The 57350-nt window shown below is 60.0% G+C and carries 52 protein-coding genes and 2 pseudogenes (1 of these 54 only partly in view); 12 read left to right on the top strand and 42 right to left on the bottom strand.

Translation table 11 applies throughout. From position 1 onward, the window contains the following. Positions 1–349 precede the first annotated feature (349 nt). On the bottom strand, positions 350–4186 hold the full coding sequence (locus H7C18_RS22455) for a CARDB domain-containing protein (protein WP_185131342.1): 3837 nt from the start codon (positions 4184–4186) through the stop codon (positions 350–352). Positions 4187–4461: 275 nt separating this feature from the next. Between H7C18_RS22455 and H7C18_RS22450 the strand changes: the two genes are divergently transcribed. After that, complete coding sequence (locus tag H7C18_RS22450; protein WP_337913885.1) at positions 4462–4779, top strand: metal-sulfur cluster assembly factor; 318 nt, start codon at positions 4462–4464, stop codon at positions 4777–4779. A 12-nt stretch (positions 4780–4791) separates the two neighbouring features. Here H7C18_RS22450 and H7C18_RS22445 read toward each other — a convergent pair. The 5 genes and pseudogenes from H7C18_RS22445 to rnz form a co-directional block, all read right to left on the bottom strand. Then, positions 4792–5186, bottom strand: a pseudogene (locus H7C18_RS22445) (GMC oxidoreductase); the annotation flags it as partial. Further along, positions 5183–6232, bottom strand: a complete 1050-nt coding sequence (locus H7C18_RS22440; RefSeq protein ID WP_238357879.1) for a DHHW family protein — start codon at positions 6230–6232, stop codon at positions 5183–5185. The pseudogene H7C18_RS22445 and the gene H7C18_RS22440, both read right to left, overlap by 4 nt. A gap of 6 nt (positions 6233–6238) precedes the next feature. Beyond that, complete coding sequence (locus H7C18_RS22435) at positions 6239–7084, bottom strand: MBL fold metallo-hydrolase (RefSeq protein ID WP_185131339.1); 846 nt, start codon at positions 7082–7084, stop codon at positions 6239–6241. Positions 7085–7173: 89 nt separating this feature from the next. Beyond that, positions 7174–8367 carry a cation:proton antiporter gene (locus H7C18_RS22430; protein WP_185131338.1) on the bottom strand — a complete coding sequence of 398 codons (1194 nt, stop codon included), beginning with the start codon at positions 8365–8367 and terminating at the stop codon, positions 7174–7176. 57 nt (positions 8368–8424) lie between these two features. Then, positions 8425–9387, bottom strand: a complete 963-nt coding sequence (gene rnz / locus H7C18_RS22425; protein ID WP_185131337.1) for a ribonuclease Z — start codon at positions 9385–9387, stop codon at positions 8425–8427. Positions 9388–9546: 159 nt separating this feature from the next. Here rnz and H7C18_RS22420 point away from each other — a divergent pair, with 159 nt between their 5' ends. From H7C18_RS22420 to H7C18_RS22405, 4 genes are all read left to right on the top strand, one after another. Beyond that, a complete protein-coding gene (locus tag H7C18_RS22420) occupies positions 9547–10632 on the top strand; it encodes an endospore germination permease (RefSeq protein WP_185131336.1) in 1086 nt (361 codons plus the stop codon). Next, positions 10622–12040: a spore germination protein gene (locus tag H7C18_RS22415; protein WP_185131335.1), complete on the top strand. Its 1419-nt coding sequence runs from the start codon at positions 10622–10624 to the stop codon at positions 12038–12040. Before H7C18_RS22420 ends, H7C18_RS22415 begins: the two co-directional genes overlap by 11 nt. 6 nt (positions 12041–12046) lie before the next feature. Further along, on the top strand, positions 12047–13189 hold the full coding sequence (locus tag H7C18_RS22410; protein ID WP_185131334.1) for a Ger(x)C family spore germination protein: 1143 nt from the start codon (positions 12047–12049) through the stop codon (positions 13187–13189). Positions 13190–13297: 108 nt separating this feature from the next. Beyond that, positions 13298–14500 (top strand): MFS transporter, encoded by a 1203-nt coding sequence (locus H7C18_RS22405; RefSeq protein ID WP_185131333.1) that lies wholly within the window; start codon positions 13298–13300, stop codon positions 14498–14500. Positions 14501–14769: 269 nt separating this feature from the next. On the opposite strand, the gene H7C18_RS22400 is transcribed toward H7C18_RS22405, so the two are convergent. The 4 genes from H7C18_RS22400 to H7C18_RS22385 form a co-directional block, all read right to left on the bottom strand. Beyond that, on the bottom strand, positions 14770–15408 hold the full coding sequence (locus H7C18_RS22400; protein ID WP_185131332.1) for an NAD(P)/FAD-dependent oxidoreductase: 639 nt from the start codon (positions 15406–15408) through the stop codon (positions 14770–14772). A gap of 19 nt (positions 15409–15427) precedes the next feature. Next, entirely contained in the window at positions 15428–16318 is an 891-nt protein-coding gene (locus tag H7C18_RS22395) for a hypothetical protein (protein ID WP_185131331.1), read from the bottom strand. 44 nt (positions 16319–16362) lie between these two features. After that, positions 16363–17790: an MFS transporter gene (locus H7C18_RS22390; protein ID WP_185131330.1), complete on the bottom strand. Its 1428-nt coding sequence runs from the start codon at positions 17788–17790 to the stop codon at positions 16363–16365. Between the two features lie 188 nt (positions 17791–17978). Continuing rightward, positions 17979–18689, bottom strand: coding sequence for an NAD(P)-dependent oxidoreductase (locus H7C18_RS22385; RefSeq protein ID WP_185131329.1), 711 nt, complete (start codon positions 18687–18689; stop codon positions 17979–17981). 130 nt (positions 18690–18819) lie between these two features. Here H7C18_RS22385 and H7C18_RS22380 point away from each other — a divergent pair, with 130 nt between their 5' ends. After that, positions 18820–19185, top strand: coding sequence for a winged helix-turn-helix transcriptional regulator (locus tag H7C18_RS22380; RefSeq protein ID WP_185131328.1), 366 nt, complete (start codon positions 18820–18822; stop codon positions 19183–19185). A 208-nt stretch (positions 19186–19393) separates the two neighbouring features. On the opposite strand, the gene H7C18_RS22375 is transcribed toward H7C18_RS22380, so the two are convergent. From H7C18_RS22375 to selD, 3 genes are read right to left on the bottom strand one after another with little or no spacing between them, the layout of a single operon-like run. Continuing rightward, positions 19394–20107 (bottom strand): YebC/PmpR family DNA-binding transcriptional regulator, encoded by a 714-nt coding sequence (locus H7C18_RS22375; protein ID WP_185131327.1) that lies wholly within the window; start codon positions 20105–20107, stop codon positions 19394–19396. A 34-nt stretch (positions 20108–20141) separates the two neighbouring features. After that, positions 20142–21212 (bottom strand): tRNA 2-selenouridine(34) synthase MnmH, encoded by a 1071-nt coding sequence (gene mnmH / locus H7C18_RS22370; RefSeq protein ID WP_185131326.1) that lies wholly within the window; start codon positions 21210–21212, stop codon positions 20142–20144. A gap of 24 nt (positions 21213–21236) precedes the next feature. Continuing rightward, complete coding sequence (selD, locus tag H7C18_RS22365) at positions 21237–22289, bottom strand: selenide, water dikinase SelD (RefSeq protein ID WP_420481880.1); 1053 nt, start codon at positions 22287–22289, stop codon at positions 21237–21239. Positions 22290–23054: 765 nt separating this feature from the next. On the opposite strand from selD, the gene H7C18_RS22360 reads away from it, so the two are divergent. The 3 genes from H7C18_RS22360 (at position 23055) to H7C18_RS22350 (ending at position 26021) form a co-directional block, all read left to right on the top strand. After that, on the top strand, positions 23055–23705 hold the full coding sequence (locus tag H7C18_RS22360) for a hypothetical protein (RefSeq protein ID WP_185131325.1): 651 nt from the start codon (positions 23055–23057) through the stop codon (positions 23703–23705). 211 nt (positions 23706–23916) lie between these two features. Continuing rightward, complete coding sequence (locus H7C18_RS22355; RefSeq protein ID WP_185131324.1) at positions 23917–25338, top strand: arsenic transporter; 1422 nt, start codon at positions 23917–23919, stop codon at positions 25336–25338. 26 nt (positions 25339–25364) lie between these two features. Further along, on the top strand, positions 25365–26021 hold the full coding sequence (locus H7C18_RS22350; RefSeq protein ID WP_238357877.1) for a DUF2642 domain-containing protein: 657 nt from the start codon (positions 25365–25367) through the stop codon (positions 26019–26021). Positions 26022–26108: 87 nt separating this feature from the next. Here H7C18_RS22350 and H7C18_RS22345 read toward each other — a convergent pair whose 3' ends face one another. The 9 genes and pseudogenes from H7C18_RS22345 to H7C18_RS22310 form a co-directional block, all read right to left on the bottom strand. After that, positions 26109–26903: a VOC family protein gene (locus H7C18_RS22345; protein ID WP_185131322.1), complete on the bottom strand. Its 795-nt coding sequence runs from the start codon at positions 26901–26903 to the stop codon at positions 26109–26111. After that, positions 26900–27460, bottom strand: a complete 561-nt coding sequence (locus H7C18_RS22340; RefSeq protein ID WP_185131321.1) for an NADPH-dependent FMN reductase — start codon at positions 27458–27460, stop codon at positions 26900–26902. Before H7C18_RS22340 ends, H7C18_RS22345 begins: the two co-directional genes overlap by 4 nt. 181 nt (positions 27461–27641) lie before the next feature. Next, a complete protein-coding gene (locus tag H7C18_RS22335; protein ID WP_185131320.1) occupies positions 27642–28292 on the bottom strand; it encodes a response regulator in 651 nt (216 codons plus the stop codon). Then, on the bottom strand, positions 28289–29980 hold the full coding sequence (locus H7C18_RS35580; RefSeq protein WP_185131319.1) for a sensor histidine kinase: 1692 nt from the start codon (positions 29978–29980) through the stop codon (positions 28289–28291). Before H7C18_RS35580 ends, H7C18_RS22335 begins: the two co-directional genes overlap by 4 nt. 42 nt (positions 29981–30022) lie before the next feature. Beyond that, entirely contained in the window at positions 30023–30985 is a 963-nt protein-coding gene (msrA, locus tag H7C18_RS22325; protein ID WP_185131318.1) for a peptide-methionine (S)-S-oxide reductase MsrA, read from the bottom strand. Between the two features lie 31 nt (positions 30986–31016). Next, a complete protein-coding gene (locus H7C18_RS22320; protein ID WP_185131317.1) occupies positions 31017–31964 on the bottom strand; it encodes a hypothetical protein in 948 nt (315 codons plus the stop codon). A gap of 149 nt (positions 31965–32113) precedes the next feature. Beyond that, on the bottom strand, positions 32114–32452 hold the full coding sequence (locus H7C18_RS35830; RefSeq protein ID WP_337913884.1) for an NAD-dependent epimerase/dehydratase family protein: 339 nt from the start codon (positions 32450–32452) through the stop codon (positions 32114–32116). 62 nt (positions 32453–32514) lie between these two features. Continuing rightward, a pseudogene (locus H7C18_RS35825) lies at positions 32515–32910 on the bottom strand (NAD-dependent epimerase/dehydratase family protein); the annotation flags it as partial. Positions 32911–32960: 50 nt separating this feature from the next. Further along, positions 32961–33914, bottom strand: coding sequence for a DMT family transporter (locus H7C18_RS22310; protein WP_185131316.1), 954 nt, complete (start codon positions 33912–33914; stop codon positions 32961–32963). A 178-nt stretch (positions 33915–34092) separates the two neighbouring features. Here H7C18_RS22310 and H7C18_RS22305 point away from each other — a divergent pair, with 178 nt between their 5' ends. Next, complete coding sequence (locus H7C18_RS22305) at positions 34093–35433, top strand: aminotransferase-like domain-containing protein (protein WP_185131315.1); 1341 nt, start codon at positions 34093–34095, stop codon at positions 35431–35433. On the opposite strand, the gene H7C18_RS22300 is transcribed toward H7C18_RS22305, so the two are convergent. Beyond that, positions 35434–36192 (bottom strand): ABC transporter permease, encoded by a 759-nt coding sequence (locus tag H7C18_RS22300; RefSeq protein ID WP_185131314.1) that lies wholly within the window; start codon positions 36190–36192, stop codon positions 35434–35436. Beyond that, a complete protein-coding gene (locus H7C18_RS22295) occupies positions 36183–36929 on the bottom strand; it encodes an ABC transporter ATP-binding protein (protein WP_185131313.1) in 747 nt (248 codons plus the stop codon). Before H7C18_RS22295 ends, H7C18_RS22300 begins: the two co-directional genes overlap by 10 nt. Before the next feature lie 331 nt (positions 36930–37260). On the opposite strand from H7C18_RS22295, the gene H7C18_RS22290 reads away from it, so the two are divergent. Next, entirely contained in the window at positions 37261–37587 is a 327-nt protein-coding gene (locus H7C18_RS22290; RefSeq protein WP_185131404.1) for a YnfA family protein, read from the top strand. Between the two features lie 12 nt (positions 37588–37599). On the opposite strand, the gene H7C18_RS22285 is transcribed toward H7C18_RS22290, so the two are convergent. From H7C18_RS22285 to H7C18_RS22205, 17 genes are all read right to left on the bottom strand, one after another. After that, positions 37600–38286, bottom strand: a complete 687-nt coding sequence (locus H7C18_RS22285) for a response regulator transcription factor (protein WP_185131312.1) — start codon at positions 38284–38286, stop codon at positions 37600–37602. Then, positions 38283–39761, bottom strand: a complete 1479-nt coding sequence (locus tag H7C18_RS22280) for a sensor histidine kinase (RefSeq protein ID WP_185131311.1) — start codon at positions 39759–39761, stop codon at positions 38283–38285. Before H7C18_RS22280 ends, H7C18_RS22285 begins: the two co-directional genes overlap by 4 nt. A gap of 16 nt (positions 39762–39777) precedes the next feature. Then, positions 39778–40467 (bottom strand): phosphatase PAP2 family protein, encoded by a 690-nt coding sequence (locus tag H7C18_RS22275; RefSeq protein WP_185131310.1) that lies wholly within the window; start codon positions 40465–40467, stop codon positions 39778–39780. A gap of 30 nt (positions 40468–40497) precedes the next feature. Further along, on the bottom strand, positions 40498–41691 hold the full coding sequence (locus H7C18_RS22270) for an MGDG synthase family glycosyltransferase (protein WP_185131309.1): 1194 nt from the start codon (positions 41689–41691) through the stop codon (positions 40498–40500). A gap of 31 nt (positions 41692–41722) precedes the next feature. Next, positions 41723–42169 carry a divergent PAP2 family protein gene (locus H7C18_RS22265; RefSeq protein ID WP_185131308.1) on the bottom strand — a complete coding sequence of 149 codons (447 nt, stop codon included), beginning with the start codon at positions 42167–42169 and terminating at the stop codon, positions 41723–41725. A 191-nt stretch (positions 42170–42360) separates the two neighbouring features. Continuing rightward, positions 42361–43050: a L,D-transpeptidase family protein gene (locus H7C18_RS22260; protein WP_420481879.1), complete on the bottom strand. Its 690-nt coding sequence runs from the start codon at positions 43048–43050 to the stop codon at positions 42361–42363. A 92-nt stretch (positions 43051–43142) separates the two neighbouring features. Beyond that, positions 43143–43916 carry a YheC/YheD family protein gene (locus tag H7C18_RS22255; RefSeq protein WP_185131306.1) on the bottom strand — a complete coding sequence of 258 codons (774 nt, stop codon included), beginning with the start codon at positions 43914–43916 and terminating at the stop codon, positions 43143–43145. 78 nt (positions 43917–43994) lie between these two features. Then, a complete protein-coding gene (locus tag H7C18_RS22250) occupies positions 43995–44753 on the bottom strand; it encodes a YheC/YheD family protein (RefSeq protein ID WP_185131305.1) in 759 nt (252 codons plus the stop codon). Between the two features lie 122 nt (positions 44754–44875). Further along, entirely contained in the window at positions 44876–46474 is a 1599-nt protein-coding gene (locus H7C18_RS22245; RefSeq protein ID WP_185131304.1) for an ABC transporter substrate-binding protein, read from the bottom strand. A 136-nt stretch (positions 46475–46610) separates the two neighbouring features. Next, a complete protein-coding gene (locus tag H7C18_RS22240) occupies positions 46611–47546 on the bottom strand; it encodes a carbohydrate ABC transporter permease (RefSeq protein WP_185131303.1) in 936 nt (311 codons plus the stop codon). Between the two features lie 11 nt (positions 47547–47557). Continuing rightward, a complete protein-coding gene (locus H7C18_RS22235) occupies positions 47558–48535 on the bottom strand; it encodes an ABC transporter permease (protein ID WP_185131302.1) in 978 nt (325 codons plus the stop codon). Between the two features lie 104 nt (positions 48536–48639). Beyond that, the gene (locus H7C18_RS22230; protein ID WP_185131301.1) at positions 48640–50241 is read right to left on the bottom strand and encodes a response regulator transcription factor; all 1602 of its coding nucleotides are present in this window, start codon (positions 50239–50241) and stop codon (positions 48640–48642) included. Further along, positions 50234–52039: a sensor histidine kinase gene (locus tag H7C18_RS22225; RefSeq protein ID WP_185131300.1), complete on the bottom strand. Its 1806-nt coding sequence runs from the start codon at positions 52037–52039 to the stop codon at positions 50234–50236. Before H7C18_RS22225 ends, H7C18_RS22230 begins: the two co-directional genes overlap by 8 nt. 161 nt (positions 52040–52200) lie before the next feature. Next, positions 52201–52998, bottom strand: a complete 798-nt coding sequence (locus H7C18_RS22220) for a sugar phosphate isomerase/epimerase family protein (protein ID WP_185131299.1) — start codon at positions 52996–52998, stop codon at positions 52201–52203. Between the two features lie 110 nt (positions 52999–53108). Then, entirely contained in the window at positions 53109–53852 is a 744-nt protein-coding gene (locus tag H7C18_RS22215; RefSeq protein WP_185131403.1) for an IclR family transcriptional regulator, read from the bottom strand. Between the two features lie 148 nt (positions 53853–54000). Beyond that, positions 54001–54867: a fumarylacetoacetate hydrolase family protein gene (locus H7C18_RS22210; RefSeq protein ID WP_185131298.1), complete on the bottom strand. Its 867-nt coding sequence runs from the start codon at positions 54865–54867 to the stop codon at positions 54001–54003. A 42-nt stretch (positions 54868–54909) separates the two neighbouring features. Continuing rightward, positions 54910–55683, bottom strand: coding sequence for an SDR family NAD(P)-dependent oxidoreductase (locus H7C18_RS22205; RefSeq protein ID WP_185131297.1), 774 nt, complete (start codon positions 55681–55683; stop codon positions 54910–54912). Between the two features lie 147 nt (positions 55684–55830). On the opposite strand from H7C18_RS22205, the gene H7C18_RS22200 reads away from it, so the two are divergent. Continuing rightward, the gene (locus tag H7C18_RS22200) at positions 55831–56649 is read left to right on the top strand and encodes a class I SAM-dependent methyltransferase (RefSeq protein WP_185131296.1); all 819 of its coding nucleotides are present in this window, start codon (positions 55831–55833) and stop codon (positions 56647–56649) included. Between the two features lie 49 nt (positions 56650–56698). On the opposite strand, the gene H7C18_RS22195 is transcribed toward H7C18_RS22200, so the two are convergent. Next, positions 56699–57350: the 3' portion of a sugar phosphate isomerase/epimerase family protein gene (locus H7C18_RS22195; protein ID WP_185131295.1), read on the bottom strand. 251 nt of this gene lie beyond the right edge of the window; only the last 652 of its 903 coding nucleotides appear in the window; the start codon falls outside the window, past its right edge; the stop codon is at positions 56699–56701.

Raw genomic sequence — 57350 nt, 5'->3', positions numbered from 1 at the left:
GAAACGGTGTACGGTTCCAGTATAACGAAAGCCTTTTCATTCTACAACGCTCTCTTGCGAGATTTATCCAAAACTTTAGGTTAACCCCTCAAAGTGGGGCTTAGCTTCGAAGCTCACTCAGATACTTTGCGGGGACCCCGGGAACTTATAAATTCTTAATGGTTTAAAAAGGAGGCCTTGCGGCCTCCCCCCATAACAGGCGACCTCCGCTAGGCGGAGATCACCTCAGAATGGTTGATCAATGGGATCATCTCCTTTCGCGAAGATTTGTCGGGCCCGACATCTTCATTGTACGACCATGCGGCGGCGGGAGAAAGCGACTAAACGGCTATAATCAAACTTTCCGATTTCATTGGATGGTCAGATTAAAGCCGTTCTGAACGTAATACAGGCTCGGATACGCGACGTTGCTCGTCGTCAGGTTGTTGAACGTGGCGGAGCCGTTGCCCGTGTAGGTAAAGATGGCCGCCCCCGGATGCGGTCCCGAGAAACGCGAGGTGGTCACCCCGTCGAGCCCCGTGCCGTTGATGTTGACGTTGTTGAACACGATGTTGCTGAAGCCGCCGCCGTAACCGAATTGGATCGCGTCCCGCTGGCTGTCGACGATGTCGATGTTCGTGAACGTCACGTTCCGGATGGCGTCGTTGGACGCTTCCAGATCGATCGCCCCGCGTTCGCCGTTGTACAGATCCTTGCTCGTGCCGCAGCGGACGATCGTGTTGTCCGAGAACACGATGCCGGTATTGTTCTGGAAGTGGTAGCCGGGGAACACCGTGTTCATCCGGATGCCGGAGCCGCCGACGCAATCGACGATCACGTTATGGTCCGCCTGATGCCCGCTGCCTCCGAAGAATGCGATGCCGCCGGCGCGCCAGTTGTCCTCGATCGTGTTGTACGAGAACGTATTGCTCACGCCCGCGGGCGCTCCGTTCGTGTCGCTGGTCCAGACGGCCAGAGCGTCGTCCCCGTTGTTGCGCAAGCTGCTGTTGATCACGGTCGAGCGGCTCGTTCCTTGAGCGAAGTTGACGCCGTCGGCCAGGTTGTTGCGGATCCGGCTGTTCTCGATCGTCAGCCCTTCCGCGTGGATCGCCGGGGTATGCCCGTAATCCCCGACCCAGAAGCCGCACTCGAAGTGTTCCACCCAAACGTCGTGAATGACCGAATTCGTTCCGAAATTGTCCATGAACCCTTTGTAAATCGCGTTCTGGCCATAGCGCGACCGCAGGTTCGAGTTCATATAGACGTTGCTGAAGTCGAGCTTGCCCGTAATCCGGAGCGAAATGCCGCCCGATGCCGCGTTCGCGTTCGTAAACTGCAGGTTCGTATACCAGAAGCCTGCGCCGGTGACGGTAAGATTGTTGATCATGCTGCTGACGGAGCCGATCTCCCACATGTTGTTCAGGTTGAACGTTCCGGCGGGAATATACAGCGTTTTGCCGCCTGCGACCGCGGCGTTTACCGCAGCTTTGAATGCGGTGAGGTCGTCCTGCCCGTCATTCGCAACCGCGCCGTAATCCGTCACCGTCACGGAATTGGCCGGACGGGCGACCGCCGCGGGAACCGGCTCGATCTCGAGGAAGTCGACGCCGTACTCCAGGCTGTCGCTGCCGCCCTTCTGAATCCGGATCGTGTCGCCGGGCTGAAGCGGCGTCTCCAGCTTCCAGTGCGTCTCGTCGAACCGGAACAGCGGGCGTCCTCCGCTTGGCGTATCAGCGGGCATGTCGCCCGAGAAATACTGCCAGCTGAAGTAGGAAGTGAGCGACACCGTCTTGACTTTGCTGCCGTTCACGTAGACGTCGAGAGAGCCGTTCAGGCCCATGCCGTCCGACGAATCGGGCATCGTGAAGCGCATCGTGACGCCCGCGCCGCCTTGGCCCGGCTTAACCGTCCATTGCGCATAGGAGCCGTTCGAAGGAAGCGCCGCGTAAAGTTGGCCGGAAGCTTCCGAGGCGGTCAGCGATTGATCGAACGTCGGAGCGGAACGCAAGACGGCGCCGCCCCCTAGCGTGGCGTCCTCCGTATCGTACCGACTGTACGGCACGCTGGCACCGCGAGCCGAATAGACGGTCAGATTCGAGGCGGCGACGTTATTCGCCTGCTTGACGGCCGCTTCGTTCGCATCCGGCGCCACGGCGACGGTAGCCGTGTAGCTGCCGCTTGCCGCCGTCCACGTTCCCGGCAAGGCGACCTGTGCGGAACCGCCCGCCGCGATCGCGCCGCTGTAGGAACCGGTAAACGTCTGGACGGTGGCGCCGGACGCGTTCTTCAGCGCGACCGTCACGCCGTGCGATCCGCCGGACGACGCGATCGTTCCCTGGTTCTTCAAGGTGACGGTGAAAGAAACCGAACTGCCTGCCGTCGGCATGCTTGGCGTCCAGGAGACCGTTCCCGTCAGGTCGGAGCTCTGGATGGGCACGACAACGAGCGAGGTCGGGCTCGCATAGCTGTTGTTCGCCTCGTTCTGCTCGATCACCGCGTTGTTCTCGTCTACTTTTGCGCTCGCCGGGTACGTGCCTTCGGCTCTGGCGGAGACGTTCGCCGACACCGTCGCGGAAGCGCCTGCGGCCAGCGCGCCGACCGACGCCGATCCTACGTTCTCGTTGTTCAAGTAAAAGTTGACGGTCGTGGCCGACGAGCCGGCGTTTCCGTTGTTCTTGACGGTTGCGTTCAGCGTGAGCGCGCTCGTCTCGTCAGGCGAAGACGGCGACCAGGTCATGCCGGTAATCGTCAGATCCGGGTTCGGAGCCGGCGTGCCGAACACCTGGAACTCGGCGACCTGCCCGCCCGGCGCGCCGGTGTTCGCCGTGAAGTTCAAACGTAAGCTCGAAGCGGTCGCCGACACCGGAATCGTCACGGCGTTCCCGGAGTTCGGATCGAACGAGTACTGCTGCGAGGAGACGAGATTGCTGAATGAGGCCGTATCCTGATTATGGCCGAGAACTTGAATCGTCTGCGTGCGCGCCGCCCAGACCGAATTGGGATTCAGCTTCAGCACGACCGACGTCACGTTATAATTCGCTCCGAAATCGAGCGTCAGCGTGCTCGGATTGCCGTTCCCTTCCCAATACGTATTCACGTCGTTATCGTTCGCGTTCGCCGCAACGTACGTGAACGTACTGGAGGAAGCCGAGATCGTTTTGCCGACCGCAATATTGCCGCCCGGAGGAGGTGTCGGCGTTGGCGTTGGCGTTGGTGTCGGTGTTGGCGTCGGTGTTGGGGTTGGCGTCGGTGTTGGCGTCGGTGTTGGCGTCGGCGTCGGCGTCGGCGTCGAACCCGATGTCGCCACCGCAATCTGGTCCAAGTTGACGTTGCCGGAATCGCCCGCATCGTACTTGTAGGCAATCGTATTGCTGCCGGCGTTAAGGTTCAGCGTCTCCGTCTTCGTGCTCCACGCATCCCAGTTCGCCAGGCTGGGCAGCGTCGTCTGGCGGATTTTCGCCCCGTTGACGTATACGCTCACGGTCTTGGCGCTTCCGGACGCGTTGCCGTATTTCAGCGTTACGTCCCGATTGCCCGCCGCGGGAGCGTTCACCGTAAAGGTCGTCGCTGCCCCTTGCGTCCAGTAGCCGTCGACGAAGCCCGTTCCGCTGTAGCCGGAATGGTCGTTGTTCACTTTCGCCCCGCCGGACAACGCGGCGGCTTCAGCCTCGTAAGTGCCCGAAGGCGGCGGCGTCGAAGTATCGCCGTAAATCTCCAGCTCGGACAGCTGCGCCGCCGGCCAGCCCGTGTTGCCCGCAAACGCCAGGCGCACATAGCGCGTGCCGGTCGACGAAAAATCGATCGTGACGGCATTGCCCGACGACGGATCGAATACATACCCCGCCGAGCCGACGATGTCGGCGAACGTCGTTCCGTTCGGGCTGCCTTGCACCGCCAGCGTCTGCGTTCGCGCCCCCCATCCGGCGGGCAGCTTCAGCACGATCCGGTCGATGTTTACGCTCGCGCCCAGATCGACTTGAATCCATTGCGGAAACGCATTGTTCGCGCTCTCCCAGTACGTGGCGGCATTGCCGTCTTTGACATTGTCCGGGGCGTACGTTTGCGATTGGCCGCTTCCGGTGACGACTTTGCCCGGCGTGAGGTTCGGTCCGTCCGCGGAAGCGGGGGCGGATGGGCCGAAGGCCAGGAACAAGCTCGCAACCAGCATCGTAACGATTAGCGGCCATGCGACCATTTTGTTGCGCATCATAATCCTCCTTGGAAAAAGGTTCGTCACGCAGATACCTGTCAAATGAGTAAGTCCAGCAATTGCAATCGCTTACATTTTCCTCCTTTCTGACTTAATAGCCTGATTATAGAAAATTCGTCTCCTCTCCCATAAGAAGCGATTCTACGGAAACTGTAGGCGATTCCAAGGAAAACTCGGTTTATCGGTACCTGACCCTGTCGGTTCCGCGGCCATAAAACGGGAGGGAAACGGTTATCTTATCGGGGAACCTCATTTGGAAGGAGATGCTGCGTGTGAGTACGGAAGATGCGGTATGGGCGGCGTTAGAGGAAGTTATCGATCCAGAGCTGGGGGCGAACATCGTCGATCTTGGGCTGGTGTACGGTTTGAAGGCGGACGAGGGCGGCCGCGTGCGCATCGAGATGACGCTGACGATCCCCGAGTGTCCGCTCGCCGACGAGATCGTCCGGGAAGTCAAGGCAGCCGCCTCGGCCGTTCCCGGCGTCCATGCGGCGGAGGTTGAGCTCGTATGGGAACCGAAATGGACGCCGGACCGAATGAACGATCAGGCCCGGGAAGAGATCCGGGCCCGACACGCAAGCATGACTTGAGTCGAAAATTGACAGTTCCAGCCGTTTCGCTTTCTCCTTGATGAAATCCGCGGTGCGGAGCGCCGGCGACATGACCGTATTCGTCGGATTGCCTCCGCCCGAAGTGACGAATAGGCTGGCGTCGCAGACGAACAGATTGTCGATATCGTGCGTTTGCCCGCACGAGTTGACGACGGAGGAGGCGGGGTCGCTCCCCATGCGGCATCCGCCCATCAGATGGGCGGAATCGGGCACGACAAATTCCGGCTTGCCGCCCTCCGCCTCCATGATGTCGCTCATCTTGCGGATCGCATGATCGATCAGCTTGCGGTCTTTGTCCCGTAGCCGAACGTCACTTTGGCGTGGGGCAGGCCGTACTCGTCCTTTTCCTCCGCCAATGTCACGCGATTGTCCGGATCGGGCTTTATAAAATGCCTTCGATCAGCTTCGCCATGCCGTTCGTGCGGGCGACCGTGGAATTGTCGAGGAAGAGAACGTCCGTGATCCCTTGCCGTTTGACGTAATCGGCCAGTTGACCGTGGAAATACCTCGGATCGATGTAACCGATCGTCTCGAAGTGCGGGATCAGAAACGGAATCAACGCATTCGCGTAGGAATCTTTGACGACCAGGAGCTTCCGGCCGTTCTTGCTGCCGGTCTCGATCTCTCCCGAAGGAAAATCGCCGCCGAGAAAGACGGCGTAGTCCCCGTTGCCCTGCTTGGCGTAGTCCGGGTCGACCGCCCGAAGCTTGATCGTTTTCCCTGTCGTCGTGCGGGCGGTATAAGCATAATCCGCGAAGGGAACGTAATACGCGATCGAATCCGGGCTCTTCCCGAGCCGTTCGCTCTTCGTGGCCTTGTAGTCGCTGCCAAGGAACGGAGAGATCGTCCCCGTTTTATACTGATCCAGAGCGACCGGCTGCTCGTCCATCGTCTCCATCAGCCGGACATAGGCATAGTAGGCGCCGAGCGCCGTCCAGTGATGATCGGTTCGGAAAAACAAATACTCATCCTTGTGCGCTTTCAAGGCGCCGTAAGCGTCTACCTGAACGATCCGGGAATCGAGACGTTCGCCGATATGGGCGAATGCCGCTTGCTGGGAAGCGGACAACCGCTTCAATTCGTCGTTGTCCACGAATTCGGCGGAAGTGGGAGCAAGCAGCGAGTAGACGCGAATTTGCGGGTCCGCCGCTTCCCGGAACCGATTGAGAGCATCCGCGTATTGTTCGGCCGCCGCCGCGGAATAAGTAAACAGGAAGAAGGCGCGATCGCCCAAAATCAAATAGCGGTCGGCATTGACGGAGATCAGGGTCCCCTTCTCCTCTTTGCCGATCGCTTCGCTTCCCGCATCCGCCGGCCGGACGCCGTTACTGTCTCCCGGATCGGAGCGCCCTTCGGCAGTCGACCCGCAGCCGCCGAGAGTTCCGATCAGAAGCAGGAGTATCGCAATGCCGGCCAGACGTTTCAAAACCATATCCCCCTAATTGACATACTTCCCGCAAGACGGAACGGCCAGCTTGTCGAAGTCGCACACCAGCCTTCTCAGGCTTTCGGCCAGCTCTTCTCCCGCGATCGGCATCCCATGTCCGGTGATGGCCCGCGCCGGCTTCAATTCTTCAAGCTTCTTCACCGATTCCCGAGCGGACGCCCAATCGGGCGTAAAATAATGCGGCGGCCCGCTGATTTCCTGTTTTTGCGTGATGACCTTGTAGACCGAATCCTGCCGGACCGTCGTGAACGCATCCCCGGCAATCAAGGAGCGGTCCCTCTCCCGAAAGAGCGAGATATGACCGGGCGTGTGACCCGGCGTATGAACCCATCTCCAATCCGGAAGCATCGGGATCGTGCCGTCCCGCGGCAGCGCCTCCACCCGTCCCGAGAGCCGAACGAGCTCGTTCGGGAACCAGGCCGACATCTTGGCCACCAGGCCGCCTTCCACGGATGAAACGGGCGAATCGTACGCCCGTTGGCCGGTCAAGTATGGCAATTCCGATTCGTGGGCCAGGACGGGAACGCCCCAATATCCGATCAGGTCGACGATCGCGCCGATATGATCGAAATGCCCGTGCGTCAGCACGATGCCCCGCGGCGGACGGCCCGTGCCGAATCGCCGTTCGGCCGCTTCGACGATCATGCCGGCGGAATTCGGCAAGCCTGCGTCTACCAGCACCCAGTCCCCCGTCGCGGGATCGCCCGCGAAGACGACGTTAACGATACGGACCGTATGGCAGATCAAGTCGGGAGCCTCGACAAGCTCCGCTCCTCTGAGTACCGGCGTTAACGGCTCCTCCAGATCGTCGCTCCCGTAACTCAACTCTTGATCCATCGAGGGGCCTCCCTGTGCCGGGATGTGGAATCGCTTTGACAGTATAACCCCTGGAATTGGACGTTTATTCGGCTTCGGTCGATCCAGTCTTAGGCCGATTTCGTTCGATGACCTAATGTAAAAATAAGGGGTGACAGAAGCGATGTCAACATGGCGACGACGATGAGCGCGTCCTCCAGGCTTGGCGGAATGACGCCGAGCCGGATTCCGATGGAGGCGGCGACGACCACCAGCGTCATCCGGGAGGAGAGCAGGAACCCGCCCGCCAGCGCCATTCTCACGCCCAGAGCCCGGAACAGGCCGGCCATCGGCAGAACTTTGACGACGAAAGCGGCTCCCAGCAGCAACGGCACCCATTCGAGCGCGCGCGGCGACGCGAGGAATGCTTGCAGGTTGAACTGGGCGCCGACCATCAGGAAGAAGATCGGAATGATGAATCCGTAGCCGATGCCTTCAAGCTGCTGACGCACGGGGTGATGCTCCTGCATCCGGAAGCCGGCGAGCAGCAGACCGGCCAGAAAGGCGCCCAGAATCGGCTCCGCGCCAGTCAAATCCGTCAGAATGCCGTACAGGCCCAGCACGGCGAACACCGCCTGCAGCTTGAACGACGGCTCCGGGACTCCGTCTCCCCGCCAGGCCCGTGTCCGCCGAAGCCGGACGAACGCCTGGTAGCAGATGACGATCAGCGGCAGCAGCAGACCGACGGAAGCTTGGCGCCAGCTGAATCCGGCCCGATAGAATCCGGAGACGACCGAGAGCAGGAGCATCGTGATCAGATCCGCGATAAAGGCGGCCGTCAGCAGCGTTTGGCCGTACGGGCTGCGAATCATCCCGAATTCCCGCAGCACGGGCATGACGATGCCGAGCGAAGTGGTGGAAAGGATGAGCATCATCATCCACGCGTGAATGGACGGATCGATCTGCTGCATGCGCAGGCCCAGCAAGTAGGACAGCCCCGCGCTCCCGCCGAAGGCCAGCAGGCCGAGAACGACCGGGTGCCTTAACAGGTTCGCTCCCTTCCGGATGCGAAGCAGATCAAGGTCGATCTCCAGTCCGGATAGGAACATGAGATAGAACAAGCCGAGGCTGCTCATGCCGTGCAGCCAGGCCGCATGGCCGTCTTGCAGTTCGAGCAGCCCGCTGCTCTGCAGGAACATGCCGAGAAAGATGTAGGCGAGAATCGACGGAATGCGAATCCACCGAATTCTCGTCACGATCGCTTGCACCGGAAATACGAGCAGCAGCACCCAGAACAGGGGCGAAAGCGAGCCCTCCCAGTCCATCCGAATCCCCCCGTTCTTCTTACTCCTTTCCTTATATGTATCGGTTTGTCCGCACCGTTATGACTTCGGCGCCTTCCGCCGGCCTTCGCCCCCCGGACGCGGGGGAATCTCCAGCTCCAGAAAGTCGGCGGCGGCCAAGATATCGGGAAAAATCGCCCGGCCGTCGGCCGCGAGCCGGTCGATCGCCTCATCATCGTAGCGGGCGCTGAAGTGCGTGACGGCCAGCCTGCGCGCACGCGCCCGGGACGCCGTCTCCGCCGCCTGAAGAACGGTCGAATGCCCGTAGGAAGCGGCCTTCTCTTCCATTCCCGCGCCGAACGTCGCTTCATGAACGAGCAGATCCGCGTTCTTCGCCAGCCGAACCGCCTCCTCGCACGGTCTCGTATCGCCTAGGATCGTCACGATGCGTCCCTCGGCTCCCGGCCCGACCGCCTCGGAGGCGAGAACTTTCCGGCCGTCCGGCAATTCCACGTCCTCCCCCCGCTTGAGCTTGCCGTACAAGGGGCCGGGTTCGACTCCGTTCTCGGCCAGCCAAGCGGAATTCAAGGAGCCGGGCCTCGGAGCTTCCGTGACCCGGTAGCCGAAAACGCGTACCCGGTGCTGCAGCTCGCCCGCTTCGACGGCGAACCGTTCGTCGTCCAGCGCGATCGGACCGGGTTCGATCTCGTGGATCTCCAGCTCGTAATCGAGATGAAGCTCGCTCTGCGTCAGCGCGCACTCTACGAAGCCTCTCAAACCCGGCGGACCGTACAGCCGAAGCTTGCCCGAGCCTTCATGGAACGTGCGGCTGCTGATCAGACCCGGCAATCCGTACAGGTGATCGCCGTGCAAATGCGTGATGAAGATCCGGTCCAGCCGGCTTAGCTTCAGCTTCGCCCGCTGCAGCTGGTGCTGCGTTCCCTCCCCCGCGTCGAACAGCCAGAAACGCCCTCCCGCCTGCGGCAGGAGCAGCGCGATCGACGTCACATTGCGGCGCAGGGTCGGGCGCCCGGCGCCCGTTCCCAGAAAGATGAGTTTCAAAGTTCGCCTCCGCTGCAAATTGCCGATATCCGCGATTCGGCAGAATAAGGGTATTATGCCTGAACCGACGGCGTTCATCCGCCCGGCGCCGAGTTTACCTCCCTGCGTTTACGGCAAGGATGAGTCTGTACGAAATGACGCTTCGTAGGAGGAACAGCCGTGCGCCAGAAGCTCTCCTTTTTGCAAATCTCCTTGATCTTTATCCTCTCGATCGGACTGATGAATCACGTGGTCGTCATTCCGGTTCTTCTGGACGTATCCCGCAGAGACGCCTGGCTGTCCGTTCTGCTGGCTTCGCTGCTGTTCCTGCCGGTCTTCGCCATGATCGCTTTCATTATTCAGAGAACGGGGAGCGACGGCTCCATTCTGCAATGGCTGCGCATCCGGTACGGCAAGCTGTTGTCCGTTCCCGTCGCGGCGCTGCTGGCCCCGCTTCTCCTGCTGTCCGCCTACGTGACGGGCAAAGATATGAACATCTGGTTCACTTACGCGTTCCTCCCCCAGACGCCGACCGTTATCCTCGCCGTAACCTTTTTAGGCCTGGCCTGTTACTTGGCGATTCAAGGCATTCGTTCGATTGCGTTTACTTCCGCGGTTCTGCTGCCGCCGGTCGTTCTGTTCGGGGATTTCGTCATGACGTTCAACTTCTCCCGGAAAGATTATGCGCTGCTGATGCCGTTATTCGAATACGGATCCAAGCCGATGTGGGAAGGCGTCTTGTACATCGGCTCGGGATTTCTCGAATTGACCTTCTTCCTTCTCCTCCAACCACATCTGACCGACAGGATCACCAAACGAGGCATGATCGTGCTCGGCCTGATCCTGGCCGGCTTGACCATCGGTCCGACGACGGGGGCGCTCGCGGAATTCGGTCCCATCGAAGGCAGCCTGCTGCGGTTTCCGGCGTTCGAGGAGTGGAGAATCGTCAAGATCGGCAATTACGTCGAGCACGTGGATTTTCTGTCCATCTTCCAATGGATGAGCGGAGCGTTCGTGCGCATCAGCCTGGCGCTTTACTTGCTGACGGAAATATTCGGCAGGGGAAAAGTCTGGCTGACCGTCTCGCTCGCCGGCTTGCTGGCGGTCGGCATTTCGATTCGGTTCTCGGATCCTGCGTTCGTCCAATTCATCAAGACGGTTTATTTTCCGATTCATTTTTATGCGCTGCTCGGACTGGTGGTCGTCCTGTACTTTTTGGTTCTGCTGACGAAACCGAACGAAAGGCGGGCTTCCCATGCGTCTTGAAGAGTTAAAGGAACTGTTCGATCGCTGCGACGACGTTCAGTTCTATCGCCAGCCCTTCCCGGAATCGCAGGACGCGACGCTTGTCTATTGCCGTTCGCTAAGCGATCAGCAGCTGATCAACGAGCTGGTGCTGCCGGAGCTTCAGAACGCCTATGCCGTCACCCGCTTCTCCGAGATCGGCGCCGTCCGCGCCGCGATCGGCGCGTTGACCGAACCTGCGGAGGATCTGGATTCCGTCGGCCGCGCCGTTTTCCGAGGATGCGTCATCGTGTATTTCGAGCATCTGAACGCGGCGCTCGGCATGTCGATCGAACGGATTCCGAACCGGCAGACCGAAGAGTCGAACATGGACGTCTCGATTCGCGGACCGAAGGACGGGCTCGTCGAGGATCTGCATATCAACGTCGGCTTGATCCGCAAGCGGCTTCCCACTCCCGCTCTCGGAATGGAAGAATTCGCGGTCGGCCGGAATAGCCGGACGAGAGTCGGACTGCTCTATCTGAAGGGAAAAATCCAACTCGCGACTTTAAACGAGATTCGTTCCCGGCTCGCCGAGGTCGGTCCGAAGCTGGAGGAACTGACGAGCGCGGCTCAGTTGGAAGAATCGATCTCGGACCATCCCTACAGCCTGTTCCCGCTGACGGTTTATACGGGACGCGGTGATTTTATCGCGGCTTGCCTGAACAAAGGCCGGTTCGCCATTCTGATCGACGGAGTGCCGGGCGCGATGATCGCCCCCTCTACGCTGTTCCTTCTGCTCAAGACGCCGGAGGACACCCACTTCAGCTTCATCACCGCCAACTTCGGACAAGTTCTGCGCCTGTTCAGTCTGCTGCTGTCGGCGTTTCTTCCTTCCTTCTTCATCGCTTTGATCGGGTATCATCAGGACCAGATTCCGTTCCCGCTTTTGTCCACGATCGTCTTGACGCGGCTGGGCATCCCGCTTTCCGGGCCGATGGAGATGTTTCTGATCCTATTCTTCCTCGAGCTGTTCAAAGAAGCCGGATACCGCCTGCCTTCCTTGATCGGTCAAACGCTGACCGTGGTCGGCGGGCTCATCATCGGAGACGCGGCCGTTCGATCGGGACTCATCTCGCCGGGCCTCGTCGTGGTCGGCGCCATCTCGATCGTAGCGGGCTCGACCCTGATCAGCCAGACGCTGACCGGAACGGTCGGCGTGCTGCGCTACTTCTCGCTGCTGTTCGCTTCCTTTCTCGGCATGTACGGCTTCATGCTGTCGGTCCTTTTCCTCGTCGTCTATTTGTCGGGATTGACGTCGTTCGGGGTTCCCTTCCTGGCGCCGGTCACTACGCTGACGGCGAAGGACGTCTGGCACGCCTTTTGGACGGTACCTCGAAAGCTTGGCGGTTTCGTGCCGATATATTTGCGAAGAAACAACAAAGGATAGATGCCCGTGCTCCGAACCGCCCGAATCGTGTGCCTGCTCTCCTCCTTGCTGTTCCTGGCCGGCTGCTGGGACTACCGGGAAGTTCATCAGATCGCGTACGTGACCACCATCGGGGTCGACTACAAGGACAAGCAGTTCACTTTATACGCCCAATCGCTGAACTTCGCCAACATCGCTCAGCGTGAAAGCCTACGGCCGCCCGAGCACAAGGCGGTCGTCGGTCATGTGGCGGGCGCCACCCTTACGCAAGCGATGTTTAATCTGTACCAATCGGAGCTGCAGTGGATTTACTGGGGGCATATTTCAGCCATCATCTTCAGCCGGGAGGCGCTTGAACAGCTGCGAATCGAACAGCTTGTCGATTCGGTGAACCGGTTTCGCGAGCTGCGCTACAACGTGTGGGTGTTCGGTACCGACGAGCCGATCGAACGGCTGCTTCTGATCGCTCCGTTTTTCGGGTACTCGCCGTTTGATTCCAGACTGATGAAGCCCAACATCCCTTTCCGGCAGTTTTCGGACATCAAGCCCGTCTATTTGAACCGATTCGTATCCGACTACTTCGAGCGAGGCAAATTCGTGCTTCTTCCGAAGCTCGCCATCGATTCCTCTTCCTGGACGGAGGGCGACAAAAACAAGCCCGAACTGAAGCTGAACGGGGTCTATGTCATCGCGCCCCGTCAATATTCCGGATCGCTCACCGAGGATCAAATCGCCGGCAAGCGTTATGTGGATCCGAAGTCCGTGAGAATGCCGCTCCTCGTCAGCCGAAACGAATCGCCTGCGGCTCTCCTCGTGGTAAACAGTCCCGGGGTTCGCATCCGGCATGAGATTTCCGGCGGCAAAGTCATCTTCGACGTTCGGATCCGATTGACGGGCAGTATCGACGAGCTGCTGCAGGACGTTAAGCCCGAATTCCTGCGCGAGGAAGCGGAGAAGACGATCGAACAAAAGGTCCGTTACGCCTTCGAGCAGGGCAAGAAGCTGAACGCCGACGTTCTGAACCTGACGACGCCGCTTTACCGTTATCATTACAGCACATGGAAGCGGATGGTTACGGACAAGCCGGACATGAGAAAGATCGAGCTGCGAAACGTCGAAGTCGTCCTCACGATCAAAAACAGCGGCAAGTATAAGGCGAGGCTTCAGTAATCTGCGAGCGAACCGCATCGTTCCAAGAAAGTCTTTTGCCGGGCGCCGCCTTGCCTTATACTCTAGGTGACTGCCAAACGACCGGATCTCGGGAAAAGGACGGAACTTATGCGGATCGCCGGGGATATCCAGCGTTTTCTGAAAGTGAAAAGCTCGGGCAGGCTGCTCGCCGCCCTGATCGTCTACGGCATCGGAACCGGTATCCTGGCTCCGATGAACGCGGTGTACCTGCGGGAACAATTGTCGCTGTCCAAGAACGAGATCGCGGCGGTATTCGCCGTCTCGCTGTTCCTGAACATGCTGCTGACGCTCGCATCCGGCTTCTACAGCGACCGGCTTCGCCGGAAGAAGGCGCTGCCGATGATTGCCGCCGCGATATGCATGGTCGGGCTCGTCCTGTATATGCGTGCCCAGACTTTCGGCGGCGCGATGGCCGGCATGGCGACGGCGCTCGCCCCGTCCGGCATGATCATGGGCCAATTGTTCGCCATGGCCAGGAACCATTACCGGCAGCACGCCGGTTCGATCGTGGAGATGGCGATGCTGTGGCTTCGCACCGGCTATAGCGTCGGCTTTTTCGGCGGGCTGCTGCTGGGCGCGAACGTCTATCTGATCGCCGGATTCGGAGGCGTCCTGTGGGGCAATTTGGCCGGGTACGCCGGGCTGTTGCTGCTGCTTCTCGTATACCGCGAAGCGAGCCCTCCCGCCTCTGCGGCGGCGGCGGCGAACCGCGAGCTGGGAGAAGCGTTCTCGCCGGCGATGCTGCTGGCCATTCTCATGCTGTCCTGCGCCGATGCGATCCGAGGCTTGTACTTGCCGCTTCTCGTCAACGAGCGATTCGGGAGACCGGCCGTCATGTCGTATCTGTGGAGCGCCCAGGCGGTGTTCGAGCTGCTGTTCATGACGCTGGCCGGCTACTGGGCGGCCCGGTTCGGAAGCGCGCGCGTCATCGCGCTCGGCGGCGCGTGCGCGATCGCCGTTTACGCGGTCTATGCCGCGTCTTCGCCGATCGGCCTGATCTTCGCCGCGCAGCCCGTCTATTCGCTGTTCGTATCGGTTCTTTACGGCGTGGCGATGGGATACGTCCAACGGATGTTCATCCGCCGAACGGGATTCGGAGCGAGCCTCTTCGTCTTCATCTCGCAGGCCGCCTCCTTGATCGGCTACTTGCTCCCGGTCGCCGTCCGCGGCATCTCGCCGGCCATCTTTCTCATTCCGGCCGCCCTGACGCTGGCGGCGCTTCTTCTGATCGCCTTCCGGCTCCGCGGCCTGGCGGCGGGAACACGGCAAGAACGGCAGACTGGCGTTTAAAACGCCTCGAAAAAAACGATGACGGCATGATTAACGAACAATTTCCATCTCCAAATTGTGCAATATTGTACCGCAAGCGCATCGGCTCGCCGCCGAAGTCTGGCAAATGGGCTCTTGATGCGATGATTTGCATCGTTAGCGCGCAGTGCCAGGTAAGCCCAGCGAATTGGCATGCATGTCCCACAAACTTTGTGAGTCGATGATGCCGCCGTAGAAAAAAAGAACCCCGTCGGGTTCTTTTTTCGGCAGTAGAGCTGCGCATCTCCGTATTACTCGGGGGCACCCTCTTCCTTGACGACTTGACGCAGCCTCTCCATTCCGGCCTGCTCGACGAACCGGCTGAACCTCGTCTTGCGTTCGGCCGACGAGACATACAGCCGAATCAGGGCGAGAACGGCCGGAACGACGCTGTCTTCGCCCAGCCCTTCGACGAGAAGCTGCGCGATCCGCGGCTTGATCCCTCGCGGGTCCCCTCCGACATACAGGTCGAACCGGTTCTTCATTTTAACGACGGCGATGTCCTTCAGCAGCGGCTCGCTCGTTCCTAACGCGCAGCCGGCGTATCCGACCTTGAGCGGCATGGGCGCCGCCATCCCGGCGACGGCCCGGTCCAGACGGCGGGCCAGGTCCAGCCCCGCTTCTTCCGCTCCCTTGCAGAAGTTGCAGGCGATCACGTTTTTGACGGTAGATCCGGCAGTAGACACGAGCAGCCCTGCCGTCTCCAGCTCCGCCGCTCCGGCTTCCAGCTTGTCGGCGTCAAACTCGGCGTACAGCTGCTTGAAGCTCGTGATCTCCGCCTTCCCCTCGTTCGCGAGCAGCTCGGACAGCAGCGTCAGCTGCTCCGCCGTAAGCAAGCTGCCTCCCTCCTGAACGATCGGCGCCACCGCCAGCTTTTTCGTCTCTCCCATGATGAGCGCCTCCTTTCCCTCAGTTCACGCGAATCGTATAGGGAACCGTTACGACCTGACCGTGGCGCTGGAACTGCGCCCACGCCTTATACAAGCCGCTTGCCGGAAAGGACGTCATAAAGCGGGCTTCGGGCCCCTTCGCTTTTTCGTCTTCCGGATGAACGTGCAAATACCGTTCGCCGTCTTGCGAGAGGATGACCACATGGCCGGCCGCTCCCATGTAAGGCTCCAGATCGACGACGTCTTTTCCGCTGGCGGCATCTTTCAGCTTATAAGCCAGAACCGCCTCCTTCCCGGCTTCGGCACCGCCGATCGACAGCTCGACCGTCGTTCCTCCGACCGTCTTGACGGTCCGATCGTCCGGCTTGAGTTCCTCCCGGGGTGACTTCGTACCTTCGACCGTTACCCAGGCGCCGGACACTTGATTCCCTCCCCCCGACGGCGTAAAGTCGGCGAACAGCTTGAACTTCCCGCCTGCGGGAAAACGGTAGGCAACGGTGAAGACCCCTTTCCCTTCGTACTTCGGGTGCAGATGCGCGAACGTCGTCAGCCCTTCGTCGACCGCGATGAAGTGAAGCAGCTTTTCGTGGGTCTCCTCGAATTTCCCGACGGGCGTTCCATCCGCGCCGGTTATCCGAATCCGGATGACGGTCTCTTCGTTCGCCCGGGCCGCTCCGCTCTCGAACGCAAACGCCGCCTGTGCCTGCGGCTCCGAGCCGGCATAGCCCCCGTGACCGGAATGTCCGGTTGCATGGACGTGTTCGTTCCCCATGTTCATAGCGTGATGATTGTGTCCGTTCATGGTCGATTGCTCCCCTTTCGTACCGCATGAAGCGAGCAGCGCGATGGCGCAGACGGCGCTTAGAACGACAACCGTTCGCTTGGCGGTTCGTGTGATCGTTTTCCTCAAAAAGCATACCCTCCTGCCGTATCGGCAACATATCTCGATGGATGCTAAAGCTTCCGGGAAGCTCGGCTGCCGCGAATGAAGATGAAAGCGGCCGCAGCCCCGGCGACGGCCACCCACCCGGCCCAGAAAAAAGCCTGGTGGAAGCCGGCATTCAGCGCCGTAACCGCCGAATCCGCGGATCGGGCCGTTACCGATGCGGCGACGGCCGATACGGCGGCCAGACTGATCGCGGATCCGATCTGGTAGCTCGTATTGGCGAGCCCGGAAGCGAGCCCGGTCTCCTCCGGCCGGGCGCCGGACATCGAAGCCATGGTGGCCGGGATGTACGCGAGCGACATCCCGAGGGCGCCGAGCAGGCCGGCCGGCAGCACGTTGGCGAGAAAATTTCCGTCCGCCGGCGTATGGCCGGAGAACAGGAACAGCGAGCCGGCCAGCGCGGCAAGACCGACCGTGATGTTCGCCTTGAGACCGAACTTGGCGATCAGCTTGCCGGTAACGGCGGTCATAAAGACCATGAGCAGCACGGTCATCGGCAGCAAGGCGGCTCCGCCTTCGAACGCCGTCAGCTTTAACACTTGCTGTAAGTACAGGTTGAGGAAAAACCAGAGCGGAATCCACCCGCCGGCCAGCAGCGCCAGCGCCAGATTGCCTGCAGCCAGATTCGGAACCGCCCATATTCGCATGGGGACAAGCGGATCCTTCGAGTTCAATTGAATGAGCAAAAAAACGAGAAGCAACAGCGCGGCGATGCCCAGAGAGGCCCATGTATGAAGCGAACCCCACCCGGCGTCTTCGGCCGTGACGATCCCATAGACGGCAATGACCAGCGCTCCCGTAATGAAGATCGCTCCGGCAAAATCGACTTTGCCCGGCCTGCGGCTCCCCTTGGCCAGCAATACCGGAGAAACGGCAAGCGCAAGCGCTCCGACGGGAAGATTGATCAGGAACGTCCACTGCCAGCTTAGCCATTCCGTGATCACGCCGCCGAGGAAGACGCCGGCCGTGCCCCCGGCCGCCGCCGACGCGCCCCAGAAGCCGAGCGCCTTGCCCAATTCTTTGGGCCGGCCTCCGAACAGCAGCATGACCATCGTCATCGCGGACGGCGCGATAAGCGCCGAACCGATCCCCTGCACGGCCCTACCGATGTTGAGGGACGCTTCGTTCCATGCGAGGCCGGCCAGAAGCGAAGCCGCGGTCAGAATCGCGAAACCGGCGATAAAGATCAACCGCTGCCCGAACAGGTCGGACAATCGCCCGCCAAGCAGCAGCATCCCTCCGAAAAAGATGACATAAGCGTTAAACACCCACTGCAAATTTTCCTGCGCGTAGCCAAGCGCTTGCTGAATCGCAGGCAGCGCGACTCCGATAATCGATGTATCCATAATGACCATAAAATTGGCAAGACACAGCAGCGCCAATGCCAACCATCTTCGCGGATTCGGCTCGTCAAGAGCCTGAGTGGCCATAGACATCCGCAACGCCTCCTCTTCTCGCTTGCGCTTCCAAATTTTGCGACGGCCGTCGACGTAAATAATACTATACCCCCCTACCCTATATTGTCAAACAAAAAAATTCCTATTCCCGAATCCGAAAAACGTTCGAGAATAGGAAAGGAGGAACCCTTCTACCTTCACCGACGAGCAATTTGCGCCGTAATCCGCTATTGAAGATAAGCCAGCCCGACCCGCTTGCCCGATAACGGCCCCGCCGGTTCCAGGTGGTCCAGCATGTACCGCGTCACGTCCTCGTAAGCGACGTCGATCTCCTGGAAGCGGGCGAAGATCAGCCCGGCCAGTTCTTCGTGCGACATCTCCCGAACCGTCTCCGGGAAAGGGATCGGCATCTCTTCGGTTGAAACGTTCAAGCGGCCTGCCACTTCTCTCTCGGCAGCTTCGAACATCGTGCCGGGGCACATAAACGTCCAGTCCAGCCGCGAGCGCCGCAAGCGATCCAAATTCCGATTATGATTCCGGTATTCGGGCGGAAGCCCGGGAAGGTCGTTGCCCATGATTCCGGTATGCGGAATCTCCAGCAGGCCCGCTCCGCCCATGACCCACACCCTGCCGGAGAATCGCGGCTGCTCCTCGCATCGGCTTACGAGATGGTCGACGATTCGTACGAACTCTTCTCCCTGACCGGCGTTGCCCGCCCCGAGAATGGCAGCGTCCTGTCCCGCCAATGCCTCACGGACGCTTTCCGCGTCCAGCATGTCGCCCGATACGATCCGGACGCCGACAGCCGGTTCGCCTTGCTGTTCGCGGAGCTTTTGCGGATTGCGAACGAAAGCGGTCATCTCGTAACCGCGGCTTATCCCTTCCGCCAGAACTTTTCTCCCCACATTGCCCGTTGCGCCGAAAACGATGATTTTCATCACTTGAACCTTCTTTCCTTGAAATGTTCCCGGGATTGACCTAAGCATATACCCGGCATACAATCTTGTTAAGAACGCACTTCAAAGTAAGGCGCTTACCCCGAAGTAAGCTTGGCGAAGGAGGAGCAGGATGGAGAGGAATTCCGCGGCCCCGGCAGAGAGGAAATGCCCGATCGAGACCGTCATCCACATTCTCGGCGGCAAATGGAAGCCTTTGATTCTATGGCATCTGCTGGATTCCGCGAAGCGGTTCAGCGAATTGGAGAAGCTGATTCCCGAAGTGACCCAGAAGATGCTTGCCCAGCATCTGAGGGAGCTGGAGAACGACCGGCTGGTGGACCGAACCGTGCACCCGACCGTTCCGCCGAAGGTGGAATATGCGCTCAGCGAATACGGGCAGACGATGGTCCCGGTGCTGCAGACGATGTGCGATTGGGGCGAAGCCCACAATCGGTCGCTGGCGGAAGAAGCGGAAAGCGCGCAAGCCATTTCATAGAAAAAAGAATCCGATAGAAACGGATCGCCATAGACTGGACACTTAGTTGTTTAGGCTGCGGGGGCCTTTTTGTATACTGGCACATATCGGCGGGAAATAAAAAGATGACTCCTGTTCTTTACAGGAATCATCTTTAGTCGGCAACTTGACTCTTTTTTTTCAAAGTGTCCTTGACGGGAGGACAACCGCCGATCAAACTTGTCCGGCATCACTCTTCGACGTTGTGGTAAACTTGCTGCACGTCTTCCAGGTCGTCAAGGGCGTCGATCAGCTTCTCGAACTGCGCCAGCGATTCTTCCGGCAAGGTGACGTCATTCTGAGCGAGCATCGTCAGCTCCGCTACCGTGAACTCGGTAATGCCGGCGTTCTTGAGCGCTTCCTGCACCGTATGGAACTGGTCCGGCTCCGCATAGACCATGACGGTCTCGTCTTCCTCCACGATGTCGCGCACGTTCGCGTCCGCTTCGAGCAAAATTTCCATCACTTCGTCGAGGGACTTGTCCGCAATCCCGAAAACGGCCGTCGAGTCGAACATGTAGGAGACCGAACCGCTGACGCCCATGCTTCCGCCGTTCTTGCTGAAAGCGGCGCGCACGGACGCGGCGGTGCGGTTGACGTTGTTCGTCAATGCGTCCACGATAATCATCGAACCGTTCGGGCCGAAGCCTTCGTAGCGGAGCTCCTCGTACACCTCGTCTCCGCTTCCCCGCGCTTTCTCAAGCGCGCGTTCGATGATCGGCTTGGGTACGTTATACGTCTTGGCCCGTTCGAGCACGACCTTGAGCGCCCGGTTCGACTCCGGATCCGGCTCGCCCTTCTTGGCGGCTACATAGATTTCGATTCCGAATTTGGCATAAATGCGGCTGTTGTTGGCGTCCTTGGACGCTTTCTTCTCTTTAATGTTATTCCACTTGCGACCCATGTCGTACCTGCCTTCTCGTTATTTTCTTCGTCTATTATAACCGATCTCCGTCCATTTTTGGAACCTTCCTCTGTTCCGCGCTTGGAAGCAGCCGCTCGATCTCCGCCGCCGCCTCTTCGGCCGAGTCCGCGCGGACGACGGTTCGGCGGGCCGAATCGTACTTTTCCGACGTATGCTCATAGAGCGGATCGTAGTAAAAGAGCAGCAGAAGCTCAACGGCGCGGGCGTATTTCTCCTGCAGCAGGCAAAGCTCGATCTCCGCCGCAACCGGCGTATGGATGCGCAGTTTAATGCGCCGAAATGCATCCAAAAATTGCTGAGGCCGCTCCCAGGGACGATAATCGTCCAGAATTCGGCGGGCTCTCGTCTCCAGCGGAACGTCCAGCCAGATTTGCTCGCCCTGCTCTTTTTTGTCCGCCAGAAAATCCGGCATGACCGCCTTGCCGATCCGTTTGCTCTCCGCTTCCATCAGCACGTAGGGAGCGCGCTCATGACGCAGCAGCTCGTCCAGCAGCAGAGCGTCGAACATCTTCTGGTTGTGCGACTGCAGGCCGATATGGCCGAAAATCGAACCGCGATGTCCGGCGAAATGCTCCAGATCCAGCACCGGCGCTCCCTTCGATTGCAGCAGACGCAGGACGGCGGTCTTGCCGCTGCCGGTCGGCCCGTGAACCACATAAGCCGGGGGAACGAACGACATCGTTCCCAGCGTATCCACGACCCATTGGCGATAGGCGCGGTATCCGCCGGTCAGCCGGTAGACGTGAATATCCATCAGCGACAGCAGCGTAGCCGCCGTCTTGCTCCGCATTCCCCCACGCCAGCAGAAAACCGCCTTGCGTCCGGGAATTTGCGCGAACTCCCGGATGAATGCGGGCAGCTTGGCGGACACGATCTCCAGGCCCTTCTCTTTGGCGGCCTGCACGCTCGTCTGCGTATAAAGCGTTCCGACCTCGGCCCGTTCCCGGTCGTCGAACAGCGGAATGTTCAGAGCGCCGGGAATGGTCGCCGCTTCGAATTCGGAAGGCGACCGGACGTCGACCGTCGCGATCTGCTTCTCTTCGCGGAGCTTTCGCCAGTCCTTCACGTCAATGTCTTGAATCATCGGAATTCCTCTTTCCTTCGCATATCAGCGGACAACGATCCGTCCCGGATGCTCGGCCGCGGCTTCCCCGATCTCGGCCGCTTCGACGCCGGCCTGAATCAGATCCCGCAGAAGCGAATCCGCATCTTCTTCGGCTACCGCAATAAGCAGGCCTCCGGACGTGACCGCGTCGCACAGAATCCACCGGTCGATCTGATCCATCTCTTCCGGGAACGTCACGTCGTCCTTCACATGGGCGAAATTGTTCTTGGTGCCGCCCGGCACGAAGCCCTCCGCCGCCAAGTCACGAATGCGGGGAAGCTTCGGCACGTCTTGATCGCGGATCCGGATGCCGACGCCGCTGCCCTTCGCCATCTCCATCGCATGTCCGATCAGCCCGAAGCCCGTGACGTCCGTGCAGGAATGGACCCGGTACCGGGCCATCGTCTCGGCTGCCGTCTTGTTCAGCGCGGCCATCGTTCGGGTCAGCCGCTCGATCTCGCCTTGAGCGAGCTTGTCCTTCTTGAGCGAAGTCGTCAGAATGCCGACGCCGATCGGCTTCGTCAGAATCAGCCGGTCGCCCGGCTTCGCCCCTGCGTTCGTGCGCACGTTCTTCGGGTCGATCAGCCCCGTCACCGCGAGGCCGAACTTCGGTTCCTTGTCGTCGATCGAATGGCCCCCGACCAAGGTGACGCCCGCTTCCCGCATCTTGTCCCCGGCGCCCCGAAGAATGTCGGCCAGCACTTGCTTATCCAGATCGGCGATCGGAAACGCCACGATATTTAATGCCGTTAACGGCTTGCCGCCCATCGCATAAATGTCGCTGATCGCGTTGGCGGCGGCAATCTGCCCGAAGTCGTAAGGCTCGTCCACGATCGGCGTGAAAAAATCGACCGTCTGGACCAATGCGAGATCGTCGCTCAGGCGGTATACCCCGGCATCGTCGCTCGTGTCCAAGCCGACCAGCAGATCCGGATTCGGCTCCGCCTTCGGAAGGCTGCGAATCACTTGCTGCAGATCCGCCGGCCCGATCTTGCAGCCGCAGCCCCCTTTGCTGGACAGTGAAGTCAATTTGATGCGATCCGTTTTCTCCATCATACTCTTCGCGCTCCCTTCGCCTGCTTCATTCCTAAATCGTACACGAAAACCGGCGCTCTCCGCAACGCGGGCGCCGGATACGAATTCCGAATCGTCTTTTTTTCGCAGGAACCTTAGCGCTTTCCGGAACGTCCTCCCGAATGTCCTCCGGAATGTCCTCCCGAGCGTCCGCCGGAGCGCCCTCCGGAACGTCCTTCCGAACGTCCGCCGGAGCGGCCTCCCGTGCGACCGCCGGAACGACCTCCTATCGGACCGCCGCGGCCCGTCGAACGTCCGTGCGAGCGTCCCTCGGAACGGCCTCTCGAACGTCCTTTGGAACGTCCTTTGGAACGTCCTTCGGAACGTCCTCCCGGCCTTCCCTCGGTTCTGTTGGCGTTGGCGTCGTTATTGGTGCGGCCGGCCGCTTTTCCGTTCTGTTGTTTCAAAGATTCCCACCTCCCATTACAGGATAGTTCAAAGTATGAACGGTGTCCCTGCTCCGTTATAGACAAGCGTCATCCAACTCGCAAAAAGGCTTTCATTCCCTATCAAAACGCGGATTTGTCGATACAACGGACAAGGATACAAACGGTCGGCTTCAAAGACACGTATGCTTATATTGCAAATTCACTCCCTTTACATTTCCAAAGGAGGGACGCTATCAAAAGGAACAGCAGCCGATACGTTACCGTCGCCCGGCTATTTCGAACGGCTTCCGCTCTACCGCAAGAACCGGACCGCAACCGCCAAGGCGGGGCTCATTCAATTTCCGAGAGGAGAATGTTCATGTTTTACGATTATCCGCGCGCCAACGTGCCGCAGCAGAGCCAATCCGGCTCACGCGCTACCCAATCGAGACTGGTGCAGAGAGCTGCCGATCTGATCGGCTATCATGTCAAAATCAACCGCGGGGGGCCCGACATGGTCGAAGGAACGCTGCTCGCGATTCCCTCCGACTATCTGGTGCTGAATACGAAAGACGGAACCATCTACGTCAATTCGGCGCATGTAAAGAGCATGACCGAAGTTTCGAAATCCGCCTCTACCGGCAACCGCAGCACCGCCCGCAGCTTCCTCTCCGCTTCCAGCTTCCATTCGCTTCTGTCGCGGCTTCGTCATCAGTTCATTCAAATCAACCGCGGCGGGCCGGAGAAAATCGACGGTTTCCTCGCGGACGTCAACACCGATTCGCTGCTGGTCGTCATGAACCGCGAAGTGGTCCGCATTCCCGTCTACCATATCAAAACCGTTAACGCATCCGGCAAAAACAAAAACCAAAAAAATAAAAACCAAAGCGGCGGGAGCCAAAGCGGAGGACAGAAGAGCGGCGGCCAAAAAAGCGGCGGGCAGAAGAGCGGCAACCAAAAAAGCGGCAAGAAAAACAACCGTAGCGGCGGATGGAGCCAGCACGGCAATCATTCCGGAAAATCCCGTTAACGTATTCGATTTGGGGACGGGGATGCTCTTCCCCGCCATTCTCTAAAAAGGGGGGGTTTCATGATTTATCTATGTGCCTTCGTCCTGTTGCTAGCCAGCGCCCCCTTATTTCTTTTTTTGCAGCCGCCTCGAACCGTGCCGCAAGAGTCGCCTAAAGCCGAGCCCGAGCCTTTGAACGTTCCGCCTCCCTACGGGCTTGAGGCGAGCGGGAATGGATGATCTGCAGTTGGTTGGGGGCGTTGTCATCTTCGCGCTGACGGCAATCTTGCTGATGTGGCGCCCCGGTCAACTGAACGAAGCCGTTCCCGCCGGGGCGGGCGGCATTCTTTTTCTGGTACTCGGCATCGTAAGCGCCGACGACCTTCTCAACGTTTTCCATGTCGTGAGTGGCGCCGCCATCACCATCCTGTCGACGATCGTCATGTCGATCGTCCTCGACAGCATCGGCATCTTCCGTTGGACGGCGTTCAATATCGTCCGCTACGCCAGAGGCTCCGGCACCAAGCTGTTCTGGTATCTGGTTCTGCTTTGCCTGCTCATGACTCTGTTCTTCAATAACGACGGAAGCATCCTGATCACGACGCCGATCATCATCCGGATTGTCCGCTTGCTGAACTTGAAGCCTCACCAGTCGGTCCCTTACCTGCTATCCGGCGCTTTGGTGGCCACCGCCTGCAGCGCGCCGATCGGAGTCAGCAATCTGGCGAATCTGATCGCGCTCAACATTGTCGGATTGGACTTGCTGACCTACGCCCGCTATATGTTCGTTCCGACGATGGCGGGAATCGCGATTATGACACTGCTTCTTTACTGGAGGTTCAGACGGGCCATTCCTCGAAAAATCATAGCGTGGGACGAAGCCGGCGCCGCGCCGACGCCTCCGGATACCCGCCAGGAATCCTCTCCGATTCAAGCGGCCAAACAGTGGATCGGCAGACCGCAAGCGACGCGAGCCGCGTTCCATCCCCTTATGCCGGCGGAAGAACACACGCCGACGCTGAATTGGAGTCGAATCGCCATCGCCGTCGGAATCGTCCTGGCGACTCGTATCGGCTTTTTCGCGGCATCCGATCTGGGGATTCCGTTGGAGGCGGTTGGCCTGACGGGAGCCGCGCTGCTTATCGCCGCCCGCTGGATCTGGCTTCGCCAAACGCCCAAAGACCTGTTCCGCAAGACGCCCTGGTCGATTCTCTTATTCGCGTTCGGCATCTACGTGATCGTCTACGGCTTGCATAATTTGGGGCTTACCTCGGCACTGGCAGAATGGATGGGCCCCGCCGTTCGTTCGGGAACGCTGGCGGCCGTCGCCTTGTTCGGCTTGCTGCTCACCGTGATGTCGAACCTCATGAACAATTTGCCATCCGTCATGATCGGCACGCTCGCCATCACGACTTTCCACTTGGACAACCATACGATGCAGTCGGCCTATCTGGCCAACATCATCGGCAGCGACATCGGTTCCTTGATCGCGCCCTTCGGCACGCTCGCTTCGCTGCTCTGGTTCCATCAACTCCGGCGTCATCGGATTCCGTTCTCCTGGGGTGCCTACCTGAGCGTCACGATCTGGCTTATTCCGCTTACTCTGCTCCTCTGTCTGACGGGGCTGTACGTTTGGATCGAATGGCTGGTTTAATGCAAGGAGGTGAACGATCATATCCCATGATCCATTATTTGAACCAACCCGTTCTTGTCCATCTATCCGGGTACCCGATGCCGCTTAAAGGCAATTTAATCGATATCGGCAGCGATGTCATCGTTTTGCACAACGGTACGAAATATATGTATGTTCCGCTTATCCACCTGCAATTTCTGACGCGATGCCCTTCGAACGAGACCGACTTCGATATGAGCGCGGAACCCGAACCGGACCCGATCGCCGAGCTGTCTTACCGGAAAGTGCTGTCGAATGCGCGCGGAAAATTTCTGGAGCTGTTCTTATCCGGTCATCAACCGGCGCATGGATATATTACAAGCATCATGAACGATTTTTTCCTGTTCCACTCTCCGCTGTACAAGGACCTGTATATTTCTATGAACCATTTGAAAGTCCTGATGCCTTACGATCCCGGCATGACTCCGTACGCCCTCAAGCGGGAGAACTTCCCCGTCATGCCGGCAACGTCGTCTTTGGCCAGAACCTTCGAACAGCAGCTGCGCAAAATGGAGGGACAGTTCGTCGTTCTGGACCTGGGCGATTCTCCCAGAAAAAACGGCGTTCTCAAGTCGGTCCGGGACGGCTTGATCGAGATGGTGACCGCGGACGGATCCAACGCGTTCCTTCATATCGATCACGTCAAATCGCTGCATCGCCCTTGAGAAGCGTTCCAACCCCCTGCATGCTTCACGGATGCAGGGTTTATTGTGCGTTCGGCTCCCTCTAAGCGGCAAAAAACCGCTGTCCCGCTAGCGGGACAACGGCAGGCCGAGCCGAGCCGGAAGGTCAGGCGGGAAATCGGCGGTCAGGCGGAGCGTCCAGTCGTACCCGTCCTTGCGGAAGCGAACTTCGCCGCCGCTCCGCGCGTACGGAACGCCCTCGGCGGCGAGCGCGGCCTCCGCTTCGTTCAGGCAGTTGCCGTCCGGTACCCCGAACACGGTATCGATCGCCGGCGGCAGGGCCGCCATCGCGATCGGAATCCAGCGCCGCGTCTTCGCGACGAGCACGGCGTGGGCCGTCCCGCCGATCGCGAAGGTGAAATCGTCCGACTCCTTCGCCGTCTTCATGCGCAGAACGCGCCGGGCCCATTCGCGGAAGGACGGCATATCCGCTAACGGAAATCCCGCTTCCCGCAAGTACAGGATACCGAAGGGACCGCAAGCAGGCAGTACGCTCTCCCGGACGTACTCATGGCAGATCAACTCCAGCAAATGGCCGTCGCCGTCCCGGAAGTATACGTTGCGCCCGGTCTCGGACCGGTCGACCTCGCTGCCGTCCTCCCAGCGCAGAGGCGGGACGCCGGCTTCCTTCAGGCGGCTGACCGCCTCCTCGAACGCCGACGAAGCGACTTCGAACGCGAGATGGGCCGGTGCGGTGGGCGTATAGGAATCCGTAAACGCGAGCGCGAAATGCGGCGTCGGCCGAAAGACGATCCGCTCGGGAGTTTCGCTCTCGATCGGGAACGCCAGCCGATCGCCGTAAAATTGACGGACCCCGGCCAGCGAGACGGTCGGCAGACCGACGGAGGCGTAATGGGTAATCATGCCGTTACCTGCGGCCTTACTTTGGCGGCGAGTTCCAGGAAGGTGTCGGTCGCGCGGACGATCCGCTGCCGGATCGCGGCTCCCGGACCGGACGACCCGCCCGCGTCGCCGTCCCATGCGGTTGCTTCGCCCCCGCCGACGGAGATCCATTCCGGCGAGTTGATGCCGTGCAGCCCGCGGACGATCGCCTGCAGCTGCTGCAGCGAGCTGACGCCGATCGGACCGCCGGCGGCGCTGATCGCCAGCACCGCTTTGCCGCGGAAGTGATCCTGACTCAGATGGTCCAGCGCGTTCTTCAGCACGCCGGAGAAGCTGCCGTGGTATTCCGGCGTCGCCAGCACGATCGCGTCGGATTGGGCGACCGCCTGCTTGAATTCGGCCAATCCGGGATGGGACGACTGCCAGTCGTCCGGCGAATAGAACGGCAGCGGCTTGCCGTGCAGATCGAACCGGAACGTTCGATGGCCTTTCTCCTGAATCTCCTGCTCGACCCGACGGGCGATGCGGGAGCTGACCGAATCCTGACGGTTGCTTCCGGCGATGATGGCGATATCCATGACGATCATCCTCTCTTCTGTTGCGTTGACTCCATTGTAGCGAACGCGAAGGGAAAGCTCGTCGCCGAAAAGATGGATTTTGACATCGCCGGACATTCGACTTTCGGCCGAACGGGACGTACGACTTTGGTCTGAGACCGGAAGCAGAACGGAGGTTTGCGTTCCGCGACGAAACGCCGGGTCAGCCGCCGATTCCTTGCTTGACGGCATAAATGGCGGCTTGCGTGCGGTCGTTGAGACCCAGCTTGTCGAGGACATGGCTGACATGCGTCTTGACCGTCTTCTCCGTAATGAACAGCTCGGCCGCGATCTCCTTGTTGCTCTTGCCGGAGGCGATCAGCCCGAGCACTTGCCGCTCGCGGCCCGTCAATTCGCTCTCCGCGTTGGGCGCAGCCTCCTGCGGCTTCTCTTCGCCGGCCAGCCGGCTCATCAGCTGCCCCGCCACGTCGGGATGAAGCGCCGCCTGGCCTTCGTGAACGCGCCGGATGGCGCTCACCAGCTCCTCCGGCTCGATGTCCTTGAGCAGATAGCCGTTGACGCCGGCCCGAATCGCCGGCAGCGCGTGGTCCTGATCGGAGAACGACGTCAGCACGATCACCTTGACCGCCGGATTCGCCTCCTTGATCCGCTTCGTCGCTTCAATGCCGTTCAGGACCGGCATGGCCAGGTCCATCAGCACGACGTCCGGCCGCAGCTCGGCCGCCTTGTCGACCGCCTCCGGGCCGCTCGCCGCTTCGCCGGCGAGTTCCAGATCGGGCTGCGTCTGCAGGAACACCTGCAGCCCCTTTCGCACCATGGCATGATCGTCGGCCAGCAGCAATCGTATCGTCATTCGCTTGTCGCTCCTCCTTGATTCGCGGCGGGGATCGGCACCGTCACTTCGACGACGGTTCCTTCGCCGGGCGCGCTCCGCACCCGGAGACGGCCGCCGATCGCTTCCGCGCGTTCCTGCATGATCATCAGGCCGTACGAGCCTGTCTCGCCTCCCGAATCCGCCTTCTCGATGCCTTGGCCCGCATCGGCAATGCTCATGCGCACCTCTTCCGTCCGCGCCTCCAGCTCGAGGCCGATCTCCGTCACGCCCGCGTGCTTGCTAGCGTTGTTCATCGCCTCCTGGCCGATCCGCCAGAGCGATTCCTCCGCCGTGCGCGACAGCTCGAGAATGCCGGATACGCTGACCGACACGCCGAGGCCCAGCCGCTCTCCGTGGTGCTGCAGCGCGCTGACGAGCCCGCCCTCCAATCCCGCCGGGCGAAGCTGCCGAATCAGCGACCGCATCTCGCCGAGCGCTTCCTTGGCGAGCGCCTGCACGTCGTGCATCGCGCCGCGGGCCGCTTCCCGGCCATCCCCCGCATCTCCGGCCAGATGAGCTTCCGCCCCTTGGGCCGTCATGCGGATGGAGAACAGCAGCTGCGAGACGGAATCGTGCAGATCGCGAGCCAGCCGGTTGCGTTCCTCGAGACGGGCGAGTTCGCGCCGCCTCTCCTCGAACCTGGCATTCTCCAGCGCGACCGACACGTGATCGACGATCGCGTCCAGCACTTCGGCGTCGACGGAGCCGAGCGCGCCCGGCTTGTCGGAGCCGATCAGCAGCGCGCCCCCGATGCGGTCGCCGCAGCTGAAGATCGGCGCCGCGAGCACCGAGCGGAGCGGCGGGAAGAAGTCTTCCAGGCTGCGCGTCCGCAGCATGCCGTCCGCTTTCTCCGCCGCAAGCTTGCGGCAGCCGGACGCGGAATCGCATTCCTCCAGCCAGCTCGCGCGTTCTTCGGGGATCGCCAGGTGCGGGAACGTCACGCCGGCCGGACCGCGCAGGGCGCGCAGCACGTACCGGTCGTCTTCCCGCGACAGCAGCGCCAGAACCGGCCAGCCGAAGCATTCGGCGATCAGCTTCCCCGCATGCTGCATCAGCTCTTCGCGGATCATTCCCTTGCCGACGGCCTTGCTTAACGAACGGCTGAACGATCCGACCTTCGCATACAGCTCCGCCCGCTTCTGCTCGGCCTCGTGAAGCCGCACCCGCTCGACGGCCACGCCGATCTGGAACGCGACGGCCTGCAGCAGCGCGAGCTCTTCGTCGGTAAAGTGGCTTTTCCCGGGGGACATGACGTTGAGAATGCCGAAGCGCTTCTGCCCGATCCGCAGCGGTACGGTGGCGTGCTGCTCGAATCCGCGCGTGTCCCCGGTTCGCGCGGCGATGGCGTGCTCCAGCCGCCTGCAATGCAAAATATTGACGGCATTGCGGAGCCGGCCATCGCCGTAGCGGTCAAGGCACCAGCAGGTGCCGCAGCGCATCGGCCGTTTATCGGCTATCGACAGCGCAGGCGGAAGCCCCCGGTCCGCCACGACCTCGTAGCCGCCGCTCTCGTCCACCAGGAAGATCCACCCGGCGGCGAGCCCCGTTACGTCCAGCAGCTTTTCCAGGACGGTGTTCAGCATGCCGGCCAGATCGTTGGATTCGTTCAGCGTCTCCGCGATGACCTTGAGCGCCGTCAACTCCCGCACATGGGGATCGTTCGTCATGGACCGGATCGCCTCCTCGTTTCGTGGACTTTTCGCAGGCATCTATAGCAGTCCCGAGTAACGCCCGTTCTCCTCGAGATCCAGGAGTTCCTTCGGGATAAAGCGCAAAGCGGCGGAATAGATCCGGTAATGCAGACCGTCCGGCTCCGGTCCGTCGAACAGCAGGAATCCAAGAAACGCGTTCGACAGCCGGGCGCGAATCGCGGTGCGCGCCGCGCCGCGGCGGAGATCCGCCTCCCGGCGGATCCAGCCTTCGTGGACGGGCCGAGCGAACGCGGGCCAGCCGTCGCCCGCGTCGTATTGATCGGCCGACCGAAACAGCGGGTCGCCGTTCAAGACGTCGACGTACAACCCTTCGCGGCGGTTGTCCCAGTATTCGTTCCCGAACGGCGCCTCCTCCGCCCCGTTCTGGGTGACGTCGAACTGCCGCGCGGTCAGCCGCCGGCGCAGCTCTTTGCGTTCTTCCGGTCGGCGCCAAGCAACGCGGAGGAATTCGTCCCTTCCGGAAGCTTCGCGATAGAGATTGTATTCGCGGCGGTGCGTCAGGTAATAGTTCTGGTGCTCGGTCTCGGCGGGATAGAAGGGGCCGGCCGGGACGATCTCCGTCGCGATCCGGCCTTTGAAGCGGCCGCTTGCCTGCAGCTCCTTCTTGGATGCTTCCGCCTTTCGCCGCTGCTCATCGCTATGAACGAAGATCGCCGTCCGATAGGAAGCGCCCCGATCGTTGAACTGGCCGCCTTCGTCAGTCGGGTCGATCTGCCGCCAGAACAAGTCGAGCAACCGTTCGTACGGGAAGATGTCGGGGCGAAACGCGATCTGAACGGCTTCGGCATGACCTGTCGTCTCGGTGCCCACCTCCTCGTAGGTCGGATGATCCGTATGCCCTCCCGTATAGCCCGAGACGACCGAGACGATACCCGGCAAACGGTCGAACGGCTTCACCATGCACCAGAAGCAGCCGCCTGCGAACGTGGCGAGCTCGATTCCGTCTTCCGTCCGTTCCATTCCCTCGCCTCCTTCGCTTTGCTCCGCTGCGTTAACGCCGCTCGATCGTCTCCCGGTACCGGGCGTCCAGCCCGTCTCTTTCCGAGATTGTCTTTCGCCTTTCCGACTCCAGCCGCGACAGCTGGCGGCCGAGCTCGATCCGCCCGCTGTCCGTTTTCTCCAGCGCCTCGTTGATTCTCCCCTGCACGATCCAATCGGTCAGGAACCCGTCGAAAAAATAGTCGGCGAACGTCAGAAACCCGCCGATGTCCGCGTCTCCCGCGCCGGACGTCCAGCTCAGGTCCCGCAGTTCCTTCTCGAACAGCCGCAGCGAATGCTGCGCTTCGTGCATCATGCTTCGCGCTTCGTCGATGCGGTTGTGCTTGATCGCGGTCGAGATCATGCCGCCGCCCAGCATGTCGTACGTGCCCCAGTTTTTGGCGGAGCCGAGCTTCTCCCGCACGCTGTCCAGGCGGGTGCGGGCGCGTTCGCCGGCGGAGACGGCCTCGTCGATCTCCCGCAATCTCGCCTTCCGGTCGGCGGATTCGTCGGCGAGCTGCTCGAGCAGCCGGCTCGTCGGTTCGTCGAAGAGATGAATCCACGCCTTCTTCTCCTCCAAGATGCGGTCGAATTCGCGACCGGCGCCGTCGACTTCCCGCAGCGCTTCCCGCGCTTCCGCCGCGCTCGCTTCCAGGGCGCCCAGCGCCGCTCTCGCCGTCTCCAGCTTCAGCTCCGCTTCGGCCGCTTCCCGCTCCTCTTTGTTCAGCCGTTCGTCGAGCTGTCCGACCATTCGGAACCAAAGCCGGGACAGCGACGTCTTCCGCAGCTGCCGCACGTCGTCCCGCTCTCGGTCGAGCTCCGCTTCTCCGTCCGCGACGGCTCGCCGCTGACGCTTGACTTCCGCCTCCAGCTCCTTCAGCCTTCGTTCGCGCTTCTCCTTCAACTGCAGATCCATCCGGCATTGCGTCAGCTTCTCGTTCCATTCCGCCAAAGCATCCATGCGTCGTCCTCCTTCTCCCGATTCCTCTCTTCTGCCTACTGTATCGAAATCCCCATTCTCTGTAAATCCCCATGCGGCTTCGCAAAGACGAACAGCCGATCCTCCTCGCGAAGGATCGGCTGTTCGGGAGATGTCGGGCTCCGGCGGGCTTATACCAGCGTACGGCGGAAGCCGTCGCGCCAGCTGGCGAATCGAGGCTCCCATCCAAGCCGCTTCGCCTTGCCGGCGATCGCTCCCCGCTCGCCCCTGGCGCTGCCGGGCTGACGAGCGGGCTCGGGCGCTCCCAGCAGGGAGGCGTAATACGGCAGCCACTCCGTCCCTGCCGCAGGCTCGTCGTCGACGATGTTGTATGCGCCGGAAGGCCAGTCCAAGGCGAGCAGCGCCGCTCGGGCCGCGTCGTCGACGTGGATGAACGACGACACGCCGCCGGTCGCGGCAGTTCGCCGCGGCGGACTTGCTCCGCCATATACCCGTCGGGCGCATACCAAGTGCCCGCCCCGTAGAACAGCCCGTAGCGAAGGACGACCGCGTCCGGCATCTCCGCGACGGCCGTCTCCAGCGCATGAACGCCGCGGATCGTGCCGCTTCGCGGAGCGGGCGCGCCGAGGTCGAGCGGCTCGTCCTCCCGGGCCGGTCCTTCGCCGGGCGCATACGCCCAGGAGATGCTCTGGGCGATCATCCGGCGGACGCCAGCGGCCAGGGAAGCGTCGACGAGATGGCGCGTGCCTTCGATCCGAATGCGGGAGTTGTCCGCGAAGTTGCGCTCGCCGAGCGACGTCAACTGATGAATGACCGCGTCCGGCTTCGCTTCCGCGACGGCCGAATGGACCGCCTCGCGGTCGAAAATATCGAGAACGACGGCTTCCGCCCCTTGCGCCTTCAGCAAGTTCGCTTTGGCCGCTTGGCGGGTAAAGCCGACAACCTCATGTCCTTCCGCGATAAGCATCGGGACCAGCGACTGGCCGATGGCGCCGGTTGCGCCGGCTATGACGATTTTCATCCGAGATCGACTCCTTTGGCAACGGGTTTGGCGGGCAGACGGCGCTTCAGGCTTCGGGAGTTGGCTCCGATGACGCCGGCAAGCAAGCAGGCCGTGCCGACGGTTTGCGCGGAGCTCCAATGATCGTTCATCAGCAGCACGCCCGAAGCGATCGAGATCATATTGCCCAGGTTGACGAACAAGCTCACTTTGAACGCTTCCAGCCGGGCAAGCACGGCATTGGACAGCCAGGACGAGACGAGCGTGGTCATCAGGCTGATATAAAGCAGCGGGAGCCAGAAGCCCGGTTCGCCCAGCGGAGCGAACAGATCGGGCATCGTTCCGTTCACGGCGTGGCGAATCAGCGCGAGAAGCGTGAAGATGACGACGCCGGTCCGCATCATGGCGTGACTGATCTGCACGGCGGAATACGAATTCCGCAGCATGCGGGCCAGCACGCCATAGACGGCGAGCGACAGCGCCGACAGCAGCAGGAGCGTCGCGCCGGTCGCGGTCGTCCCTTGCAAGGAATCGCCAGAAGCGGCGCTCATGAACGCCAGACCGCCGACCGACACGGCGACCGATAGCTTTTGCAGCGCGTTGCTTTTCTCTTTGAGCAGAAGCGCACCCAGCAGCAGCGCGAACACGGGGGTGGTGGCCGAGAAGATGCCGGCCCCCGACGTCGTCGCCGCGGTCAAGCCGAACGTCTGAAAGCCGAAGAACAAGGTCGGGTACATGAGGCTGATCCCCAGCAGCGGCAGCCTCTTCTCTTTTTTCTCTCGCTTCGGTATCCGGACCCATCCGGCGCGAATCGCGATCGTCAGCGCGAAATACGACAACGCGAACCGGTACGCCAGCAGATCGATCGGATCGGCGTATCGCAGCGCCAATTTGGAAGTCAGGAAGGCAAATCCGATAATTATCGAGTATAATAGTGCCATTAGGTAGACCGTACCGTTATTTTTCGACAAGATGCGCCCCTTCTTTCCGACATGTCCTGCGTGAGTGCTACCCGGGGTCGCGCATTTTCTCACGGGACGGATCGAGCCGGCCGGCTTCTGAATCCAGCATAAGGGAAGTTTCGTCTTCCTTCCACTCCAATATTCCCGAACTGTACCGGTACAGACAAGGCGAAGGAGCGTACCCGCGATGATGAAATACGAAGAGCTGATGAGCGAGATCGAGCAACGAATCGAAGACGGCCGGCTGCGCGGCGGTCAGAAGCTGCCCTCCATCCGCGAGGCTTCCGCCGTCTACGGCTGCAGCAAGAGCACCGTCCTTCGCGCGTATGCGGAGCTGGAAAGACGGCATCTGCTCTATTCCGTCCCGCAGAGCGGCTACTTCGCCGTCCAGCTCAAGCAGGAGGAAGCGCCGGCGCAGCCGGAAACGCTGGACTTCTCTTCGGTCTCGCCGGACCCGGATCTGTTCCCGTACCTGGACTTCCAGCATTGCATCAACAAGGCGATCGACCGCTACCGCAGCTATCTGTTTACGTACGGTACGTCTCAAGGGCTTCCTTCCCTGCTGTCGGTGCTCAGCAAGCACCTGGCCTCCTATCAGGTGTTCGCGCCCTCCGACCGGCTGGCGATCACCTCCGGCGTCCAGCAGGCGCTGTCGATCCTGTCCATCATGCCGTTCCCGAGCGGCAAGCGAACCGTTCTGGTGGAGCAGCCGACGTATCAGCTGTTCCTCGAACTGCTTCAGCTGCACGGCGTTCCCGTAGCGGGCATCGCCCGTTCGGATCGCGGAATCGATCTTGACGAGCTGGAGTCGCTGTTTAAGACCGGGGACATCAAGTTTTTCTATACGATTCCCCGGTTTCAGAATCCGCTTGGCACCTCCTACGACACCCGCACCAAAAAAGCGATCGCCGAGCTGGCCGAACGCTATGGGGTTTACGTCGTGGAAGACGATTATCTGGCGGATCTGGAGACCGATCCGAAGTCGGATCCGATCTATGCGTACGGATCCTCCCGCGTCGTCTATGTGAAGAGCTATTCCAAAATGCTGTTCCCGGGGCTGCGCGTCGGAGTGGCGGTTCTTCCTCCGGAACTGCGGAAGACGTTCGGCTTGCACAAGCGGTTCTCCGATATCGACAGCTCGATGCTCTCGCAGGCGGCGCTGGAGCTATATATCCAGAGCGGCATGTTCGCGCGGCGCAAGCGCAAAATATCGGCCACTTACCGCGGCAGGCTGCAGCGGCTGAACCGCGCCCTCGATGCCTGTTGCGATGCGCCGGACGTAAGTTACCCGCGGGTCGAAGCCGGAACGCACACCCATCTCGTCCTTCCGGACTCGTATCGTCTCCCGGCGCTGGTCGACCGCCTCGCCCGCCGGAAGATTGTGGTCAAGGGGGGAGACGCGTGCTTCCTGCCCGGGTTTGCGAAGCGTTCTTTCCTGCAGCTCAGCGTGACGCGCGTGGAGGAATCGGGCATCGACGCGGGGATCGCCGCCGTCTTCGAGGAGATCCGGCGAATGAACCGGACATAATCAAAGCGCGCCGTTCCCGTCCAGGGCGTGCCGCTTCGTGAACCAGAGGCGGTAGGTCAGCATGCTGAGCAGAATGCTCGTCAAGGCCGCGGAAGAAGCGAACGCGAACATGATCAGAATCTGATATCGGACCGCTTCCAACGGACTCGCTCCCGCGACGATCATGCCGGTCATCATCCCCGGGAGCTGGACGATCCCGACCGTTTTCATCCCGTCGATCGTGGGGATCATGCTGGATTTCGCCGCTCTTTTCAGCAGGTCGTGGATCGCCTGCCGTGGGGTCGCTCCGAGCGACAGCAGCGTCTCCACCTCTCCTCTGGCCGAAGCGATCTCCCGCTTCATCTGGTTGAGGAATAAGCTGGACACGACCATGGCGTTGCCGATCGTCATGCCGCTGATCGGGATGACGTACTGGGCCGAGAGCGGAATAATGCCGAGCGCCAGCAGCAGCCCCATCGTAACGAACTCGGTCGCGAAGATGGAGATTCCGATCCGCAGCCAGACGCGGCGCAGGCCTGTTCCTCTTTTGGCGGCATTCCATGTCGCGACGGCGATCATGATCCATAGAATCGGGATGACGACGAGCGGACGGTCGGAACGAAAAACGAAGTGGAGCACATAGCCGACGGCAAGCAATTGCACGGCGGACCGGATCGTTCCGACGAACAGGTCCTTTTCCAGCCCCAGCTTCTGCCACATGGAGATAAACAGGGCGACGGCGACAAACACAAGCGTAAACCCGAGAGCCGTCAGGGACATGAAGACGGTCCTCCCTCCGGCAACCGCAAATAGGCGCGCGCGGCGGCGGTGACGGGATGCTCGAAAAAGGATTCGGCCGCCGTATCCTCCTGCAGCTTGCCGTCCGACAAGAACCAGATCCGCTCGGACATTCGGCGGGCTTGCTCCGGGTCGTGGGTCACCCATATTGCCGCGCTGCCTTCCCGCCGGTGCCATTCGAGGAGCGTCTCCTCCGCGAGCGCCTTGCTGTTCGCGTCCAAGGAAGCCGTCGTTTCGTCCAGCAGCAGGATGTCGGGCTTCAGCAGCAGACCTCGGGCCAAGGCGACTCTCTGCTTCTCGCCTCCGGACAAGGTTTCGGCCTCCTTGCTCCAGTCCAAGCGGCCCAATCCCAGCTTGGAGAGCAGCTCCTCCGCCAGTCTCCGATCGAATTCCCGGCGATGAAGCCTGCTGACGGCGGTCATATTCGATTCGATCGTCCCCGGAAGCATATACGGCTGCTGGGAGAAGTAGACGACCTTCGAGCGCCAATCCTTCGGCTCCCATTGTTCGAACGATTTGCCCTCGAGCCGAATATCGCCCCGGTCGGCGCCGACCAGCAGCGACAGCACCTTGAGCAGCGTGCTCTTCCCTTGCCCGGAAGCGCCCAGAACGGCGATCCGGTCTCCCGCCGCGACTTGCGCGCTCACGTTCGCGAACAAGCTTCTCCCCGATTCCGGGATCGATTTGGACAGGCGATCCAATGCGAGGATCGGCTCCATGGAACGTTCCTCCTCTCCGAACCTATCAGTTGGCAGCGATGCACAGAAACTGGCATGACAAAAAGAAGCGTTCGGGACGCCTCCGGAATCGGAACGTTGCGCCGTTTGACCATCCGAACGTTCCGCAAGTATCTCAACGGGCGGGACACGGCGGATGCCGCGGATGACGACATTATATCATAGAAACGGTTCCAAATCAGAAAGATTACAATCAGACGGCGGTTCCCTGCCGATTTCGCCGAAAATTGACAACAGCGCTATTCAAACCTAATATAGGAGCATCTTCCGCATGGTTGCAAGTAGGGACGGACTGCTCAAGGAGGAGACGCACATGCTTCTGGCCATCGTCATTTTTACGCTTGCCGGACTCGCCGAGATCGGCGGAGGCTATCTGATCTGGTTGTGGCTGCGCGAGTCAAAGCCTCTCTGGTTCGGAATCGCCGGCGCCCTTGTCCTGATCGTGTACGGCATCATTCCGACGCTGCAAAAATTCCCTTCGTTCGGGCGCGTCTATGCCGCATACGGCGGCGTGTTCGTGGTTCTCGCGGTGCTATGGGGATGGCTGGTCGACAAGAAGGCTCCCGACGGGTACGACTGGCTGGGAGCGGCGATCTGCATCGTCGGCGTGTCCGTCATGCTGTGGGCGCCGAGAAATTAGGGATCCCGACGGTTACAGCTTGAACCGGTATCCGGCGCCCCACACCGTCTCGATCCACTGCGGATCGGCCGGCGTCGCCTCGATTTTTTCCCTCAGCTTGCGGATATGAACGGTGACGGTCTGGGTGTCTCCCGTCGCGTCGAATCCCCATAGCAGCTCGAACAGCTGGTCCTTGCTGAACACGCGGTTCGGATGGGTGGCCAGGAAGTAGAGAAGGTCGAACTCCTTCGTCGTCAGCACGATCTCCTGTTTATTCTTGAATACCCGGCGCGCGTCCGCATCGATCAGCAAGCCGCGGATCCGGACTTCGTTCCGCCGCTCCTTGCTGCCGACCAGCCGTTCGTAGCGGGTCAGATGCGCCTTGGCCCGGGCGACGAGCTCGGCCGGCTTGAACGGCTTCGTCATATAATCGTCCGCCCCCAGTCCCAAGCCGCGGATCATGTCGATATCTTCCTTTTTGGCGGTGACCATCAGAATCGGGATGTCCTTCTTCGCGCGCAGCTCGCGGCAAATATCGAAGCCGTTCTTCTTCGGCAGCATCAAGTCCAGAATGACGAGGTCGAAGTCTTCTTGAAGCGCCAGCTCCAGGCCGACCTCCCCGTTGTCGGCAATCTCGACCCCGTAACCGCTCATCTCCAGATAATCCCTTTGCAATTCCGCGATCAGCCGCTCGTCTTCGACGATCAATATTTTTTTCATCGCTGTCCCTTCTCTCCGTCCGCCAGCGGCAGAATGATTCGAATGGTCGTTCCTTGCCCGAATTCGCTGGCGGCCTCGATCGTTCCGCCGTGCCCCAGCGCGATCTGCCTGGCGATCGCAAGACCCAGCCCGCTTCCTCCGCTGCCGGAATTGCGGGATTGCTCCGCCCGGAAGAACCGCTCGAAGATCGATCCCAGCGCTTCGGCTTCGATGCCTTGCCCGTTATCCTCGATCTCGATCACCGCTTTGCCGTCCGAGGCAAGCGTGCGCAAGGCGATGCGCTTGTCCGCCTTGTCCATGTACTTGCGGCTGTTCTGGATGACGTTGCCGAGCACCCGCTTGAATTTGTCGCGGTCCATCAGCACCGTATCGGAATCGCGCAGCCGGATGGTCTCGCTCCAGGCAATGCCCGCTTTCTCCAGATCGAACTTCATCTCGTCCGACCAGTCCTCCATAAACTCCCGCAGCCGGACCGGCTCGAAGTTGAACGGAATGCTCCTCAGGTCCAGCTTCGAATACAGGAACAGCTCGTCGATGAGCCGGTCCATCTCCTCCGCTTTGTCGGCGATCGTCTGCATATACTTCGCCGACTTCTCCGGCGAGTCGGCGACTCCGTCCATCAAACCGTCCACGTAACCCCGAATGGTCGTAATCGGCGTCTTCAGGTCGTGGGAGATGTTCGACACCAGTTCCTTGCGATTCTCCTCGTACTGAAGCTGCAGGCGGATCGAGTGCTTGAGCTGAACGCGCATCTCCTCGAACGCCTGACCGAGCTGGCTGATCTCGTCCCTGCCGTTCATGTCCACTTCGAAGTCCAGATCCCCGTTCTTGATGCTCATGGCCGCCCCGCGAAGCGTACGCAGAGGGCGGATGATGCTGCGGGAGACGAAGTAGGTGAGCAGCAAGTGCGTCAGAACGAGAATGACGATCAGCACCGTGAACAAGATCGGGAACGCCTCCCGAATCCAATAGACGAACGGGTCCGTTCGGGTCACGATGAACGCGGAAACGTTCGAACCGTCGGGCGCCAAGTAATCGTATTGGAAAAACAGCACGATTTTATTGTTTTCGGTGATTTGGAGGGCATGGTCCCGAATTCCCGCTCTCTCGAAAGGAGGAAGCGATTGCGCAAGCTTCTCGTCGCCGCGCAGCGTGTCGGATACGTACGTCAACTGCCCGCCTTGGCGGATGACGAGTCCGGAATGGACGCTTTGCAGCCCCGTCTCGATCTCCTTCAAAAATTCGGAGTCGGACAAAACCTGCGGATTGCGTTCCGTCGCCCGCTTGATCTCTCTTAGAAGGCGGTACTGGTCGTCGAAGTCGAACTGCTCCGCCGTGGAGAAGTACAGCTTTTTATAATATTGAAAGTCGCCGCCCGAGACGACCGCCAGCAGCAGCGCCGTCAGCAGGATGACGACGAGCGGCACGACCAGCATCGCGGCGTACGACCAGATGAGCCTCATTCGAATGGACATGGTTCGCCTCTCCCCGCTATGAAAGGCCCGGCTTCCCCTTTCGTGCCCGGGCCGCTTCTTTGGGTATACCATAATCGCGCACGCTTTGATAGATCCAGATCGAAGCGCTCAGCCAGAACGCGCTGGCGAGATAGCCGCCGAGGATGTCGCTCGGATAGTGCACGCCCAAGTAAATGCGGCTCGTGCCGATGGCCAGAATCAGCGCGCTGCTGGCCAGCACAAGAATGACTTTTCCCCACCATGCCGGTATGTGCTTCCACAGAAGATAAGCCAGCACGCCGTACAGGCTGAACGCTCCCATCGAATGGCCGCTCGGGAAGCTGTAGCCGGTCTCCGCAATGAGCCGATGGATGTCCGGGCGCTCCCGGCGGAAAATCCATTTGAGCACGACGTTCAGCACTTCGGATCCCCCGAGCACGAACAGGTACAGGATCACTTCCCGCCGATGCTTCAGAACGCCGTATAGATACACCATGCAAACGAGCGCGATCACGATGACGGGCCATCCGGAACCGATGTTCGTGAAAAACTTCATGACGGAGGTCAAACCGCCCGATTCCCGGCTCTGCCAGAAGTCGATCAGCGTCCGGTCGAACGCCGAAATCCGGTGAAACCCGATCAGCGCGGCGATGACGCCGAAGCCCGCGGCAAAAATCAAGCTGAGCAGCAAGGCGAGCGTAAGACGAAACGATAACGAAAATTTCATGCCTGGAGCTATCTCCTTCAGTTCGGAAAATTACTGCGATCGGGGCAGCGGCAGCAGCCGCCTGAGGCCGCGCTGCCTGCCAACCGGCAGTCGTTCCGGCGATTCGGCGGCAGCCGCAAGATAATCGAGAATGCCGCCCGCGACGCGGCCCGACGAATTCGCTCCGTCCGCGGCCGGACCCTCCGCTTGCCGGAAGCGCCGCCGGAGGAGCTGCTCGGCCGTTTGCCGCCTCAGCTCTTCCCCGTTGCGGGCGATAAGCAGCTCATCCTTGCCCGCCCAGTAGACGGCATTGCCCTCTTCCTGACCGGGAATCGGCCGGTAGACGACGACGGGCAATCGCATCGCGGCCGCTTCGGACAGCGTAATCCCGCCCGCCTTGGTCACGAGGCACGACGATTCGGACATGAGCCGTTCGATCTGTTCCACATAGCCGAAGATCCGGACTCGCGGATTGTCCCCGAACAGCCGGATCATCTGGCGCTCCAGCTTTCGCTTCCGTCCGCAGACGAGCGAGACGACGATCCCGTCTTCTTCGAGAAGGGATTGCACCATCCCGCCGACGGCCCCCGTCACGCCGTACGCCCCGGCCATGACGAGCACCTGGTTCGGCTTCCGGCGGACTTCATTCGCGGCTTTGTTTCTTAGGTTCTCCCAAAGCGCCCGTTCCCGAAACCTCGGGCGGATCGGGATGCCGCTGACGCGGATGCGGTCGGCCGGGACGCCGCGGCCGCTCAGCTCCTGCTTCAGCTCCTCGGAGGCTACGAAATAAAGATCCGTCTCCTCATGAATCCAGCGAGCGTGCAGAACGTAATCCGTCAGCACGGTAAACGTCGGAATCCGATAACCGGCGTACCGCCGAAGATGAGACATCGTCAGCAAGGGGAACGTCTGCACGACCGCGTCGGGCCGCATCTCCTTCAGAAGTTCCTCCAGCTTGGCCGACCCGAGCGAATGAAGCCAGTGTCCCAGAGGCGAACCGGGGTTCATCCGGTCCAGCAGCCCGTAACCCCATCCGTATGCATGGGGCAGATGCGACGTGCTTGCGTAATACACGGCTTGCAACCATCTATTGAGAGCGGGATAAGATTCCCCGAACGGATCGAAAAGGACGACGTCACGGATGCCTTGCGATTCGAACTGCTGCTGCAATGCTTTCGCCACCTGATAGTGGCCGTCGCCGAAGCGGGCGAACAGAATGACGATTTTGGCCGATCCTTTGGACACCGAGGCTCACCTGCCCGTTTTGAAATGATCCTTATGCCAGCCAATCGAACAGGAAGCCGATCGCGATGCCGAGCAGCGCGCCGATCAGAACTTCGGCCGGACGATGTCCGAGCAGCTCCTTCAGCGTCTGCCGTTCCGGGCTGCCGGCCTGAAGCTCGGGCACCGCCAGAAGCATGCGGTTGATCGCGCTGGCGTGCATCCCGGCCTGCCGGCGAATACCGGCGGCATCATACATCGTGATGGCGCAGACGACGGCGGCGATGGCGAATTCCGGCGACGAGAAGCCTTGACGGAGCGCAACGGCCGTTGCCATGGAAGCGACGGCCGCCGAATGCGAGCTCGGCATTCCTCCGGTGCCGAAGGCGAGCCCGGGCGCCCATCGTCCCTTCGCCAGATAGAAAATCGGAACTTTGACGAATTGGGCGGCTACGATGGCGGTCAATGCCGCGAGCAGCGGATAGTTCAACAGGACGGACATGACGGCAACGCTCCTTGCTTGCGGAATGATCGCGCCGGCGGGATCGGCGGCGGTTCTTCCCCAATGTACCGAACAATCATAAAGCACTCGTTAACATGTTCTTAAATGATTCTTAAGCGCGGCATCAAGCCGCATTCCTTGATGAAAACGCAAAAAAACCGCGATCGCTCGCGGCTTTCCGGGCATTCCCGCTATTCGATGAGACCCAGCTTCTCGTAAACCTCCAACGTCGCGATCCCGTCGGGAACGAGCCCGTTCTCCTTCTGGAACTTCTTGATCGCGGCCGTCGTCGAAAACCGAAATTTCCCGTTGCACTCGCCATGGAAGTAACCGGCGCTCTGCAGCCGGTTCTGGATCAGCTGCACCTCGGCGCCGACGTCCCCTTCCGCGACGACCCTTGGCTCGCGGTTCGCCTCGCCCAGCACGTGACCGTGGATCGTGACCTTGGTTCCGACCGGAACCATCTCGTACAGTTCCTCGACGTCCCGGTTCCTCATCCGGATGCAGCCGTGGCTGGCGTGCTGTCCGATGGAGTACGGCCTGTTCGTTCCGTGAATGCCGTAGGTTCCCCACGGTACGTTAAGGCCGATCCACCGGGAGCCGAAAGAGGGACCCCAATTTTTCCCTTTGTAGATGACCAGATACTCCCCGACGGGAGTCGGCGTATCCGGATTGCCGACCGCGACGGAGAAAGTCCGATAGGGAAGGTGGTCCAGCAGGACGACCAGCTTGTGCTTCAGCGGATAGACTTCGATCGTAACTAACCCGTTATCCTTCACGATCGGAAGAGACGGATCGGCTCCCGCCGGTCTAGGAACGGCGCCAAGGATCAAAGCCGATATCAGAATCGTCTGAACGATTCGAACCAGAAATCGCCGCATTTCAATCATTCACCCGTATTCAAGTCGTTAAAATGGAATACGCGTTAGTTTGTCCTGCGTTCGGCTTCTTCTATTCCCGGGAGGATCCCGGTTTACCGGCGCTTCTTCCCTTTCGCCTTGATTCTTCCGAGCCCTCTGGCGAACCGGAGCACTTTCCGTGCGACGCGCCGATCCCTGAGATGTCTGAAAATATACGGATCCGGACTTGTGTTGAGCTCCAGGATCCACGGCCGGTATTGCTTGTCGACGCCGATATCGGCGCCGACCGAATCGACGGCGGGATACGTTCTGGCAAGAGCGGACGCGGATTGTTTGCCGATTCTGGCCAGCAGGCCGGTAAAACGGGACGTTCCGGCGCGGCCAAGCTTCGACGACAGAAGCCGGTCGAGATCCGTGGGCGTGCCGCCGTTATGGTAATTCGTTACGATCTTGCCCCTTCCAGCGATTCTTGCGATGATCCCGGTCGTCTCCCATTCCCGCTTCGAATTCCGTTGGACCATGACCCGAATATCGAAAGGCCGGCCGTTGTGCTTCAATAGATGTATTCCTCGCTGCACGAGGTACTGCCGTTTCGCTTTCCGCTTGTTAAGCGATCCGTACATCTCATCGAAGCCGGGAAACGTCCGGACTTGCATGCCCAACTGATACTTGTAGGAGCGGTTGGTCCGCTCGACCCGGGCGACTCCGTTCCCATACGTTCCCGAAACGGGCTTGACATAAACCATCGAGTACTTTCTGAGCATGTCGTAAAGCGATTTCGCGGACATGATTCGGGTTGCCGGTACGTAAGGGCGGACGCGGCCGTCTTGCAAGATAGCCTTCGTCTTCTTCCATTTGCTTCCGATGTGCTTGGAGCCGTTCGCCATCTATTATCCCTCCCGGGACAATATATTCGGCGAACGGCTCCTGCGCTGTAGACCTCCGTGGAAATATAGCGGGAAGAACTAGCGCGTTCTTCCATATTGCTTGGCGTACGAGAGGATCCGCCGGTATACCGTTTGATCCTTGAAATGCTTTAACGGATAAAATTGCGGGCGCGTATTCACCTCCAGAATCCAAGGCTTGCCGTCCGGATCCAGACCGATATCCAGTCCCAATTCGCGAAACCCCTTGTTGTGGCCGTCAAAGCATTTGCCTACCTCGACGCCCATTCGTTCCAGTTCGCTTCTCGTTCGGCCGATTCGCGAAGGACCGTAGCCGGCGCCGCTCAGCGTAGACTTCAGGAAGCCGAGTTTGCCTCCCTGATTGTAATTCGTGGCGACCTTGCCGGGCTTGCCGATCTTCGCGAATATCGCGGTGCTCTTCCATGTGCCCCGACTGGACTTCTGCACCATGACCCGAAGGTCGAACGGCATCCCCTTCGTTCTTGCCAAGTCGATGCCCTTCTGCAGCAGATACGGCCTGGTCTTGGCCAGCCGATCCAGCTCCTCGTACAAAGAATCCGGGGTGGGCCAATCGTCTTGCCCCGCGTTCGATCGGGTCCGGTACCCTTCCTCCGTCTTCAGGATCCGAACGATATTCGAGCCGCCCCACCCTCTTACGGGCTTGAAGTACACGACGGGATACATGATCAGCATCTCTTCGAGATTCGTTTTGTCGAACAGCTTCGTCTCGGGAATATATTCCTGCAGATCCTGCCGTTCCAGCAGCCACTTCGTTTTGGTCCACTTGCTGCCGATCGAATAGCTTTTATACTTCGCCACTGAGCTTCACCGCCTCTGCCCCCAGCATATGCGGAGGACAAGAGAGCCTGTCACCACGCCTGCCCAGGGGCATGCGCCCGAACCGGAAAAACGTTTTCCGGCGAAGCCGTCGAAAACCGCGATTACTTGCTTGCCAGGAACGCGTCGAACTGCTTCTGCTTCTCGGCGATCACTTTGTCGACGCCGGCCGCTTTGAGGGCGGATACGTATTCCGGCAGCATCTTGTCCGGATCCACCGAGCCGGTCTCGATCGCGGCCCCGTATTGCTTGATCACGTTGGCGAGAGCGCCGACTTCGGCTTTGACGGGCTCGCTGTCGAATACGAAGCCGAGGCCGGGGGATTTGATGGCGCCTTCGTTGAACTGGCGGAACTGATCCCATTTGTCCGGCGCTTCCGAATCCCATACGTGGTTCAGGAACTGGTTCCCCAGCTCCCAGGCGACGCCGGGAGAGTAGTTGGCCGCTTGCGCCGTCGGCGTCATCACGTCCCCGTTCAGCGTGTAGTGAACGCCTTCGATGCCGAAGTTGATCAAGTTGACCAGCTCTTTGTCCGTATGAAGCAGGTTGATAAACATCATGGCCCTCGCCGGGTCTCCGGAGGTGGAGGAGATGGCCAGCATGGCGCCCGCCGTTTCGCTGGTGGAGACGGTCTTGCCGGTGAAATAGATTTCCGTCAGCTTGTTCTGCAGACCGGCTGCGGCCGCCAATTCCGCGTCTTTGCCGGGCTTGAGCGGCTGGATGGCCGAGAAGACGTTGCCGGCCTTGAAGGCGTCGCCTTCCGAAAGCTGGGTCGTGGCCGCGTCCTTATTGATATAGCCTTTCTGGTAATAATCGCGCGTAATGTTGACCATTCGCTTGTAAACGTCGAAATCTTGCGCCAGCTTCACGGTCGTATCCGTCTTTTCTTTCTCGATGACGCCCGGAATGGTGCCGTCGCCGAGCGAGTCGAACTCCGTCAGCTGGCCGACCAGCGAGCCGCCCATCATGTAGAGCGGAATCATGTCCGGCTTTTTCTCCTTGACGGTTTTATAGATGGCGTCCAAATCTTCCGGCTTCTTCACCTGGCTCATATCCAGGCCGAGCTCGTCGGCGATGTCCTTGCGGTAGACGAGTCCCCCCGCGAACGCCAGCTCCTTGTTCGTCGGGATGCCGTAGTTTTTGCCGTTGATCTTCGAGCCTTCCAGGAAAGCCGGATCCAGCGAATCGATGATGCCCTGGCCGTATTGCTTGAGCAGATCGCCGAGATCCAGATAGGCGCCTTTCGCCACGTTCTTGGAATAGCCGTTCCATTGGGCGGTGAACAGCACGTCGACCGGCTCGCGGGAAGCGATCATCAGGTTCATCTTGTCGTCCCAGACGCCCCAGTCGATCGGAATCAGGTCGATCGTCGCGTTGATCTTCTCCGTCAAAATCTTGTTCATCGCATCTTCCACTTTTTTCTCGTCCGGCTGCGGCGGCCCCTCGTACACGACTTTCAGCTTGTACGGCTTCAGATCGGCCGCCACGCTCGCCGTGGACGAATCGCCGCTTGCCTTGCTGCCTCCGCTGTCGGAGGGCGACGCGGACGGACTTGCGCTTGCGCTGCCGCCTGCGCTGCCGCTCGGACTGCCGCCGGAGCTGCCGTTATTGCCGTTGTTCCCGCCTCCGCAGGCCGACAGCACGAGCGATGTGGTCATGCCGAGAAGAAGAACGATCGAGGCTTTTTTCTTCATTTGCTTCATAAGCGAAATGACCTCCCTTAGCCACATTTTCACTGGCATGGCATATTCAGCCAGCGAATTTATTTTAGTCCGAATATTCCGAACATTCTAACGCAATCGTGACTTTGTTATCGCTTACGTGACCTTTTTGCCAAAGTCAGCCTTTGACCGCGCCGACCGTCAGCCCTTTCACGAAGTACTTCTGGAAGAACGGATACGCGAAGATGATCGGCCCGACGCCGACGATGACGAGCGCCATGCGGACCGTCTCGCTCGGGAAGTTGAACATGCCGCCCGCCTTCGCGATCTCCGCCGCCGCCGTGGGGTTGCTGGACAGGTATTGAATGTTGGCGAGCATCTTATAGAGCAAATATTGAACCGATATATTGTTGTCGTTCGTGATGAACACGAGACTGAGGAACCAGTCGTTCCAATACGTAAGCGTCTGGAACAGCGCGACGGTCGCCATGACCGGCATGGAGAGCGGCAGCACGATCCGGATGAAGATGCGTAGCTCGCCCGCCCCGTCGATCTTCGCCGATTCCAGCACTTCTCCCGGGATGGTCGTGGAGAAGAACGTACGCACGATCAGCACCCAGAAAGGGGCCATGATGAGCGGCATGATGAGCGACCAGAGCGTATTCTTGAGGTCGAGCATCTGGACGTAGACGAGATACCAAGGCACGAGACCGCCGCCGAACAGCATCGTGAAGAAGACGAAGAACGTGAAGAACTTCGCGTGCGGGAACTGTCTGCGGGATATCGGATACGCGTACAGGGCGATAATGATCATACTGAGCGCCGTTCCGACGACGGTGACGATGATCGAGACGCCGTACGACCTCAGGATCTGATGCAGATCGTGAAGCAGGAAACGGTAAGCCGCCAGATCGAATCCGGAAGGAATGAACTTGTAGCCTTCCCGGACGACCGAATTCTCGTTGGAGATCGACACCGATACGATCAGCACGATCGGAATGATGCAGAAGAGCGAATACAGGACGAAAAAAACGTGGATGCAAAGCGATGCCGCGGAAGGAAGCCGATTTTTCGGATTGGACCCGGACAGAACCTTCTCCGCTGCTGTCTCCATAAGTTTCCCTCCTAGAAAAGCGCGTTATCTTTATTGAAGGATCGCACGACGTAGTTCGAAAAGAACACGAGCGCGAATCCGACAACCGACTGCAGCAGCCCCGCAGCGGAGGACAAGCCGATATCCCCGACGGTCAGGAACGTGCGATAAACGTACGTATCGATGACGTTCGTCACCGGGAAGAGCACGCCCGAGTCGCGGGTCACCTGGAAGAACAGCCCGAAGTCGGCATTGAAGATCCGGCCGATCTGCAGCAGCATCATGATCATGATGATCGGCATAATGAGCGGCACCGTAATGCTTGTCAGCTGCTTGAACCGGCTGGCGCCGTCGATGGTCGCGGCTTCGTAAAGCTCCTCGTCGATGCCGATGATGGCGGCCATATAAATGACGGTGTAATAGCCCATTCCTTTCCACGTATTGACGATCGTCAGAAGGAACGGCCACACTTCCTTCGTGAAGTACCATCGCACCGGATCGAGCCCGAGCGCCGGGAGCAGCGTGCCGTTCAGGTAGCCGTGCTCGTCGCTGAGAAAACCGAATACGAGGTAGCTGATGACGATATACGATAGAAAATACGGCAGAAACATGATCGTCTGATGCGTCTTGGCGATAAAACGGTTCTTGATCTCGTTCAGCATGATGGCGATCGCGAGCGGAATGACCATGTTGATCGCGATGAACACCGAATTGTAAGCCAGCGTGTTTCTCGTAATGATCCAGGCGTCCGACGTCTTGAACAGGTACTCGAAGTTGCGCAAGCCGACCCACGGGCTGCCCAGAATCCCGTCCGTGTAGTTGATGTTCTTGAAGGCGATCACGATGCCGAACATGGGCAAGTAGTTGTTGAGAACCAGCAGCGCGACTCCCGGCAGCAGCATCAAATAAAACATCCAATACACCCGAAATGTCCTCAGCAGCGTCCATTTGCGCCGTTTGGCCTCCGGAGCGCGAGCCGCCGTAATCGCTTCCGCGGCCGAATTCGCCATGATGCCTCTCCCTCCTTCTTCTCAACTCCCTCGCTCTTATTGTAGGAAAATCGGGCCCCGTCCTCTAACGCCGTCGTGACCTCTTTAACGGTCTCGTGACTTGGTTACGTGACGTCTTGATGCCTCTTGCGATACTCCTGAGGCGTCAATCCCGTCATCTTCTTGAACAGCTTCGAGAAGTGCGAGAAGTTGCAGTAGCCGACCGAGCTCGCGATATCGCTGATCTTGTTATTGGTGCGGGCAAGCTCGACTTTCGCTTGGGACGTTCTGCGGTCGACCATGTAGTCGGTCAGCGATAAGCCCGTCTCCTTGCGGAACAGCCGGGACAAGTAGGCCGGGTTCAAGTAGACCTGCTCGGCGATCGATTCCCGGTTGAGATCGAGATGAAGATGATCGTCGATAAATTGCCGGACCTTCACGACGGTCTGGGACATCATCATGCCCTGCCCGTCCATGTAATCCGCGGCGCTTCCGAGCAATCTCATCGACCACGCCTTCATCGCGCCGAGCGATTTCATCGCTTGAACCCCGTTCTCCCACTCTCCTTGCCCGTATAACTCCGCCGGCGATAGATTCTTCTTCTGCAGCAATTGATAGACGATATGGATCATTCCAAAATAATAGCGGGACAAGTAGTCGCGATCGGCTTCCTCCTGCTGAAGGCGGTCGAACAGCTGCTCGATCCGGTCCAGCACCTCGCGCTTTTTTCCTTGCAAGACGAGCTCTCCCCACTCTTCGAGATCGGGAACGTTCGCCTGCATCCGCTTCGGCTTGGCATCGGGGGCCTTCCGGTGCACGGCGCCCATCCTGCTGACGTTCCCGCGCTCCATCTCCGACAGCTGCCGGACGGCCTGCCGCAGCCCGCCGGCCGTGACCGGCTCGCCGATGTAACAGGATACGATTCCGTACAAATACTCGGAGCACTTGCGAATATATTCCCGGCAGCGCTCCGCCAGCTCCTCTACATCCTCGTCCGCATCGTACAGCAGAGCGAACAGCATCCCGTTCTGCTCCTGCACGATATGCCCCTCGCGGTCTCGCAGCAGAATGTCGGCCGCGGCGTTCTTCAGCGCGTAGGTCATGATCTCTTCGTCGCGCGCGCTCCACTCCTGCTTCCATTCCTCGATGCTGATCAGAACGGGAACGATGGCGGACGACATCCCGAGCTTCAAGCCGTAGAGCGCGAACGCCGGCAGCAATTGCTCTTCGGTAGCGGGGAGGCGAAGGTTGAGCACGTCCTGCCACAGCCTCTCGACCAGCAGCGGAAGCTGACGATTCCACTGATCGTAATAGAATTCGTACGTTCGGCGCAGCGATTCCTCCTCCTCCCGGCCGGCCACCTCGTCCAGCGCCTTCTCGACCGCTTGCCTGAGCAGGGCGTGGTCGATCGGCTTCAGCATATAGTCGAAGCCCGACAAATGCACCGCCTGCTGGGCGTATTTGAAATCGGCGTGTCCGGTCAGAAAGATCGTCTTCGTCTGGGGAGAGTGGACGTTCGCCCAGGCAAGCAGCTCGATGCCGTTCTCTTGGGGCATATCGATGTCCGAGATCATCACGTGGATCGGATGCTCGCCGAGGATCCGGCGCGCCTCTTCGGCGTCGTACGCGGTAAAAATATGGGCGAGCGGCAGCGCCGACCAATCGATTCCCTCCGCGATGCCGCGGATAGCCACTTCCTCATCGTCCACGACGAGCAGATTATACATGGGCAACCTCTCCTTCCGGTTGAATTCCCGCTTCTTCGCCAAGCGGGAGGCGGATCAGGACGGCCGCGCCGCCTTCCTCGCCTTGGTTCCCGAATTCGATCGCGGCCGCCTCTCCGTAACGCAGCTGCAGGCGCTGCACGACGTTCATGATGCCGAGCCGGCTCGACTCCGTCTGCGGCAGCGGAGCGCGATCGTTAAGCCGTTCCAGCACGTCCGGCGCGAAGCCGGCCCCGTTGTCCCGAATCGTCAGCGCCAGGAAGCTTTGCCGTCCGTCCGAGAACTGCCTTCCGACGATCTCGACGAGGAACGGCTTGCGGCGGTTGACGAATCCGTGGATGATGGCGTTCTCGACGAACGGCTGCAGCGACAGCGTCGGGAGTTGAAGCGCTTGCAAATGATCGGGTACGTCGACCGAACAGCTCAGCTTGTTCGGGAAGCGGAATTTCTGGATTTCGATGTAGTTCTCGATGTGTCTCATTTCCTCGCCCAAGCTGATCGAATCCCGATTCACCCGCATGATGAACCGGAAATAATCCGCCAGGTGAAGCGCCATCCTTTTCACGGAATCGTGATCTTTCAGCGCTGCGAAATTATAAATGATGTTCAGACTGTTCGCGTAAAAATGCGGGTTGATCTGGGCTTGGAGCTGCTTGAACTCCATCTTCTGCGCCCGCAGCTGTTCTTCGTACATTCCGATCTTGAGCGTTTTGATCTGTTCGGCCATATTGTTGAACGTATTCGCCAGGAAAATGAACTCCTCGTTCTGGTTCGTCTTGATCCGCACGTCCAGCATCCCGCGCGACAGCTTCTTCATGCCGACGATCAATTGCTGCAGCGGCTTGAACACCATTCTCCGGATAAAGAACAAATACAGCGCGAAGATAAACACGATGCCGAACTCGACGAAGTAGATCACTTTCTGGAAATACGAAAGCCCCTGCAGCAAGTAGCTCTCGGGCACGAGAATGCTGACGGTGACGTCCGCCATGCCGCTTGGGCGATTCATCAGCAGGTAACGCTTCCCGCTCTTCTTGTCCGTTACGGTCTGATAGCGCCCCTCTTGAAGCCGCACCTGATCCAGCGCCACGCCCTCTCCGCTCTCCTGCTTCGGAACGCCGAGCCGTTCGCGCAGCCGGTCGCCGTCTTGACGGTAGATCGCTCCTTCCCCGATGCCGCCGTAATCCCATTGAATGGAAAGAAGATCGAGAATATCGGCGACTCGGATCATGGCGCCCATGTAGAGCCCGGGCGACACTTCCGACAGCTTCAGCAGGAAGTCGGAGCCGGCCACGAGATCGTCGTGCCAGAGCATCCATTTGTCCTGCGCGAGCATCTGATCCGATACCGCTTGATCCACGAATTGCCGGACGTCCTTTTTCAGCAGCTGCTGGGTCGAGCGGTACTTGTCGGCGTTGGGAGCGGTCGTGCTGAAGATGATATCGTTCTCCCGATAGAGGAAGATCGTGTCGATCAAGTTGTAAAAGCCGATATCCCGGTTCAGCTTGTTCTGCAGCCGGATCTTGGTCAGAACGTAGTTGTCGCTGCCGTACGGAAAAGACATGAGAAGGCCGGCGTCCGAATCGAGGACGGACATCTTGTACAAATAATCGTTGATCTGCTGCAGATTGCGATCGGTTTGGCCGACGAAGATGTCCAGCGTATTGCGGTAAGTCTCCGAAACTTTAAGCCGAACGACGTCTTTGGCGTAACCGTTGTTGACGATCAGAAAGGCGTCTACCGGCAGCATGAGGACGAAAAAGCAGATGATCAGCTGCGACTTGATCGAACGTCTGAACATAATCGATCCTCCGTGTCTATGCCGCTTGGTTCATCCTGCATTCGACTGTTTGGCGAGGGTTTATGAGGAACGGTCGAGGTGAGCTTGCATACGGTTCCCGACCGGGCTTGCCGTAGGCAAAACCGCCTTCCCGTTCGGACGGGATAGGCGGTTTGGACGAGCTACAGCTTCCAGCCGGCGAAACGTTCCTGCACGTGGTCGGACATCCAGCGGTTGACTTCCCATAAGTCCGCGACGGGCGATTGCGTATACGGCAGCGTGTGCAGGTAGCCGGGAGGCCCGAATTCGGACGTGAACGTGGCGAACGCCGCGCCTTCCGACGCCTGACGGGCGAGAATGTCCTTCCACCATCCGAGGAACAGCTCGAGCTCGGTTCGGTATTCCGGCGCTCCGGGATGCGGGACTTGCGGTCCTTCCGGATATCCGATCCGGCCGTGAATGTGAATCGCGCGCTCGACGGCGATCGCGAGGTTCTCTTTCTGATCTTCCAGGTGCGACTCGCAGACGTTCATCCAGTGGCTGAAATCGGCCGTAATTCTCAGCTCCGGAAATCGTTTCAGCAGCCGTGCCGTCGTCCATGGGGTGAACATCGCCCGCTGGCGATGCGATTCGTGGCCGATCGGGATGCCGTAGCGGGCTTCCGTCTCCAGCGCGGCGGCGAAGAATCGGTCCTGCTCGGCTTCCGGCATGCTGTCCCGCGCGCTGTGCGCCACGATCTTGAGCGGCTTGAAGCGGGCCGCGTACGACACCTGCTCCCGGAAGTCGGCTTCGGTAGCGGCGAATACCTGTACGATGTACTCGAGGCGGTATTTCTCCAGGAGCGAGGAGAACTCTTCCGCCCGGTCCTCCGAAGGCGCGGGGGCCTCCAAGCCGTCATAGCCGGCTTCGCCGATTCGGGCGAACTGCTCGGCATACGTTCCTTCCAATCCCCATAGCGCTTTGAACTGCTTCAATTCCATTTCCGGTTTCACTCCTTTTTCCGTTAAGCAGAATGAGCGATGAATCCCCTACTCAATAGAAAGGTTAACAGAAACGGCTGGAAAAGAAAACGCTTTTCGTGCGTCCGATTTTACGACGATAACTCGGCCGCCAGCTCCCGAATGGCGCGCTCGGCAGCGTCCCGCTTCGACTCCCATGCCTGGCTCAGCATCGAGACGCTGACGGCCGCTTGCGGGGAGCCTCCGGCGTCCAGAACGGGCGCCGCGACGCACCGGAAGCCAAGCACCGCTTCCTCCGCGTCGAACGCGCAGCCTTCTCTGCGGACGCTCGCAAGCTCGGCGAGCAGCGGTTCCACGGAGCCAATTGTATGCGGGGTCAGCCGCTCCCATTCATACCCTTCGTACAGCTTCCGAATGTCCGGGTCGGCCATTCCCGCCAGCAGCGCTTTCCCCATCGCCGTCGAATGGGCCGGCATGCGCGAACCCGGTTCGGACAAGAGGCGAACGGGATGGGGAGCCTCCTTCTTGGCCAGGTACACGATCTCCCGGCGCTCCAGCCGGGACAGTTGAACCGTCTCCCCGATCCGTTCGACCGTCGACTTGGCTTTCTCCAGGAATCGGTCGATCAACGGATGGCCCGACAAGTACGCGGACCCGAGAGAGGCGAAGATGGAGCCGAGCGCATAGCAATCCGCTCCGTCCCGCCGGAGCCATTCCAGCTCTTCCATCGTGTGCAGCAGCGAGAACATCGTGCTCTTGTTGATGCCCGTCTTCTCCGTCAAATCCGTCAGCCGCAGCCGCGCCGGATTCGCGGCGACTGCTTGCAGCACGAGGTGGGCGCGTTCCACGGCAGGAGCCCAATACTTGCGTTCCATTTTCACCACGTCCGTCCTTTGAATTGAAATCTTTCTTCCAGTATAACGCGCGAACGGGAAGCGGCAACCGCCACTTCCCGCCTTCCTCTTGCACTGTCGCGCATGCAGGCTCTCGCTGGAGAATCTCGCCCGTTAGAGACCGCCTGGGTCACTCCGCGACGAACCGGTTCGTGAGCGAGCCGAGCTTCTCGATCTCGATCGTCACCTCGTCGCCCGGCTGCAGGTACGCCCTCTGTTCAGGCGGCAGCCCCAGCACGACCCCTTCGGGCGTTCCGGTCAGAATGAGATCGCCCGGCACCAGCGTCATATGCTGCGAGACGTAGCTGACGATCTCGTCGCAGCGGAAGATCATGTCCGACGTGTTGGAGTTCTGGCGGACTTCCCCGTTCACGGTCGCCCGGATGGCGAGCCGGTTCGGGTCGCCGACCTCGTCCGCGGTGACGAGATAAGGACCGAGCGGGCTGAAGCCGTCGCAGCTTTTGCCGAGCAGCCATTGCGGCGTCCGGTTCTGCAGGTCGCGCGCCGACAGGTCGTTGACGCAAGCGTAGCCGAATACGTGGTCCAGCGCCTGCTCCTTCGGCACGTACTTGGCTTTCTTGCCGATGACGATCACCAGCTCCGCTTCGTAATCGAGCTCGCGGGTGACCTTCGGCACCGCGATCGGCTCGAGATGTCCGGCGAGCGTGTTGTTGAACTTGTTGAACAGAATCGGGTACTTCGGAATCGGCGCGTTCGTCTCCTCGGCGTGCTTGCGGTAATTCAAGCCGACGCAGATGATTTTGTTCGGGCGGGTGACGCAAGGTCCCCATGCGATGTCCGCTTCGTTCAGCAGGCAGGAAGCCGAATCGCCGGCGCTTTCGACGGCCTGGGACAGTTCGCGTACCTTCTCCTTCCCGCCTTCGATCACGTCCATTACCGTGCCGCCGAACCCGGCCTTACCGGCATCGACCAGCCCTTGCGGCGTCTTGACCCCAAGCCGGGATTCTCCGTCTTGCAAGAAAGTGAACAATTGCAACTTCAGCAGCTCCTTCGTTTAGGAAGATAAAATCAAAATCCGCTAGGCGTTCTTGCCGAAGACGACGCCTCCGTCAATGTACAGCGGGCTGCCCATCATGAACTTCGATTCGTCCGAGGCCAGGAACAGCGCGGCTTGCGCGACGTCTTCGGGACGGCCCAATTCTCCGCTCAGCTGGCGCTTCTTGATTCCGTCCAATCCGGCCTGCGGGTCGGCGTATGACTGCTTCAAGAAGTTCTCCACGAACGGCGTCAGAATCGTTCCGGGCAGCAAGGCGTTCACCCGGATGTTATAAGAAGCGTAATCCACCTGCATCGACTTGGTCAAGGCCAGCACCGCTCCCTTGGTCGCCGCGTAGGAAGCCCTCCGGGCAAGACCGATCTCGGCGACGCACGAGGACATGTTGATGATGCTGCCGCTCCGGCGTTCCATCATATGAGGCAGCACGTACTTGTTGGGCAGATAGACGCCGCGGACGTTGACGCTGACGATCCGGTCCCAGGCGTCCGGCTCCACCTCGTGCAGCGCGCCGACGCCGCTGATCCCCGCGTTGTTGAACAGCACGTCGATGCGTCCGAAAGCGCCGATCGCGCGTTCGACCATTTTCTGTACGGAATCCGGATCGGTGACGTCCGCCTGGATAAAAACAGCCTCGCCGCCGTCGGACCGAATGATGGCCGCCGTCTCCTCGCCCGCTTCGGACGCCAGGTCGTTGACGACGACCTGCGCCCCTTCCTTCGCGAACAGCAGCGCGGCGCTGCGGCCGATGCCCGACCCGGCTCCCGTGATCAGGACGACTTTATTGCGCAGTCGCATGGAAGTTCTCCTCCCTTTCGTTTTGTTTTGATAGTTTATTATATTAAACTTAGTTTTATATAAAAATATGTTACCATTCCCCCATTCGCAGCGTCAAGAGATTAAGCTGGTTAAATCGAACTGATGTTGAGGAACGGGAGGCAGGATATGAACCCGAAGAATGATCATGAAAGATTGCGCGAGTCCTTCGATCAAGCCGCGAATATCTATCAAGAGGCGCGTCCGGATTATCCGGCGGAATTGTTCGACGATCTGATGCAAACGACGAATTTGCATCCGGGCGACCGGTTGTTGGAAGTGGGATGCGCCACGGGAAAAGCGACTCTCCCGTTAGCCAAGCGCGGATTTAAAATCACGTGCATCGAACTAGGCGCAGAGCTCGCTGCGGTTGCCAGTCAAAACCTTGCCGGCTTGGACGTCGACATCGTCAATGCGAGCTTCGAAAACTGGCAGCCGGAGACGGAGAATCGGTTCGATCTGGTATTCGCAGCGACTGCTTGGCTATGGGTCGATCCCGAAGTTCGGTACCGAAAGGCATGGCAAGTCCTTCGTCCCGGCGGATTCCTGGCATTTTGGAACGCCAATCACGTGTTTCCGGACCATGCAGACCCGTTCTTCCGTGACATCCAAGCGGTTTACCATGAGATCGGCGAAGGTAAACCGGCAGCCGACAACGATTGGCCCAAGCCGGGGGAACTTCAGGAGCAAAGAGACGAGATTGAGAAAAGCGGCCTGTTCGAGGTTGTTCGCATCCGGCACTTCGACTGGGAGCGCATTTATCGCGTTGACGAGTATTTGAAACTTCTCCAAACCTTCTCCGGGCATATCCTGATGGAAGAATGGAAACGCGACAAACTCTTTCAGGAAATCCGCGTTCGCCTTCATCGCCGTCCGGAAAAGTCGGTTCGCCGCCACTGGGGCGCCGTTCTCCACGTTGCCCGTCGTAAAGACTTACCGTTGCAATAATAAAAACAGGGGGAGCCGGATTGCCCGCCTCCCCCTGTCGTTCGATTCGTCAGACTCCGACGCTCTTCAGCTTGCCGTCGAGGAACGTCTTGGCCCGCGGAATGTCCTCTTCGTCCAGGTGCTCGATGATGATCGGAATGTTCGGATGCAGCTCGGCCAGTCTCGCCAAGTACAGGTCGTAGTTCAGAATGCCGAGCCCCGGAGCCGGCAGCTCGACGGCGCCCGCGCCGCGGAACGTATGGGATTCCGAAGCGTCGATGGCCGCGTGCTTCTCCGCAGTGTCTTCCGCCGGCTTGCAATCCTTGGCGTGGGCGATCTTGATCCGGCTGCCCAGCGTGTTGAAGATGCGGTGAAGCTCTTCGTCGACGCGGCCGATATTGCTGTCCGAGAAATAGTTGGTCGGGTCCATCAGCAGGCCGAGCCCCGGATGGCGGACGTCCTGAAACAGGCGCGCCACTTGATCGACCGTACCGATGATGTTGTTGACATAGTTCTCCACGAGGAAAACGGAACCGTAATCGTACGCGAATTTGGCCAGCTCTTCGATTTGCGCGGCTACGGTCTCGTAGGCTTCCTCGGTGCCGTTCTTCGGATCCCACACCCAGTCGCTCTCCTCGTTGAACGTGCCGGTCTCGCTGATGACGTAGGGGCTGCCGAGGTCGCGGGCGAACTTCAGCAGGTTTTTGAGCTCGCTGATGTTC

The organism is Cohnella zeiphila (assembly GCF_014212055.1).
GTDB lineage: Bacteria > Bacillota > Bacilli > Paenibacillales > Paenibacillaceae > Cohnella > Cohnella zeiphila.
This window is presented reverse-complemented; position numbering and strand designations above follow the sequence as displayed.

Bases quoted from the DNA above. Each gene is read 5' to 3' on its own strand.
- H7C18_RS22400 (WP_185131332.1), bottom strand. From the start codon at position 15,408: ATGGGAGAGACGAAAAAGCTGGCGGTGGCGCCGATCGTTCAGGAGGGA.
- H7C18_RS22350 (WP_238357877.1), top strand. From the start codon at position 25,365: ATGATCCATTATTTGAACCAACCCGTTCTTGTCCATCTATCCGGGTAC.
- H7C18_RS22355 (WP_185131324.1), top strand. From the start codon at position 23,917: ATGGATGATCTGCAGTTGGTTGGGGGCGTTGTCATCTTCGCGCTGACG.
- selD (WP_420481880.1), bottom strand. From the start codon at position 22,289: ATGATGGAGAAAACGGATCGCATCAAATTGACTTCACTGTCCAGCAAA.
- H7C18_RS22255 (WP_185131306.1), bottom strand. From the start codon at position 43,916: ATGGCGAACGGCTCCAAGCACATCGGAAGCAAATGGAAGAAGACGAAG.
- H7C18_RS22320 (WP_185131317.1), bottom strand. From the start codon at position 31,964: ATGGATGCTTTGGCGGAATGGAACGAGAAGCTGACGCAATGCCGGATG.
- H7C18_RS22235 (WP_185131302.1), bottom strand. From the start codon at position 48,535: ATGGCGAATTCGGCCGCGGAAGCGATTACGGCGGCTCGCGCTCCGGAG.
- H7C18_RS22290 (WP_185131404.1), top strand. From the start codon at position 37,261: ATGCTTCTGGCCATCGTCATTTTTACGCTTGCCGGACTCGCCGAGATC.
- H7C18_RS22405 (WP_185131333.1), top strand. From the start codon at position 13,298: ATGCGGATCGCCGGGGATATCCAGCGTTTTCTGAAAGTGAAAAGCTCG.
- H7C18_RS22240 (WP_185131303.1), bottom strand. From the start codon at position 47,546: ATGGAGACAGCAGCGGAGAAGGTTCTGTCCGGGTCCAATCCGAAAAAT.
- H7C18_RS22205 (WP_185131297.1), bottom strand. From the start codon at position 55,683: ATGCGACTGCGCAATAAAGTCGTCCTGATCACGGGAGCCGGGTCGGGC.
- H7C18_RS22215 (WP_185131403.1), bottom strand. From the start codon at position 53,852: ATGGAACGCAAGTATTGGGCTCCTGCCGTGGAACGCGCCCACCTCGTG.
- H7C18_RS22280 (WP_185131311.1), bottom strand. From the start codon at position 39,761: ATGTCCATTCGAATGAGGCTCATCTGGTCGTACGCCGCGATGCTGGTC.
- H7C18_RS22345 (WP_185131322.1), bottom strand. From the start codon at position 26,903: ATGATTACCCATTACGCCTCCGTCGGTCTGCCGACCGTCTCGCTGGCC.
- H7C18_RS22375 (WP_185131327.1), bottom strand. From the start codon at position 20,107: ATGGGTCGCAAGTGGAATAACATTAAAGAGAAGAAAGCGTCCAAGGAC.
- H7C18_RS22230 (WP_185131301.1), bottom strand. From the start codon at position 50,241: ATGTATAATCTGCTCGTCGTGGACGATGAGGAAGTGGCTATCCGCGGC.
- H7C18_RS22335 (WP_185131320.1), bottom strand. From the start codon at position 28,292: ATGACGATACGATTGCTGCTGGCCGACGATCATGCCATGGTGCGAAAG.
- H7C18_RS22295 (WP_185131313.1), bottom strand. From the start codon at position 36,929: ATGGAGCCGATCCTCGCATTGGATCGCCTGTCCAAATCGATCCCGGAA.
- H7C18_RS22455 (WP_185131342.1), bottom strand. From the start codon at position 4,186: ATGCGCAACAAAATGGTCGCATGGCCGCTAATCGTTACGATGCTGGTT.
- H7C18_RS22260 (WP_420481879.1), bottom strand. From the start codon at position 43,050: ATGCGGCGATTTCTGGTTCGAATCGTTCAGACGATTCTGATATCGGCT.
- H7C18_RS22245 (WP_185131304.1), bottom strand. From the start codon at position 46,474: ATGAAGCAAATGAAGAAAAAAGCCTCGATCGTTCTTCTTCTCGGCATG.
- H7C18_RS22415 (WP_185131335.1), top strand. From the start codon at position 10,622: ATGCGTCTTGAAGAGTTAAAGGAACTGTTCGATCGCTGCGACGACGTT.
- H7C18_RS22225 (WP_185131300.1), bottom strand. From the start codon at position 52,039: ATGTTCAGACGTTCGATCAAGTCGCAGCTGATCATCTGCTTTTTCGTC.
- msrA (WP_185131318.1), bottom strand. From the start codon at position 30,985: ATGGAACGGACGGAAGACGGAATCGAGCTCGCCACGTTCGCAGGCGGC.
- H7C18_RS22390 (WP_185131330.1), bottom strand. From the start codon at position 17,790: ATGTCTATGGCCACTCAGGCTCTTGACGAGCCGAATCCGCGAAGATGG.
- H7C18_RS22305 (WP_185131315.1), top strand. From the start codon at position 34,093: ATGATGAAATACGAAGAGCTGATGAGCGAGATCGAGCAACGAATCGAA.
- H7C18_RS22380 (WP_185131328.1), top strand. From the start codon at position 18,820: ATGGAGAGGAATTCCGCGGCCCCGGCAGAGAGGAAATGCCCGATCGAG.
- H7C18_RS22385 (WP_185131329.1), bottom strand. From the start codon at position 18,689: ATGAAAATCATCGTTTTCGGCGCAACGGGCAATGTGGGGAGAAAAGTT.
- H7C18_RS22430 (WP_185131338.1), bottom strand. From the start codon at position 8,367: ATGGACTGGGAGGGCTCGCTTTCGCCCCTGTTCTGGGTGCTGCTGCTC.
- H7C18_RS22265 (WP_185131308.1), bottom strand. From the start codon at position 42,169: ATGTCCGTCCTGTTGAACTATCCGCTGCTCGCGGCATTGACCGCCATC.
- H7C18_RS22340 (WP_185131321.1), bottom strand. From the start codon at position 27,460: ATGGATATCGCCATCATCGCCGGAAGCAACCGTCAGGATTCGGTCAGC.
- H7C18_RS35580 (WP_185131319.1), bottom strand. From the start codon at position 29,980: ATGACGAACGATCCCCATGTGCGGGAGTTGACGGCGCTCAAGGTCATC.
- mnmH (WP_185131326.1), bottom strand. From the start codon at position 21,212: ATGATTCAAGACATTGACGTGAAGGACTGGCGAAAGCTCCGCGAAGAG.
- H7C18_RS22300 (WP_185131314.1), bottom strand. From the start codon at position 36,192: ATGTCCCTGACGGCTCTCGGGTTTACGCTTGTGTTTGTCGCCGTCGCC.
- H7C18_RS22275 (WP_185131310.1), bottom strand. From the start codon at position 40,467: ATGAAATTTTCGTTATCGTTTCGTCTTACGCTCGCCTTGCTGCTCAGC.
- H7C18_RS22435 (WP_185131339.1), bottom strand. From the start codon at position 7,084: ATGGATCAAGAGTTGAGTTACGGGAGCGACGATCTGGAGGAGCCGTTA.
- H7C18_RS22200 (WP_185131296.1), top strand. From the start codon at position 55,831: ATGAACCCGAAGAATGATCATGAAAGATTGCGCGAGTCCTTCGATCAA.
- H7C18_RS22285 (WP_185131312.1), bottom strand. From the start codon at position 38,286: ATGAAAAAAATATTGATCGTCGAAGACGAGCGGCTGATCGCGGAATTG.
- H7C18_RS22220 (WP_185131299.1), bottom strand. From the start codon at position 52,998: ATGGAATTGAAGCAGTTCAAAGCGCTATGGGGATTGGAAGGAACGTAT.
- H7C18_RS22440 (WP_238357879.1), bottom strand. From the start codon at position 6,232: ATGGTTTTGAAACGTCTGGCCGGCATTGCGATACTCCTGCTTCTGATC.
- H7C18_RS22360 (WP_185131325.1), top strand. From the start codon at position 23,055: ATGTTTTACGATTATCCGCGCGCCAACGTGCCGCAGCAGAGCCAATCC.